At 67.3% G+C, this 57,671-nt stretch carries 51 protein-coding genes and 3 pseudogenes (2 of these 54 only partly in view); 30 read left to right on the top strand and 24 right to left on the bottom strand.

What is annotated here, in order from left to right:
• On the bottom strand, positions 1-488 hold the 5' portion of the coding sequence (mftR, locus tag ABIB25_RS05025; protein ID WP_354527317.1) for a mycofactocin system transcriptional regulator MftR. It extends 160 nt beyond the left edge of the window; only the first 488 of its 648 coding nucleotides appear in the window; its start codon is at positions 486-488; its stop codon lies beyond the left edge, outside the window.
• Positions 489-738: 250 nt separating this feature from the next.
• On the opposite strand from mftR, the gene mftA reads away from it, so the two are divergent.
• The 4 genes from mftA to mftD all read left to right on the top strand — a co-directional run bounded on the left by mftA (position 739) and on the right by mftD (position 3,701).
• Positions 739-891, top strand: coding sequence for a mycofactocin precursor MftA (gene mftA, locus ABIB25_RS05020; RefSeq protein WP_354527316.1), 153 nt, complete (start codon positions 739-741; stop codon positions 889-891).
• A gap of 16 nt (positions 892-907) precedes the next feature.
• Positions 908-1,213, top strand: coding sequence for a mycofactocin biosynthesis chaperone MftB (gene mftB / locus ABIB25_RS05015; protein WP_354527315.1), 306 nt, complete (start codon positions 908-910; stop codon positions 1,211-1,213).
• Complete coding sequence (gene mftC / locus ABIB25_RS05010; protein WP_354527314.1) at positions 1,210-2,430, top strand: mycofactocin radical SAM maturase; 1,221 nt, start codon at positions 1,210-1,212, stop codon at positions 2,428-2,430. The genes mftB and mftC overlap by 4 nt, the downstream gene beginning before the upstream one ends.
• A gap of 86 nt (positions 2,431-2,516) precedes the next feature.
• Positions 2,517-3,701: a pre-mycofactocin synthase MftD gene (gene mftD / locus ABIB25_RS05005; protein ID WP_354527313.1), complete on the top strand. Its 1,185-nt coding sequence runs from the start codon at positions 2,517-2,519 to the stop codon at positions 3,699-3,701.
• A gap of 2 nt (positions 3,702-3,703) precedes the next feature.
• On the opposite strand, the gene ABIB25_RS05000 is transcribed toward mftD, so the two are convergent.
• From ABIB25_RS05000 to ABIB25_RS04985, 4 genes and pseudogenes are all read right to left on the bottom strand, one after another.
• Positions 3,704-4,528 carry a VWA domain-containing protein gene (locus tag ABIB25_RS05000; RefSeq protein ID WP_354527312.1) on the bottom strand — a complete coding sequence of 275 codons (825 nt, stop codon included), beginning with the start codon at positions 4,526-4,528 and terminating at the stop codon, positions 3,704-3,706.
• A gap of 71 nt (positions 4,529-4,599) precedes the next feature.
• Positions 4,600-4,938 carry a MoxR family ATPase gene (locus tag ABIB25_RS04995; RefSeq protein WP_354527567.1) on the bottom strand — a complete coding sequence of 113 codons (339 nt, stop codon included), beginning with the start codon at positions 4,936-4,938 and terminating at the stop codon, positions 4,600-4,602.
• Positions 4,939-5,090: 152 nt separating this feature from the next.
• Positions 5,091-5,522 (bottom strand): annotated as a pseudogene (locus ABIB25_RS04990) (AAA family ATPase); the annotation flags it as partial.
• A complete protein-coding gene (locus ABIB25_RS04985; RefSeq protein WP_354527311.1) occupies positions 5,519-6,634 on the bottom strand; it encodes an NDMA-dependent alcohol dehydrogenase in 1,116 nt (371 codons plus the stop codon). The pseudogene ABIB25_RS04990 and the gene ABIB25_RS04985, both read right to left, overlap by 4 nt.
• A gap of 202 nt (positions 6,635-6,836) precedes the next feature.
• Here ABIB25_RS04985 and ABIB25_RS04980 point away from each other — a divergent pair, with 202 nt between their 5' ends.
• The 4 genes from ABIB25_RS04980 to ABIB25_RS04965 all read left to right on the top strand — a co-directional run bounded on the left by ABIB25_RS04980 (position 6,837) and on the right by ABIB25_RS04965 (position 11,169).
• Positions 6,837-8,519: a sigma-54-dependent Fis family transcriptional regulator gene (locus tag ABIB25_RS04980; protein ID WP_354527310.1), complete on the top strand. Its 1,683-nt coding sequence runs from the start codon at positions 6,837-6,839 to the stop codon at positions 8,517-8,519.
• Positions 8,520-8,689: 170 nt separating this feature from the next.
• The gene (locus tag ABIB25_RS04975) at positions 8,690-8,851 is read left to right on the top strand and encodes a hypothetical protein (protein ID WP_354527309.1); all 162 of its coding nucleotides are present in this window, start codon (positions 8,690-8,692) and stop codon (positions 8,849-8,851) included.
• Between the two features lie 192 nt (positions 8,852-9,043).
• Positions 9,044-9,745 carry a phosphatase PAP2 family protein gene (locus ABIB25_RS04970; RefSeq protein WP_354527308.1) on the top strand — a complete coding sequence of 234 codons (702 nt, stop codon included), beginning with the start codon at positions 9,044-9,046 and terminating at the stop codon, positions 9,743-9,745.
• Positions 9,746-9,759: 14 nt separating this feature from the next.
• On the top strand, positions 9,760-11,169 hold the full coding sequence (locus tag ABIB25_RS04965; RefSeq protein ID WP_354527307.1) for a bifunctional phosphatase PAP2/diacylglycerol kinase family protein: 1,410 nt from the start codon (positions 9,760-9,762) through the stop codon (positions 11,167-11,169).
• A 63-nt stretch (positions 11,170-11,232) separates the two neighbouring features.
• Here the strand turns inward: ABIB25_RS04965 and ABIB25_RS04960 are convergent, their stop codons facing one another.
• Positions 11,233-12,750, bottom strand: a complete 1,518-nt coding sequence (locus ABIB25_RS04960) for a serine/threonine-protein kinase (protein WP_354527306.1) — start codon at positions 12,748-12,750, stop codon at positions 11,233-11,235.
• Between the two features lie 166 nt (positions 12,751-12,916).
• Between ABIB25_RS04960 and ABIB25_RS04955 the strand changes: the two genes are divergently transcribed.
• The 4 genes from ABIB25_RS04955 to ABIB25_RS04940 all read left to right on the top strand — a co-directional run bounded on the left by ABIB25_RS04955 (position 12,917) and on the right by ABIB25_RS04940 (position 15,384).
• Positions 12,917-13,168 (top strand): DUF6458 family protein, encoded by a 252-nt coding sequence (locus tag ABIB25_RS04955; RefSeq protein ID WP_354527305.1) that lies wholly within the window; start codon positions 12,917-12,919, stop codon positions 13,166-13,168.
• A 22-nt stretch (positions 13,169-13,190) separates the two neighbouring features.
• A complete protein-coding gene (locus ABIB25_RS04950; RefSeq protein WP_354527304.1) occupies positions 13,191-13,988 on the top strand; it encodes an SDR family NAD(P)-dependent oxidoreductase in 798 nt (265 codons plus the stop codon).
• A 92-nt stretch (positions 13,989-14,080) separates the two neighbouring features.
• Positions 14,081-14,458: a DUF3253 domain-containing protein gene (locus tag ABIB25_RS04945; protein ID WP_354527303.1), complete on the top strand. Its 378-nt coding sequence runs from the start codon at positions 14,081-14,083 to the stop codon at positions 14,456-14,458.
• Positions 14,459-14,532: 74 nt separating this feature from the next.
• On the top strand, positions 14,533-15,384 hold the full coding sequence (locus ABIB25_RS04940) for a DNA-3-methyladenine glycosylase family protein (RefSeq protein WP_354527302.1): 852 nt from the start codon (positions 14,533-14,535) through the stop codon (positions 15,382-15,384).
• A 423-nt stretch (positions 15,385-15,807) separates the two neighbouring features.
• Here ABIB25_RS04940 and ABIB25_RS04935 read toward each other — a convergent pair whose 3' ends face one another.
• Positions 15,808-16,887, bottom strand: coding sequence for a zinc-dependent alcohol dehydrogenase family protein (locus ABIB25_RS04935; RefSeq protein ID WP_354527301.1), 1,080 nt, complete (start codon positions 16,885-16,887; stop codon positions 15,808-15,810).
• A 118-nt stretch (positions 16,888-17,005) separates the two neighbouring features.
• Here ABIB25_RS04935 and ABIB25_RS04930 point away from each other — a divergent pair, with 118 nt between their 5' ends.
• The gene (locus ABIB25_RS04930; protein WP_354527300.1) at positions 17,006-17,497 is read left to right on the top strand and encodes a sugar-binding domain-containing protein; all 492 of its coding nucleotides are present in this window, start codon (positions 17,006-17,008) and stop codon (positions 17,495-17,497) included.
• Between the two features lie 95 nt (positions 17,498-17,592).
• Positions 17,593-18,417 carry a formate/nitrite transporter family protein gene (locus tag ABIB25_RS04925; RefSeq protein ID WP_354527299.1) on the top strand — a complete coding sequence of 275 codons (825 nt, stop codon included), beginning with the start codon at positions 17,593-17,595 and terminating at the stop codon, positions 18,415-18,417.
• 68 nt (positions 18,418-18,485) lie between these two features.
• On the opposite strand, the pseudogene ABIB25_RS04920 reads toward ABIB25_RS04925, so the two are convergent.
• A pseudogene (locus ABIB25_RS04920) lies at positions 18,486-19,497 on the bottom strand (sugar phosphate isomerase/epimerase family protein).
• A gap of 251 nt (positions 19,498-19,748) precedes the next feature.
• Here ABIB25_RS04920 and ABIB25_RS04915 point away from each other — a divergent pair.
• A pseudogene (locus ABIB25_RS04915) lies at positions 19,749-20,481 on the top strand (ThuA domain-containing protein).
• A gap of 11 nt (positions 20,482-20,492) precedes the next feature.
• On the opposite strand, the gene ABIB25_RS04910 reads toward ABIB25_RS04915, so the two are convergent.
• A complete protein-coding gene (locus tag ABIB25_RS04910; protein ID WP_354527298.1) occupies positions 20,493-21,716 on the bottom strand; it encodes an MFS transporter in 1,224 nt (407 codons plus the stop codon).
• A 69-nt stretch (positions 21,717-21,785) separates the two neighbouring features.
• Between ABIB25_RS04910 and ABIB25_RS04905 the strand changes: the two genes are divergently transcribed.
• A complete protein-coding gene (locus ABIB25_RS04905) occupies positions 21,786-22,940 on the top strand; it encodes an ROK family protein (protein WP_354527297.1) in 1,155 nt (384 codons plus the stop codon).
• Positions 22,941-23,014: 74 nt separating this feature from the next.
• Here the strand turns inward: ABIB25_RS04905 and ABIB25_RS04900 are convergent, their stop codons facing one another.
• The 3 genes from ABIB25_RS04900 to ABIB25_RS04890 all read right to left on the bottom strand — a co-directional run bounded on the left by ABIB25_RS04900 (position 23,015) and on the right by ABIB25_RS04890 (position 24,288).
• Positions 23,015-23,530, bottom strand: coding sequence for a putative immunity protein (locus tag ABIB25_RS04900; protein ID WP_354527296.1), 516 nt, complete (start codon positions 23,528-23,530; stop codon positions 23,015-23,017).
• A 40-nt stretch (positions 23,531-23,570) separates the two neighbouring features.
• On the bottom strand, positions 23,571-24,065 hold the full coding sequence (locus ABIB25_RS04895) for a hypothetical protein (RefSeq protein ID WP_354527295.1): 495 nt from the start codon (positions 24,063-24,065) through the stop codon (positions 23,571-23,573).
• A gap of 85 nt (positions 24,066-24,150) precedes the next feature.
• Positions 24,151-24,288, bottom strand: coding sequence for a hypothetical protein (locus ABIB25_RS04890; RefSeq protein WP_354527294.1), 138 nt, complete (start codon positions 24,286-24,288; stop codon positions 24,151-24,153).
• Between the two features lie 444 nt (positions 24,289-24,732).
• Here ABIB25_RS04890 and ABIB25_RS04885 point away from each other — a divergent pair, with 444 nt between their 5' ends.
• Positions 24,733-25,419 carry a tyrosine-type recombinase/integrase gene (locus ABIB25_RS04885; protein WP_354527293.1) on the top strand — a complete coding sequence of 229 codons (687 nt, stop codon included), beginning with the start codon at positions 24,733-24,735 and terminating at the stop codon, positions 25,417-25,419.
• A gap of 972 nt (positions 25,420-26,391) precedes the next feature.
• Here the strand turns inward: ABIB25_RS04885 and ABIB25_RS04880 are convergent.
• From ABIB25_RS04880 to ABIB25_RS04860, 5 genes are all read right to left on the bottom strand, one after another.
• Entirely contained in the window at positions 26,392-28,833 is a 2,442-nt protein-coding gene (locus ABIB25_RS04880) for an HAD-IC family P-type ATPase (RefSeq protein ID WP_354527292.1), read from the bottom strand.
• Entirely contained in the window at positions 28,830-29,546 is a 717-nt protein-coding gene (locus ABIB25_RS04875) for a phosphatase PAP2 family protein (protein WP_354527291.1), read from the bottom strand. The genes ABIB25_RS04880 and ABIB25_RS04875 overlap by 4 nt, the downstream gene beginning before the upstream one ends.
• Before the next feature lie 38 nt (positions 29,547-29,584).
• Positions 29,585-30,565, bottom strand: coding sequence for an undecaprenyl-diphosphate phosphatase (locus ABIB25_RS04870; RefSeq protein ID WP_354527290.1), 981 nt, complete (start codon positions 30,563-30,565; stop codon positions 29,585-29,587).
• An 81-nt stretch (positions 30,566-30,646) separates the two neighbouring features.
• Complete coding sequence (locus ABIB25_RS04865; protein ID WP_354527289.1) at positions 30,647-31,264, bottom strand: DedA family protein; 618 nt, start codon at positions 31,262-31,264, stop codon at positions 30,647-30,649.
• A complete protein-coding gene (locus ABIB25_RS04860; RefSeq protein ID WP_354527288.1) occupies positions 31,261-31,899 on the bottom strand; it encodes a DedA family protein in 639 nt (212 codons plus the stop codon). Before ABIB25_RS04860 ends, ABIB25_RS04865 begins: the two co-directional genes overlap by 4 nt.
• 191 nt (positions 31,900-32,090) lie before the next feature.
• Between ABIB25_RS04860 and ABIB25_RS04855 the strand changes: the two genes are divergently transcribed.
• From ABIB25_RS04855 to ABIB25_RS04845, 3 genes are all read left to right on the top strand, one after another.
• Complete coding sequence (locus ABIB25_RS04855) at positions 32,091-32,456, top strand: BlaI/MecI/CopY family transcriptional regulator (RefSeq protein ID WP_354527287.1); 366 nt, start codon at positions 32,091-32,093, stop codon at positions 32,454-32,456.
• Between the two features lie 5 nt (positions 32,457-32,461).
• Positions 32,462-33,391 carry a M56 family metallopeptidase gene (locus ABIB25_RS04850; RefSeq protein ID WP_354527286.1) on the top strand — a complete coding sequence of 310 codons (930 nt, stop codon included), beginning with the start codon at positions 32,462-32,464 and terminating at the stop codon, positions 33,389-33,391.
• A gap of 104 nt (positions 33,392-33,495) precedes the next feature.
• Entirely contained in the window at positions 33,496-34,758 is a 1,263-nt protein-coding gene (locus ABIB25_RS04845; protein ID WP_354527285.1) for an MFS transporter, read from the top strand.
• A gap of 203 nt (positions 34,759-34,961) precedes the next feature.
• Here the strand turns inward: ABIB25_RS04845 and ABIB25_RS04840 are convergent, their stop codons facing one another.
• Entirely contained in the window at positions 34,962-35,981 is a 1,020-nt protein-coding gene (locus ABIB25_RS04840; RefSeq protein ID WP_354527552.1) for a DUF2637 domain-containing protein, read from the bottom strand.
• A gap of 279 nt (positions 35,982-36,260) precedes the next feature.
• On the bottom strand, positions 36,261-36,542 hold the full coding sequence (locus ABIB25_RS04835) for a hypothetical protein (RefSeq protein WP_354527284.1): 282 nt from the start codon (positions 36,540-36,542) through the stop codon (positions 36,261-36,263).
• A 1,050-nt stretch (positions 36,543-37,592) separates the two neighbouring features.
• On the opposite strand from ABIB25_RS04835, the gene tcmP reads away from it, so the two are divergent.
• Positions 37,593-38,771 carry a three-Cys-motif partner protein TcmP gene (tcmP, locus tag ABIB25_RS04830; RefSeq protein WP_354527283.1) on the top strand — a complete coding sequence of 393 codons (1,179 nt, stop codon included), beginning with the start codon at positions 37,593-37,595 and terminating at the stop codon, positions 38,769-38,771.
• Here the strand turns inward: tcmP and ABIB25_RS04825 are convergent.
• Together ABIB25_RS04825 and ABIB25_RS04820 are read right to left on the bottom strand one after the other, a co-directional pair.
• Positions 38,735-39,514: a DUF5131 family protein gene (locus ABIB25_RS04825; RefSeq protein ID WP_354527282.1), complete on the bottom strand. Its 780-nt coding sequence runs from the start codon at positions 39,512-39,514 to the stop codon at positions 38,735-38,737. The two genes, tcmP and ABIB25_RS04825, sit on opposite strands and share 37 nt — an antisense overlap.
• Complete coding sequence (locus ABIB25_RS04820) at positions 39,507-39,734, bottom strand: AbrB/MazE/SpoVT family DNA-binding domain-containing protein (RefSeq protein ID WP_354527281.1); 228 nt, start codon at positions 39,732-39,734, stop codon at positions 39,507-39,509. The genes ABIB25_RS04825 and ABIB25_RS04820 overlap by 8 nt, the downstream gene beginning before the upstream one ends.
• A 245-nt stretch (positions 39,735-39,979) precedes the next feature.
• On the opposite strand from ABIB25_RS04820, the gene ABIB25_RS04815 reads away from it, so the two are divergent.
• Together ABIB25_RS04815 and ABIB25_RS04810 are read left to right on the top strand one after the other, a co-directional pair.
• On the top strand, positions 39,980-40,306 hold the full coding sequence (locus tag ABIB25_RS04815) for a hypothetical protein (protein ID WP_354527280.1): 327 nt from the start codon (positions 39,980-39,982) through the stop codon (positions 40,304-40,306).
• A 3-nt stretch (positions 40,307-40,309) separates the two neighbouring features.
• Complete coding sequence (locus tag ABIB25_RS04810) at positions 40,310-41,074, top strand: nucleotidyl transferase AbiEii/AbiGii toxin family protein (RefSeq protein WP_354527279.1); 765 nt, start codon at positions 40,310-40,312, stop codon at positions 41,072-41,074.
• A gap of 16 nt (positions 41,075-41,090) precedes the next feature.
• On the opposite strand, the gene ABIB25_RS04805 is transcribed toward ABIB25_RS04810, so the two are convergent.
• Together ABIB25_RS04805 and ABIB25_RS04800 are read right to left on the bottom strand one after the other, a co-directional pair.
• Entirely contained in the window at positions 41,091-42,008 is a 918-nt protein-coding gene (locus ABIB25_RS04805) for a zeta toxin family protein (protein WP_354527278.1), read from the bottom strand.
• Positions 42,001-42,273: a hypothetical protein gene (locus ABIB25_RS04800; RefSeq protein WP_354527277.1), complete on the bottom strand. Its 273-nt coding sequence runs from the start codon at positions 42,271-42,273 to the stop codon at positions 42,001-42,003. The genes ABIB25_RS04805 and ABIB25_RS04800 overlap by 8 nt, the downstream gene beginning before the upstream one ends.
• A gap of 177 nt (positions 42,274-42,450) precedes the next feature.
• Here ABIB25_RS04800 and mobF point away from each other — a divergent pair, with 177 nt between their 5' ends.
• Both mobF and ABIB25_RS04790 read left to right on the top strand, forming a co-directional pair.
• Complete coding sequence (mobF, locus tag ABIB25_RS04795) at positions 42,451-46,209, top strand: MobF family relaxase (RefSeq protein WP_354527276.1); 3,759 nt, start codon at positions 42,451-42,453, stop codon at positions 46,207-46,209.
• Positions 46,210-46,312: 103 nt separating this feature from the next.
• Positions 46,313-47,458 carry a hypothetical protein gene (locus tag ABIB25_RS04790; protein ID WP_354527275.1) on the top strand — a complete coding sequence of 382 codons (1,146 nt, stop codon included), beginning with the start codon at positions 46,313-46,315 and terminating at the stop codon, positions 47,456-47,458.
• Positions 47,459-47,481: 23 nt separating this feature from the next.
• On the opposite strand, the gene ABIB25_RS04785 is transcribed toward ABIB25_RS04790, so the two are convergent.
• On the bottom strand, positions 47,482-47,751 hold the full coding sequence (locus ABIB25_RS04785; protein WP_354527274.1) for a hypothetical protein: 270 nt from the start codon (positions 47,749-47,751) through the stop codon (positions 47,482-47,484).
• Positions 47,752-48,246: 495 nt separating this feature from the next.
• Between ABIB25_RS04785 and ABIB25_RS04780 the strand changes: the two genes are divergently transcribed.
• The 5 genes from ABIB25_RS04780 to ABIB25_RS04760 all read left to right on the top strand — a co-directional run.
• Positions 48,247-48,672 carry a transposase gene (locus ABIB25_RS04780; RefSeq protein ID WP_354527273.1) on the top strand — a complete coding sequence of 142 codons (426 nt, stop codon included), beginning with the start codon at positions 48,247-48,249 and terminating at the stop codon, positions 48,670-48,672.
• Positions 48,669-49,670 carry a DDE-type integrase/transposase/recombinase gene (locus ABIB25_RS04775; RefSeq protein WP_354527272.1) on the top strand — a complete coding sequence of 334 codons (1,002 nt, stop codon included), beginning with the start codon at positions 48,669-48,671 and terminating at the stop codon, positions 49,668-49,670. The genes ABIB25_RS04780 and ABIB25_RS04775 overlap by 4 nt, the downstream gene beginning before the upstream one ends.
• A gap of 25 nt (positions 49,671-49,695) precedes the next feature.
• Positions 49,696-56,688, top strand: coding sequence for a helicase-like domain-containing protein (locus ABIB25_RS04770; RefSeq protein WP_354527271.1), 6,993 nt, complete (start codon positions 49,696-49,698; stop codon positions 56,686-56,688).
• Positions 56,689-56,773: 85 nt separating this feature from the next.
• Entirely contained in the window at positions 56,774-57,094 is a 321-nt protein-coding gene (locus ABIB25_RS04765; protein WP_354527270.1) for a hypothetical protein, read from the top strand.
• A gap of 32 nt (positions 57,095-57,126) precedes the next feature.
• Positions 57,127-57,671, top strand: the beginning of a protein-coding gene (locus ABIB25_RS04760; RefSeq protein ID WP_354527269.1) for a hypothetical protein. The gene runs 892 nt beyond the window's last position; 545 of the gene's 1,437 nt are visible here — the first part of the coding sequence; its start codon is at positions 57,127-57,129; its stop codon lies beyond the right edge, outside the window.

The following is a 57,671-nucleotide window of genomic DNA, read 5'->3' as shown; positions in this document are numbered from 1 at the left end:
GGCACGCCGAGCCGGGCAGCGGCAAAGGCGACGATGACGGCCCGCCACGCGCCGTACCGCAGTGTCGAGTACGCCTGCAGCGCCGGGGAGGACAGGATGATACGCATCCGGTCCTTCAGCAGCCTCGTCGCCGACGCGTCGAAGGAATTGAATTCAACGACGCCTGCCTGGATCGCCGCCAGGATCGGCATCTCCGGTGGACACTGGTCGAACCATTGTGTGAATCGATCGAGTTGGGTGTCGAAATCGCCCCAGATGGCGTCGTTCTTGGACTTGAAATAGCGGAAGAAGGTCCGCCGCCCTATGCCCGCCGCAGCCGCGATCTCTTCGACGGACGTCACCTCGAAACCTTGTGCCGAGAACATCGTCAGCGAGATCTGTTCGAGCTCGGCCCTGCTGGTGACCGGCGGCCTCCCGATGCCGGTCGGCCCCAGACCTGCCGGCCCCAGAGCTGTCGACTCGGAGTCGGTCGCGATCGCTCGGTTCACCCGCCGTCCTCCCTCTCACCCCGCCATCGTGACCTGTGTTGGCCATCGGGACCTGTCTTGACCGGTGACCCTACCGGCACCACCCGGACCCAAGGTAGACCGTTGCACAGCAGACGATCTCAGGGATCAGGAATTCGTCAGCCCGAATTCCTTGACAAACGGCACTGAGTGTCAATATCGTCCGAAGTGACCCAGCGCACAGTCCCGGATGTGACCGGATCACCGTGCTCAACCGATGAAGGGGAACCCCATGTCCGACACTGTTGTTCTGGACGCCGTTGCCGCCGAAGAGATCGCAACGGAGCAGGCCTCCGTGGAAACCCCGACCGCGACCGCCCCGACGAAGCTGTCCGACCTCCTCGTCGAGGATGTCTCCATCGACGGCATGTGCGGCGTCTACTAAACCCGGGCGACCGGCCATGAGCGACGCGCAGTTGACGGACCTGCCGGCGACATTCGACCCGGCCCTCCCGTACGAATTGCATCCCCAGGTGGAGATCCGCCCAGAACCTTTCGGCGCGCTCCTCTATTCATTCAAGACGAGACGGCTGTCCTTTCTCAAGGATCCCGTTCTCGTCACTGTCGTGCGGGGCCTCGCCGACCACGCGTCTGCCAGCGCCGCATGTCGCGCGGCCGATATCGAAGAGCCGGCCCGGCTGGAGCAGTTCCAGCGGGCACTGGCCACCCTTGCCTCCACCGAGACCATCCGGGAGCGCTCCACATGACCGCTGCGATCAAACCCCCTGCGGTGCTGCCATTGGTGGAGCACTTCGCATTGGGGCTGGACGCCCCGATCTGCCTGACGTGGGAGCTCACGTACGCGTGCAACCTCGCGTGCGCGCACTGCCTGTCGAGCTCCGGGCGGCGCGATCCCCGGGAGCTGTCGACCGCCGAGGCCAAGGCCGTGATCGATGAACTCGAACGGATGCAGGTCTTCTACGTCAACATCGGTGGTGGCGAACCCACTGTGCGGTCGGACTTCTGGGAGCTCGTCGACTACGCGACAGCCCACAAGGTCGGGGTGAAGTTCTCCACCAACGGTGTCAAGATCTCGTCCGCCGTCGCAGAGCGGCTGGCCGGCAGCGACTACGTCGACGTGCAGATCTCATTGGACGGGGCGACCGCGGAGGTCAACGACTACGTCCGTGGAGTCGGCTCGTACGACACGGCCATCAGAGCGATGGAGAACCTGGCTGCGGCCGGATTCGCCGGTTTCAAGATCTCCGTCGTCTGCACCCGCCAGAACATCGGACAGCTCGACGAGTTCAAGGCCATCGCCGACAAGTACAGGGCGCAGCTCAGGCTGACCAGGCTCCGGCCGTCCGGTCGTGGCGCCGACGTCTGGGACGAGCTGCACCTGCTGCCCGGTCAACAGCGCGAGCTGTACGACTGGTTGGTGCTGAACGGGGAGAACGTCCTCACCGGCGATTCGTTCTTCCACCTCGCTGCGTTCGGTGACTCACTGCCGGGCCTGAACCTCTGCGGCGCAGGGCGAGTCGTCTGCCTGATTGATCCGGTCGGCGACGTCTACGCCTGCCCGTTCGCGATCCACGAATCGTTCCTGGCCGGAAACGTCCGCTCCCCCGGTGGCTTCCAGACGGTCTGGCGGGATTCAAAATTGTTCGCCGAGTTGCGCAAGCCGCAGAGTGGCGGGGCATGCTCGTCCTGCTCGGCCTACGACTCGTGCCGCGGCGGGTGCATGGCTGCGAAGTTCTTCACCGGGCTGCCGCTGGACGGCCCGGACCCGGAGTGCGTCAAGGGTTACGGCGAGATCGCGCTCTCGAAGGTAACCCCGGGTCTATCCCCGAAACCATCACTCGACCACTCCCACAAGGCCACCCTGGCCAACGCGCCGGTGATGCTGACGCTCGACCGCAAGCCACCGAGCCGTGACTGCAACGAGGACCCGGTCGCGGGACTGCGGGTCGAAGCGCTCGCCTGAGGGCTGCAGTACTCGTCAAATCGAACCGGACGGGCCTAGATCCCCTGCGCCAGAGAACCAGTCAACGAAGACGAAAGGTATGACCGATGGGCAATGCGTGGTTCGAGACTGTCGCAGAGGCACAGCGTCGCGCGAAGAAGAGGCTGCCCAAGTCCGTCTACGGGGCCCTGGTGGCGGGATCCGAACGTGGCCTGACGATCCAGGACAACCAGGCCGCCTTCGGCGAACTCGGCTTCGCACCCCATGTCGCGGGCATGTCGGCCAAGCGGAATCTGGCGACCACCGTGATGGGGCAGGAAATCTCGCTCCCGGTCATCATCTCGCCGACCGGCGTGCAGGCCGTCCATCCCGACGGTGAGGTGGCCGTCGCGCGGGCAGCCGCCGCGCGCGGCACCGTGATGGGCCTGAGTTCCTTCGCCAGCAAGAGCGTCGAGGACGTGGTGGCCGCCAACCCGCAGACCTTCTTCCAGCTGTACTGGTCGGGGTCGCTGGACCAGATCAAGCAGCGGATGGACCGGGCCAAGGCGGCCGGCGCCGTGGGCCTGATCGTGACCCTGGACTGGTCGTTCTCGCAGGGACGTGACTGGGGCAGCCCGAGCATCCCCGAGAAGGTCGACCTGAAAGCGATGTGGCAGTACGCACCCGAAGCGATCACGCACCCGAAGTGGCTGTTGGCGTTCGCGCGCACCGGCAAGATCCCAGACCTCACCGTGCCCAACATGGCCTCCCCCGGGACCTCCGCCCCGACCTTCTTCGGGGTGTATGGCGAATGGATGCAGACCCCTCCGCCCACCTGGGAGGACGTTGCCTGGTTGGTGAAGGTGTGGGGCGGACCCCTGATGCTGAAGGGGGTTTCGCGCGTCGACGACGCCCGCAAGGCTGTTGACGCTGGTGTCACCGCGATCTCGGTGTCCAACCATGGCGGCAACAACCTCGACAGCACTCCGGCGACGATCCGCGCATTGCCGGCCGTGGCGGAAGCCGTCGGGGACAAGATCGAGATCGTGCTCGACGGCGGGATCCGGCGCGGCAGTGACGTCGTCAAAGCCGTCGCCCTCGGTGCCCGCGCGGTGATGATCGGCCGCGCCTACCTCTGGGGCCTGGCCGCCAACGGCCAGGCCGGGGTCGAGAACGTTCTCGACATCCTGCGCGGGGGCATCGATTCCGCTCTGCTGGGCCTGGGGCACTCCGACATCGCAGACCTCCGGCCCGGCGACATCGTCATGCCCGCCGACTTCCGCCGTGATCTCGGAGTTCCTGCAGACTCCTGAGCTCACCGATCCAAGGCCGCCGCAAGTGCCGCGGGGGCATCTGCCGCGCTGCGCAGTCGACCGATCTTGGCGTCGACCGCAGCCGCGAGAGCCGTTGCCTCCTCGCAGTCCTCGGCCGGGGCCAGGACGATCAACTCCTGTTGCGCCCGCGCGGCGGGTACCGGATCCTCCTCGTCGGTGGCGCGGCAGTCGCTCAGCAGAATGGTGATGCGTCGGGCGGCGCGGGCCGAGGCCAGCTGCTCCGCCGCCGCGCGCAGTGCAGCCGCGACCGCGGTGACGCCGTGACCGCGCAGCTCCAGCAGCCCGGTCACGGTCTCGACCGGAGCGCTGGTCGCGGTGATCGCCCGGTGGACGCGGACACGTCGGTCGAAACTCAGCACCGCGAACTCACCGGGGGCCCGCCAGGCGCAGGCCGCCGCGGTGAGCGCGGCCGCGGCCAACCGGTCCCCGCTCATCGACCCGGAAGCGTCGACGAGCAGGCAGAGCGCGACGTCCGGTCGGCGCCAATCGCGCGAGAAAAGCTCGTCCAGGTGCGGCACCCGCCCGCCGGCCCGCGCGGAAGCGATCGCGTCCATCGACAGATCGACGTCGAGGTCGCCGCCGCGGTCAGCCGGGACCGGTTGCAGCCGCACACTTCCGGATCTCGGGGCGACGCCCGTGCGGGCCAGGTCGAGCATGATCCGGCCCGCCAGCTTCCGGGCCTGCTCCCGCAGCGACTCGTCGGTCGCCGTCGTGAGGTCGGCCAACATGTGCAACGCCTTGGCCGAATCACCCCGCAGGGCCTCCTCCAACGCCGCCTCGTCGATCTCTCCGAGCTCCGGCGACACGGCGTCGAACTGCTCGTGCCGACGGGAGAGATCGGTGCGGGAGATCGTCCTGGCCCCACGCTGGGGACGATTTACCGCTGAGCTGCCCGCTCCTGGTGGCGGGCCACCGCTTCCCCCGGCGCATCACCGTCCGGCGAGGACTTCTCGTCGTCGGCGGGTTCGGTGTCGAAGACATCCTCGTAGAGCTGGCGCACGATGGTCTCCGGCGTCCGACCGGCCGACTCGGCCAACCTGATCCGACCGGACAGCGAGACGAAAGCCGCGTCGAGGCCGAGCTTCCAGTCGTCGACCGGCACCGCCCGTGCGACCGCCAGCGAGGTGGCGACCCGGACCAGGTCGATCGCCCCCCGTACGGAGGAGCCGACCCGGATGTCCGGGTGAGCACGGGTCCGGCGGACCAGTTCGACCACTTTCGCCCGCCATTGATCGGGGACGACCGGCGCCCGCGCTGGATGTCACTCTCGTCCTGCGCCGGCTGATAGCCCATCGCAATCCGGCAGGTCCGGTCGTAGACGGCAGCCGAGATGCGAGCGGTGCCAACGGCGTCGAACGGGTTCATCGCTGCGACGAGCCGAAAACCCGTTGCGGCATCGATCCTCCCGAGACGGGGGACGTGCAGTTCGGCCTCCGACATCACCGTGATGAGGACGTTGAGCGTCTCTTCCGGCACCCGGTTCAGTTCCTCCACATAGAGCAGACCGCCGTCGCGCAGAGCGGCGACGAGCGGCCCGTCGACGAAGATCTCCTCCACGTAGCCGTCGGACAACACCCGCGCGGGGTCGAAGTGCCCCACCAATCGCGCGGGTGTCAGTTCGGCGTTGCCCTCCACGAAATGGAACGGCACGTCACGACTTCTGGCCACGGTGCGGAGCAGCGTGCTCTTGCCGGTGCCGGGCGGCCCCTCCAGGACGACATGCGCGCCACCGTCAAGTGCGGCGAGCAGTAGTTCGACCTCTCGGGACCGCCCGATGGTGCCTTCGGCAACTCGACTCACGAATGCTCGTGGATGACGACGCCACGGACGTTCTTACCGGCCAGCAGATCGTCATAACCCTCGTTGACCTGCTCGAGGGTGTAGGTGCGGGTGATGATCTCGTCCAGCTTGAGGTCACCGCTCTGGTAGAGGCCGAGGATCTTGGGGATGTCGGTGGTCGGGTTGCAATCGCCGAACAGGCTGCCCTTGATGCTCTTGCGGTAGAGAGTGAGCACGGCCCCGGAGAGATGGATGGACTGCTCCTCGAACTTGTTCAGACCGGTGACGACGACGGTGCCACCCTTGCCGATGGCATCGAAACCGCTGCTGACGACCTCCTCCGTCATCAGGCCGACGGTGAGGATGGCCGAGTCGGCGCCACGCCCCCGTGTCATGTCGGTGATCGCCGCCTGCGCCTCGGCGGCCGTCGCGAACGCGTGCGTCGCCCCGAGCTCCATGGCCTTCTCGCGCTTGTTCTCCAGCGGGTCGATGGCGATGACATTCTTGGCGCCGGCGTACCGCGCGCCCTGCACCGCGTTGATCCCGATACCACCGACGCCGTAGACCGCGACGGTGTCGCCGGCCCGCACGTTGGCGGTGTTCACGGCCGCGCCCCATCCGGTGGGGACTCCGCAGCCGACCAGGACGGCCTTGTCGAGTGGCAGGTCGTCGTCCACCTTCACGGCCGAGTTCTGGTGGATGACGCCCCACTGGCTGAAGGTGCCGAGCATGCACATCGCGCCGTACTGGCCGCGCGGTCCGGTGATCGGGAAGCGGTCACCCGGCAGGTAACCCTCCAGGATGGTGGCGCCCATGTCGCAGATCGACTGGCGTCCGGTGGCGCAGTAGTGGCAGACGCCGCAGTTCGGGATGAACGAACAGACGACGTGGTCTCCGGGCTTCACGCGGGTGACGCCGGGGCCGACCTCTTCGATGATCCCGGCGCCCTCGTGGCCGAGCACCATCGGGAGTCGTGCGGGGAGATCGCCGTGAGCGATGTGGATGTCGGAGTGGCAGAGGCCCGCGTGGGTGTAGCGGATCAGTACCTCACCTTCACGCGGTCCATCGAGATCCAGTTCCTCGATCTCGATGCGCTTGCCTGGCTCGACGACGACAGCGGCCTTGGTCTTCATCTGCACAACTCCTTTGGTGTGGGTGACGAGCGTTACACTCGCAGAAGGCGCCGGTGGTCACTGTTCAACTATTGGACAGTTCGACGGGCGCACCGCTGGAGCGCACGACCTGATCGACGTTGCGGTCACTCTTGTTCTGCAGTTTCTGCTGTCACCAGACGGATTTCCGTGACCTGCATCGGCGCAGGAAGGCGAAGCAAGCTTGAGGAATTGGCAACTGGAATCCGCGGCTCCCGGGCAACGGCCGGAGATTGCGCTGTCCTGGGCGCGTTCCCGCGAGGTCGGACTCCGGCACGAGGGGACGATGGCCAATCTGCGCACCGCCGAATTCGATCCGGACAGCCGGCTGATGACAGCGTCCGGTCCGGTGCTGGAGAGCCTGCAGGCGCAACTGGCCGATTCGGGGCACAGCATGTTGCTGGCCGACCGCGAGTGTCGTGTGGTGCACCGCTGGTGCGACGACAGCCGCGCGGAAGGCACCTTCGACGCACTCGGCGTCGGCCCGGGTGCGGCCTGCCTGGAATCCGTCGTGGGGACCAACGGCCTCGGCACTGCGCTCGAGTTGCGACGCGGAGTCGCGATCAACGGAGCCGAGCACTACGCCGACGACCTCAAATCCTTCAGCTGCTATGGCCGGCCGATCCACCATCCGCTCACCCACCGCGTCGAGGGTGTCCTGAACTTCACCTCGATCGGGCCGGCGGTCAATCCCCTCCTGGCCGCGCTCGTCTCGCACTCGGTCGATCACATCGAGCAGCGCCTGCTGGACAAGGCGCGCACCTCCGAGCGCCGGTTGTTCGCGGCCTTCCAGACGATGACGGCCCACCGGCGGCACCCGATCGTCGCCCTGGGCGACAATGTCGTGCTGTCCAACCGGGCCGCGTTGGACCTGCTCAATCCGGCGGACTTCGCGATGCTGCGGGCGCTCGTGGGGAATGGCGACAGTGGCTCTGCCTTCTCCACCGACTTCCCGCTGCAGAACGGACGCCGGGCGACGGTGCTGGCCCGCGGCGTCGAAGGCTCGGCCGGTGGATCCATCTTCGAGATCACGCCGTCCGGCGACGATGCGCTGGAGGACAGTGGTCGTGAGGTGGCCCGCGACGTCGGCCGCGACCACGCCCGCACGCGCCTGCCGATCCTCATTTCCGGCGAGGCCGGTACCGGGCGGTCGACGGCCGCGCGCGCCGCGATCCAGCGGCATCCCGTCGCGGTGCTCGAGCCGGGACTCGCCGCCCTCGAAGGCGAATCGACCTGGGCGCAGCGTTTCGCGGACGCAATGAGCAACCGTGCCGGCACCGTGGTCGTCGAGGGCATCGACCTGCTGCCCGACCGGCTGGTGCACCTGATCATCTCGCTGGCGAAGAAGCAGCTCCGCTCGGACCTCATCGTGACGTCTGGGCCGATCGACTCGCTGACCGGGCTGGCGCATACCTTGGCCAGCATGTGCGTCCGGTCGGTCGACCTGCCGTCGCTGTCTCACCGTGCGCAGGGCCTGGGCGAACTGGCCGCGCGGATGCTGGGCGAGGTGAGCGGTGGCGCACCACTGCGGCTGACCCCGAGCGCGATCGATGCGCTCACCGCGCAGGAATGGCGGGGAAATTTTCACGAGCTACGGGCCGTCATGACACATGTCGCCTCCCGGCGGAGCGTCGGCGACGTCACGGTCGCCGATCTCCCGCCGGTGTACCGATCCCCCGGTTCAGGCAAGAATCTCGGGGGACGCGAACGGGCGGAGCGGGACGCGATCCTGGCCGCGCTGGCCGATCACGCCGGCAACAAGCTGCGCGCTGCGCAGGCCCTCGGCATCAGCCGCGGCACGCTCTACAACCGCATGCGTGGCCTGCGAATCAGCAACCCGGCCTCCGGGGCTGCTACTCAGGCGTGATGGCCCGGTCACCCGGTCGCTGTGAACCATGAAGATTTGCGAATGGTTGGACATTTCTCCGTATTTCGGCACCTGCTTCGTCCACGGTTCTTCCATGTTGCCCACGTCACGCTGGCCGGCCGACACCTCCAACCCGCTGATCGAGGCGACCGTCGGAGATGTGCCGCGCAGTGCCGCCGATTCCGTCCCCGACCGGTTTGCGCTGGTCGACGCCGTCGCCCGATCCAGATTCCCGGCGCTCGTGGACCTTTCGCGAGTTGCTGTTCGAGGCCGAGCAAGCCGCCCGGGCCGTGCTGAGCCGCTTCTCGACGGGCGAGCGGATTGCCATCTGAGCAGCTCGGGACTGCCGGCGACCCGGCACCCGAAGCACTGCCCGCCCCGCAGATCGATCGCCTCGTCTCGAACTGACGCCGTCAGGTCAGTACTACGGGTCACGTAGTATTCAAGAAGGGGCGGGAAGAGGCGTCCATTTCGATCTGCGACAGGTTCTCCAGCCCGTCGATGAGGCGAACCGGTGGGAGACAGTGCAGAAGAGCGAACAACAGGCAGCCCCCCGGATCCGCGTATGCCGGTTCTGGGCCGCCGCCACCTGGTTGGTCATCGTGCTGGCGGTCTCGATCTCGGAGGCCCTGTCCGCGGTCCGTTCGGGCCGGTCGATCCTCGGCGCGGACCCGGCGGTGCTCCACTTCATGGTCGGCCACCGCACCGACACGCTGACGGTGCTGGCGAAAGTCGCGTCGACGGTGGCCAGTCCGGTGGGCCTCGTCATCACCCTGCTCCTCGTCCTGGTCCTCCATGTGCGGCGCACCAGGAAGTTCGACCAGGTGATCGTCGCCCTGGTGGTGTTGATCGGCGTGAACCTGATCAACACCGTGATCAAGATGTGGGTTGCACGCCCGCGGCCGGATCTCGCCGACCGGGTACCCGGCGTCAGCGCCCAGGGGTTGTCGTTTCCCTCGGGGCACACCATCCAGTCCGCGGCGATCTACGGGGTGATCGCGGTGGTGCTCTGGCGCACCTTCCGACAGATCAGGCCGTGGGTCGCCGGCCTGGTGGCTGCTCTGCTGACCATCGTCGTCGGGCTCTCGCGACTCTATCTCGGAGTGCACTGGTTCACCGACGTGCTCGCCGGCTGGATCTTCGGCGCGAGCTGGCTCGCCCTGGTGCTGGCCGCCGAGTCGATGGTCCGGCAGCGCCGGAGCAACCGGGCCGGCCCGTCGGGTTGACTAGATTGGGTCAGATGAGACCGACCGATCATGCCCCTGACCCTTCGATCACGCCGGCCCCACTCCCGCTCCCCCTTCCGATGGACATCGCACTGCGTCGTCTGACCGTCTCGGCAAACCACGGCGTGCTGTGGTTCGGCATCGGTGCCGTCGGCGTCCTGGCCGGTGGCCGCTACCGCCGGGCCGCCCTCCGCGGCGTCACCTCGCTGGCGATGGCCAGCTTCGTCTCCAACAGCGTGGTCAAACCGCTGGTGGGTCGCCGTAGGCCGGATGCGCAGCGCACCTCGATCGCCCGGCGGGTCGGCAAGGTCCCGTGGACGTCCTCGTTCCCGTCGGGACATTCGGCGTCGGCCGCTGCGTTCGCCACCGGTGCCGCACTGGAGTTCCCTACGGCCGGCCTGATTCTCGGGCCGCTGGCCGGTGCCGTCGCCTACTCGCGCGTGCACGTCGGCGTGCACTACCGCTCGGACGCCCTGGTCGGGATGGCCATCGGCGCAGCCATGGCCATCGTCGGCCGCCGGCTGTGGCCGGTCCGGCCGTACAGCGCGGCGGCAATGGCGCCGGGATCGGCGCCGGCGCTTCCCGGGGGCCGCGGAATGAGCATCGTCATCAATGCCGCAGCCGGTACTGCGGACGGCACCCGGGAGGCGCTCTCGGAACTCCTTCCTGGGGCCGAGTTCGTCGAGTGGGACCCGACGACGGAGGAGTTGTCGGACGTGGTGCCGAAGGACGTCTTGGCGATCGGGGTCGCCGGCGGTGACGGCACTGTGGCGTCGGTCGCCGGTCTGGCGGAGGAACTCGGTCTGCCGCTGGCGGTGTTCCCCCGCGGCACCCTCAACCATTTCGCGGTGGCCCTCGCCTTGGAGGGCGACGCCGATACCGTGAGCGCCATCGAGTCGGGCACGTCCGGCCAGGTCGACCTCGCCACCATCAACGGCACACCGTTCCTGAACACGGCCAGCATCGGCGGGTATCCGGAGCTGGTGCGGCGGCGCGATCGACTGTCGCACCGCATGGGCAAGTGGCCGGCGGCGGCCTACGCGCTCTATCGGACTTTGCGGCACCATTCGCCGATGGATCTGGAGATCGACGGCAAACGGATGCCGATCTGGGTGGTCTTCGTCGGGAACGGACCGTACCGTCCGCGCGGACTCGCCCCGGCCTGGCGGGACGACCTGCACACCGGTCTGCTCGACGTGCAATACCTCCGGGCCGATGTACCCCTGGCCCGGACCAAGGCCATCCTGTTCTCCTTCCTGGGATTGGTGGAGCGCAGCAAAGTGTTCGGCAGCCTGGAAGTGCCGGACGTGACGATCGCCTCGCACGACGGACCCCTGCCGGCCGCCCACGACGGTGAGATCACCGACCCCGTCGAGACGATCGAACTCGCGATCTCGAACCGGCTGACCGTCTACCACGGATAGGTCGCGCCGCAGGGTCGCGGTGCGGGCGAGGGTCAGGTCGCGTCGGTTCACGACGGGCCGGGGTCACTTCTTCGGCTTCTTCCCGCCATTTCCGTTGCCGTTCCTCTTTCCATTGCCGTTTCCGTTCCCGTTCCCGGGCTGCGCCGGCGCGGAGAAGGCGGTCGGCGTCGTGGCGGTCGGCGTCGGTACGACCGGTGGGGATGTCACCGGACTGGTGGCCGGTGGGGTTCTGCCGGGAGGGACCGGCGCAAGGACCACGCGAGTGGTGACCACGACGGCCGAGCCGCTCCGCGATGTCGTCGGTGCGGGGCGGGCGGATCCGGCGACGACCGGCGGTGCAGCACGGGACGTATCCGCAAGCTGGGTCCGCGGAGCGGACGACGGCTGAGTCCGCGGAGCGGACGTCTGCACCGGGTGGATGGTGGAGACGCCCACCGGTACCGACGTGCTGGACGGCCCGTCTGCATCCGGCCGCGCCAGGAGAAATGCCGTACCGAGGATGGCGACCAGCAGGACGCCGGCCCCGGACAGCATCACCCTCCGGTAGCGACGCGGCGCGCCCCGCTGTCGTTGGTCCGCGACCCAGACGAATTGTCCCAGCGGGGCGGATCCCCTTGTCGTGTCCGCTGCCGATCCAGGCGACGCCGTTGTCGCTGCTGGCGCAGGTATCGGCGAAGAATTGAGCGCCCCGAGCCCTTTTGCAACATCGGCAGCGGTGGGACGAGTCGCTGGATCCCGTCGGGTCATTGCCGTCAGCAGCATCGGCCAGGGCTCGGGCAACGACGCGGGCACCGCCGGGTCACGGAGCAATCGGGCCACCGCGGCCGGCACCGCATCGCCGGGAAACTCCCGCCGCCCCGTCAGACACTCCAGGAGCACCAGCCCGAGGGCATAGATGTCGCCCGGTGCCCCGACCTCCTCCGCACTCGCCTGCTCGGGGCTGAAGTAGGCTGCGGTGCCCATCACGTCGGCACCGGTGGTGAGCCTGCTGTCCGCATCCAGCACTCGGGCGAGACCGAAGTCCCCCAACTTGATCTCGCCATTGTCCGCCAGCAAAATGTTGGCCGGCTTGACATCCCGGTGCACCAGATTTTTCGAGTGCACCAATTGCAGGACGGACGCCAGGGTGGCTCCGAGACCGGCCGCTTCACCCGCCGACAGCGGGCCGGCCATCAGCCGTTCCGCGAGGGTGTCACCGACCACCAACTCCATGACGAGGTACGTGCTGCCGGACGCGGTGTGCCCGGCCCGATCTGGACCGCTGACCGACCCATCCGCGACGCGCGCGTCATGCACCGCGATCAGATTGGGATGATTCAGCCCCGCCAGCACATGCATCTCGTTGCGTTGCCGGACCACGTTGTTGAGATCGTTCGCCGGTGAATTGAAAATCTTGATCGCCACACTCCGGCGAAGGACGAGATCATCAGCCCGATAGACCTGCGCCGTGCCACCCCGGCCGAGAAGTTCCTCCAGCCGATACCGTCCATCCAGGACGGCGCCGGCCGACACGACCAGCGAAACCGGTACGACATCCGACGGTCCGGAGTAGGCCTTGGTCGGATCTGCTTCAGAACTCACCAGTGGAGAGTAATCGCTGATCGGTAGGCTCTGCCCGTCATCGACTTTCACTCGAACGTGTTTTGCGTAGAATGTGTCGCCTCCCCCACATTCGGGAACAGCACACCTCTGCCAGGTCGATGAGGACTATTCCAGCGTCGATCACCACTATTCCAGGAGAGTGCACATGGGTATCGGACTCGGAGTTTTCCTCATCATCGCGGGCGCGGTGCTGGCCTTCGGCGTCAAGGCCAACCTCAACGACTTCGACCTGACCACCATCGGTTACATCCTGATGGGCGGAGGCGTCCTCGTCATCCTGCTCTCGCTGATCGTGTTCATGCCCAGAACCCGCCGCTCGCGCAGCACGGCGATCACCACCGATGCCTACGGCCGTCAGGGCGTGGTGGAACGGGACGACCGCATCACCGGCCTCTGACCAGCACGGCCGGCCCCGAGCGATGAACCCCTTTGATCTGACCGGACGGGTCGCCCTGGTGACCGGCGCCGGTAGCCCGACCGGAATCGGCTTTGCCACCGCCCGACTGCTCGGCAGCATGGGCGCCCGGGTCGTGGTCGCCGGAACGACCGACCGGATCCGGGATCGGGCCACCGCACTGCGTGGTTCCTCGATCGACGCCATCCACGTGCAGGGTGATCTCTCCCTACCGGCTGATGCCCGGCGTATCGCCCTCGCCGGTGCCGAGCATTGGGGCCGGCTGGACATCGTGGTGAACAACGCCGGGATGGTCTCCGAGGCATCTCCGGACTTCGAGTCCGGCTCGATCATCGACATGTCGCTGGACACGTGGCATGCGTCGCTCCGACGGAATCTGGACACTGCCTTCCTCGTGTCCGGTTTCGCTGCACCACTACTGGCGGCTCAGGGATGGGGCCGGATCGTCATGGTGTCGAGCACGACCGGTCCGGTCATGGCGATGACGGGCGATGTCGGGTACGCGGCAGCCAAGGCCGGCCTGATCGGCCTCGTTCGGGCAGCGGCTCTCGATCTGGCGGGAAAGGGGACAACGGTCAATGCGGTGGCGCCGGGATGGATCGGCACCGGCTCGCAGACGGATGACGAGAGGCTGCAGGGACTGGCGACACCACTAGCACGCAGCGGGACGGCCGACGAGGTGGCGTCGGCCATTGCCTGGCTTTGCACGCCCGGGGCCTCGTACGTCACCGGCCAGTGCTTGATCGTCGACGGTGGTAATTCCATCGCCGAGCAACGTGCCGCGTCGACCGTTTGGGCCTGAGAGGGACGGGCATCATCGAGGGGTGCGACGTCCCTCCGGTGGGACTTGTGCCGTGGGCGATTCGAGACGCAGCTGGAGAGGTGGGCACGACGATGGGCACAGCTCCACCCGAGAGCAAACCTTGCCTCGCCTGCGGTCGCACCATCACCTGGCGGAAGAAGTGGGCGCGCGATTGGGACCAGGTGCGTTACTGCTCGGACGCGTGCCGACGTCGCAAGGTGACAGCGGTGGACCTCCGACTGGAGGAGGCGATCCGGGCGAAGCTGCTGCAGCGGTCGGCGGCTTCGACGATCTGTCCGAGCGAGGTCGCCAAGGACCTCGGCGGCGACGACTGGCGCGACCTGATGGAGCCCGCGCGAGCGGCAGCCCGTCGGCTGGTGGCCGCCGGTGAGGTCGAAATTACCCAGGGCGGAAGCGTTGTCGACCCGAGCACCGCCAAGGGTCCGATCCGGATCAGGCGTGCCCGCTGACACGTCGAATGCCGGCCGAGCGCTCCTCGCTGATTCGGACCGATCCCCCGCGGTCCGAGAACGCCGCCATCGCAATGGATCTTGAATTGAGCCCGCCCTACGAGGTGGGCCCGGCGATGGCCATCCTGGCGTCCTGCGCGGTGCCGGGCGTGGAGATTACCGATCCGGTCGCGGCTACTCATACCCGACTGTTGACGGTGCCTGGATCTGCACCCGTCGAAGTGACGGTGCGGCTCAGTGATGACCATGTCTCGGTGCTGCACCGGGCCGTCGATGCAGATCTCGGATCGGCCATCCTGTCGAAGGTTCGCCACTGGCTGGATCTCGACGTCGACCCGATGGCGGTAAAAGCCGCTCTCGGCGATGACCCGGTGATCGGCGGGCTTGTCTCGGCCCGGCCCGGACTACGGGTGATCAGATATCCGGACGGATTCGAGGCAGCGGTGATGACCGTTCTGGGACAGCAGGTCTCGGTCGCGGCGGCACGTACATTCGGCGGGCGGACGGTGGTTGCCTACGGAACGGACGTGCCGGGATCGGACCTGCGGGCATTTCCCACGCCGGTGTCGCTTGCCGCTGCGACGCCAGTCGAACTGCAGTCCGCGATCGGCATCACCCACGCCAGAGCACGCACCGTGCATGCCCTGGCCACCGCCTGCCGTGACCACCTGACGATCGATCCAGCCGCCGACCGCCTCCCCCTGCTGCGAGAATTGCTGGCGCTGCCGGGTATCGGCCCCTGGACCACCGAGTATCTGGCCGTGCGTGCGCTCGGGGACCGTAACGCGTTCCCGGCCGGCGATCTCGTGCTGCAGCGCGCTCTGGGGGTCAGGACGGCCGCACAGGCCCGGGCTACGGCGATCGACTGGACCCCCTACCGCGCCTACGCCTTGTTCCACCTCTGGTCCGCTGTCCTCGGCATCTGACCACCAGCCCCCGGCCCCTCCCTGACCCCGCCCGGCCCCCGGCCCCTCCCTGACCCCGCCCGGCCCCCGGCCCCCGGCCCCTCCCTGACCCCGCCCGGCCCCCGGCCCCTCCCCCCGGCGCATACAGGACTGCCCGGCGCTTACAGAATCACCCACTTTTGCCCTTGGACACCAATTTCCGGCCATTCCGTATGCGCACCGGAATCACCGGATTCAGCTAGGCACCCTGCGCATATCAAACTGCCCGAATTGTCGCTCAGACGGCCATTTTTGGGCAGATCTATATGCACCCGGCAGTTCTGTATGCGCGGCAGATGGGCCGACCCATACGCCGCAGGGCGAACCGGGCGACGACCATGGCTCCGGTCCCAACGGCACCACCGGTGAGGATGGCTGACGTCCCCGCCCGCCTTGAGGATGTGCTCACGGAACGATCACTACCTTGTGAGCGGTCTCGTCGGACGCAACGGCCGCGAGCGCCTCGCCGTACTGCGCGAGCGGGAAACGATGGGTGATGATGCCCTCGGTACCGACCCGCCCGGAGCGGAGGGCGGAGATGGCCGCGCCGAACGACGTCATCTCCGCGAAGGATCCCTTGATGACGATCTCCCGACGGAAGACGTCGAACGGCGAGAACGACATCCGGTCGGCCTCCTTGGTCACTCCGTAGATGAGGACGGTACCGCCGTTGCGGGTCAGCGGCACGCAGATGTCACCGACCGCCGTGGATCCGGTCGCCTCGATGACCGCGTCGTATCCGTCGCCGGTCGGCGAGGCCGCAAGCAGGGAAGCAACGATCGACTCGTTGTTCTCGGGCGAGATGCGCTCCACCCTGACGGTCTGATCGACCCCGAGACCGGCTGCCGTATCGAGCTTGTACTGCGTCGGCGCAGCGACAGTCACTTGCGAAGCGCCGCCGCTGGCCAGCATCTGGGCCAGCAGCAGTCCGGTCGGGCCGGCGCCGAACACCAGCGCGCTGCTCCCGGGACGCAACCCGATCGTCTCCAGACCGTGCATGGCGCACGAGGCAGGCTCGGCGAACACCGCGACATCCGGCGCCAGACCCTCGACCGAGAAGACAAGATCCTCTGCGACCACTGCGTATTCGGCGAAGAATCCAGGAATGTTGGTGCCGAAGCCCTGCGCGCTGCTGCAGAGGATCGTCCGGCCCCCACGGCAGTAGTCACAACGCCCGCAGGCGACGTTCGGATTCACGGTGACCTGCTCACCGAGGCTGAACCGGTCGACGCCGGCGCCGAGGCTCTCGATCACCCCCACCACCTCGTGACCCGGGATCAGCGGGAACTTCGCCTGGAACTCCCCCTCGTGCAGGTGGAGGTCCGTTCCGCAGACACCGACCTGCCCGACCTTGATCCGTACCTGGCCGGGACCGGCCTCCGGGGTGGGAATTTCACGCACCGCGAAGTTCCGGGCGGACTCGTAGACGACGGCCTTCATGACGGGCAGCGCTCCAGCGGTGTGTACGACGGGGTCAGCGTGCATTGACTCATATTGCTCATCTGAGCGCCATCCTCTCAGATGGCTCACCCGAGTCCGATCGCCGAACGCCGAACGCCTGGGCGTCTCCCGGTTCAAAGTCGTTAGACTTCTCGCCGACGCCGTGCAGGACAGCGTGATCACGTTCGCGCTGCACGCGCCCTCGGATGTGGACGTCGAGCGTTCGACCAGCATCTCCGAGCGGTACGGGATCCGCCAGGCCATCGTCATCAGGCTGCCGGATGGCCCCGAGGAATTCCGGCGCCGGCAACTCGGACAGGCGGGTGCCGCCATCCTCGGTGACATCGTCGAGGACGGAGATGTTCTCGGCGTCTCGTGGGGGCGGACGATGCATACGCTGGTGCACGGGCTCGCGCGGCTTGCACCGAGCACCATCGTGCAGATCGTCGGGAATAAGCCGACCTCCGATCTGGCGATCAACTCGCTGGATCTCCTTCGCACCCTGGCCGGTCGGTCGGGCGGCGACCTCTACGCACTGCAGGTACCGATGGTGCTCGACGGCCGCAGACCGCCGGGCGGCTCCGCCGGGACCCGCACGTGGCGAGAACGCTCGACATGTACCGAGCTACCGGGTGCATCGACCGTTCACGTTTGAAACCGTCCCTGCCGGGCCATTGAAGATTTCGCACGCTAAGGACCCGCGCGACAGGCTTCCGCCGGGTCCACCACCGGCACTCTGGAGGACGGGCCATGTCGTACAACACTCCCGCGCAGACCGCGGAGGCCGCCGTCGCGGCCGGGACGTCCAAAGCTGGGCTCGCCCTCGGGAAAGCGCTGGTCGGTGGTTTCCTGGCCGGTGCCTACATCGCTTTCGGCGGTCTCCTCGCGGTCATCGTCTCGGCCGGCCTCAAGGCCGACCAATGGGGCGGCATCATCACGCTGATCACCGGGCTGGCGTTCAGCCTCGGCCTGATCCTGGTGATCGTCGGCGGCGCGGAGTTGCTGACCGGCAACATGGCGCTGATTCCGATTGCCGTCATGGCCAGGAAGGTCAGCATCGGCCGGATGCTGCTGAACTGGCTGTGGGTGACCATCGGCAACTTCGCCGGCTCCCTCTTCGTCGCCTACGTGTTCGCCGACAAGACCGGTGTGCTGGCCAAGATCGGGTCGACGACCGCCACCGAGGGCTATGCGCGTCTCGGAGCCCTCGCGATGGGAAAAGCCGTCGGTGAAACGCATCTCGAGCAGTTCCTCCGGGCCGTGGGTTGCAACTGGCTCGTCTGCCTCGCCGTGTGGATTGCTCTGGCCTCGACCGATGTGGCAGGGAAGATCCTTGCCATCGTCTTCCCGATCACCGCTTTCGTCGCGCTCGGTTTCGATCACGTCGTCGCGAACATGTTCTTCCTGCCCGCTGCCATGTTCCTGCACACCGGTGGGGTCACCTTCGTCAACATGATGGAGAACCTGGGGCTCGCCTTCCTCGGGAACGCAGTCGGCGCAGGGATCTTCGTCGCCGGAGCCTACTGGTACCTCTACGTCAAACCGTCATCTGCGAAACCGACCGAGCGGGATTGAATCATTCACAGCACCTGGCGGGGTGGCTCCGCCGGCAGCTGGCTCCACCAATCTGCCACTGCAACAGGTCAGGCTCGGGATTGGGCCGAGAATGCACTGTCCAACGAACTGCTGAGTGGATCGAAGGCCAGTCGGCGAACGAATTCCAACGCCTCCGGTCCGCCGACGAGACGGTCCGTGCCGGCATCCTCCCACTCGATCGAGATGGCCCCGTACATCCGATAGCTGTTGAGCATCCGGAAGCATGCCTCCCAGGGAACGTCACCATGGCCGGTGGACACGAAGTCCCAGCCGCGTCGAGGATCGGCCCAGGCCAGGTGGGAGCCCAGCCGCCGTTGTGGCCATTGCCGACCTGACGTTTCGCGTCCTTGCAATCGACGTGGTAGATCCGGTCCTTGAAGTCCCACAGAAATCCGACCGGATCAAGATCCTGCCAGATAAAAAATGACTGGGGTCCCAATTCAATCTGAAGGCCTCACGATGTCCGATCGCGTCCATCGCCGCGACGGTCGTCCAGTAGTCGTAGGCGATCTCACTCGGGTGGACCTCGTGGGCGAACCGAACGCCGACCTCGTCGAAGACGTCGAGAATGGGATTCCAGCGATCGGCGAAGTCCTGGTACCCGGCGTCGATCAGGCTCTGCGAGACGGGCGGAAACATTGCCACGTATTTCCAGATGGACGATCCGGTGAAACCCACCACGGTGTCGACGCCGAGTCCGGCGGCGGCGCGGGCGGTCAGCTTCATCTCGTGCGCGGCCCGTTGCCGGACGCCTTTGGCGTCGCCGTCACCCCAGACCTGTGGCAGCAGGATCGCCTGATGCCGCGAGTCGATCGGGTCGTCGCACACTTCCTGACTTTTGAGGTGGTTCGAGATGGCGTGGACAGCCAGTCCGTAGCGGTCCAGGATCTCCCGGCGGCCCTAGAGGTAGCCCGGGTCCTCTGCCCGCCAGACGTCGAGATGATCTCCCCAGCAGGCGATCTCCAGACCCTCGTAGCCTCATCCGGACGCCAACTCGGCGACCTTTTCAAACGGTAGGTCGGCCCACTGGCCGGTGAACAAGGCGATCGGTCGTGCCATGGTCGAGCCGACGACCAACCCGGACGAGGCCGGCACGAAGATCGTGATCACCTTGTACGAAACGACTTTCGTCGAGGCCGGCAGCACGTAGGTGGCAGTGCCCTTGGAGGCGGTCACCGTGACCACCTTCTTGCCGTTCATCCGGAACTGCGCGGTTCCCACGCAACTGCTTGGTGTTGGCGACACTGCGGCGGTGGACGTGAGCGACTTCCCAACCTTCTGGCTCGCCGGGGCTGGCCCTGACGGCCGTCGTGGAGGCCGACTTGACGACAGTGACCTTGACGGCCTGGGAGGTTGCCCCGGGGGTGCTCGTCGTGTCGGTGGGCAGGAACACGGCGGTGAGGTTGTGCCTGGAGATCTATGCAGACGCAGAGCTGATCTCCGGTCTCGATCTCATCGTCCAGTGCTGGACCTTGGACGAGATCGACCGGCCATCGCTCACCGGACTGATCCGCGCCGTTTCGGCGGGCACCGCATTCGCCGGCTGGCACGGCGGCATCGCCGATTCGTTCCGCAATTCGACCCACTACCTCCAGATGGTGGGCGGCCAGTTCGTCGCGCATGGACCACAAGGTGGTAATCATGCAGCCGGATCATCCGATTGTGCAGGGGATCTCGACCAATTCGCTGAACTCTGAGCAGTACTGGGTGTTGACCGACGACTACAACGACGTGCTGGCCACCACCACCCTGGCCGTCGGCGAGAACCCCCGCTGGCGCCGACCGGTCACGTGCCCCGCGATCTGGACCAGACAGTGGGGTGGGGGCAGGGTGTTCGTGAGCACCATCGGCCACCACGAACCGGATTTCGACATCCCCGAGGTCCGCGCCGTCGTCGAGAGAGGAATGGTGTGGGCCAGCCGCTGGGGGTCGGCCCTGCCGAACAAATCCCGATCGACATCGGGAGTTCTTGGACGAGGCCGGAAGCTGTTGCGCTGCAGGAAGCAGGAAACCCGCTCAGACGGACGTCTGCCACGATGCTGATCGCACCGGGGTCACGCCCGCACGACGGCGGGCCCGGAACCAAACGGGAACACCCGCCGCGCACTCAAGGTGATGATCACCGCTGCGAGGGCAAGCCCGGCCCCGAGCGCCGGGAGGTGGTGCAGCCCACCGGCGACGACGATCCGCTCGCCAACAAGGGCGCCTCCGCCGATGCCGATCTGGAAGGCCACGACGTACACGGCCGATGCAGCGTCCTGTGCGTCCGGAGCGACCCGCAGCACGGCCGACTGCAGCGGGACCGGCACCGCCGTGAACGCCGCGCCCCAGGCCAGTACGGCCAGGATCGTCAGCAGTTGCCCGTGCCCGACTGCCAGTGCCAGGAGCGCCGCGGCGACGATGGCGACGCAGATCGCCAAGGTCGGACCCGGTCGGCGGTCGACGAACCGTCCGGCGATCACCGTCCCCAGCAGGCCGGCCCCGCCGTAGCCGAGGAGCAGAGCGCTGAGAGAAAAACCCTGCAGACCGGCGGAATCTCGGACCAAGGGCGCGATGTAGGTGTAGGCAGCGAACTGCCCGATGACGAGCACCGTGGTGATGGCGGCGATCGCTGTGATCTGCCTCGACCGGATGATCGCCAGAGCAGCCTTGATGCGCACCATCGGACCGTTGGCGCGATCCCCGGCGGTGATCGCCGGCAGGCCGGGCAACACCACCATCAGGGCGAGTGCACTCAAGGCGCCCGCCACTGCGAGTGCGAGGAAGGCGACGCGCCACCCGGCCCACTGCCCGAGGGCGGTCCCGAGCGGAACACCGAGGACCAATGCGAGGGAGTTGCCCAGGAAGACCAGCGAGGTGGCACGGCCGGCCTGTCCCGGTGGCGCAAGGCGAGCTGCGACCGGAGCGATGGCCGACCAGAACACGCCATGTGCCAAGGCGCAGAACAGCCGGCTGACGGTCAGGATCTGGAAAGTCGGAGCCAGACCGGCGGCCAGCTGTGAGACCGCGAAAACAGCCACCAGTACGGCCATCAGCCGGCGGCGTGGGATTCGCATCGTCAGCGCGGTGAGCGGAATCGTGGTGATCGCCGCCAGCGCCGCATAGGTCGTCAGGAGCAGGCCGACCTGCGCCTCGCTGACCGAAAGGCCCTGGGAGATCTGCGGCAGCAGCCCGACCGGCAGCGTCTCCGCCGTCACATAGACGAACGCGGACACCGCGAGCACAGCGAGGGCGCGTCGGTGGGTCCCGCCACGGGTGGCGTCGACGGGAGCTGTCATGGGTGATAATAAACTCTGTCCAGGAGTAAATAGCAAATCCGTTGCAGACCAGGTATCGAGGTGACGAGCGTGCGCGATTCGAGCACCCGCGCGATCGGGCTGCTGCGGTTGGTTCACGATCGACCTGGCATCACCCGGGCGGACGCAGCCCGGTCGTTGGCGGTGGGAACCGGCGCCGCCGCCGAGCTGGTCGCCGGCCTCGTCTCCCGGCAGCTGCTGTCCGAACAGGCGGCTCCGCCCAGCGGTGGCCGTGGCCGCCCCACCACCCTGCTCGGGCCCCACCCCGGGGGGCCCTTGGTCGTCGCCGTCTCCATCACCTACGCCGACTGGCGGATCCGCGCGATCGAGATCGGCGGCCGCACCGTCGATGTCGTCGAGGGCTTCCACGCTGGGCAGCGGGCGGACGAGGCCATGGACGAGTTGAGTCGTGCGACCGATCGGCTTCGCCGGCGCCTCGGTTCCCGCGTCCGGGGTCTCGGCGTCTCCGCACCCGGCATCGTCCGCGACGGCCGACTCATCGACGCCACCACCCTGGGTTGGCGGGACGTCGATCTCACCGGCCTCGCCCGGCGCGAAGAGGTCTTCGTCGCCGGGAACGACGCCACGCTCGCCGCCTCTGCGGAGTCCAGCCGGGGTAACGCCGCCGGATCAGTGGTGGCACTTCATCTGCGCGTGGACGCCGGTCTCGGCGGCGGCGTCGTCGATGGCGGGTTCGTCTCCAGGGGTGCGACCGGCGTGGCCGGCGAGTTCGGCCACATGCCGTTCGGTGATCCCGAGGTGCGTTGTCCCTGCGGGTCTTTCGGCTGCTGGGGCAACTCCGTCGACGGACTTGCGCTGGCCCGGTTGCTCCACATGTCCGAGCCGGCCGACCCGGTGTCGTTCTTCCACCACGTGGTCGGGCGCGCGAGGGCCGGCGACATCAGGGCAGGCGAGGCGGTCGGCACCGTTTCGGGATTGCTCGGCCGCGGAATCGCTGGTCTGGTCAACGGTCTCGACCCCGACGTGATCACCGTCGGTGGGCTGGGCACGCTGATGCTCGACGTGGCCGGTGACCGGCTCGAACAAGGCTACCGGGCTGGCCTCATGACGTTCCGCCGGTCGACGGCACCGCCGATCCTCCCCAGTGCACTGGGCGAGGACGGACCTCTGATCGGCGCTGCCGAGGAGACCTGGGCCGGGCTCTGGGGACCGCTGGTCGCTTCACCGCATGCGTTTCGTACCTGAGTACAGGTACGAATCGCATTCGGTGTTGGGTACGTAGGCGACGGTGAACCAATGACGGCAGGACATCCGACCGGTCAGCAGTCGAACACCGACCAGCAGATCCCGTTACGCGATCGCTGATCCTCCAGGACGAGTTCGCGAATGGCGTCCGGTAGTCGGTCGCGCTGCCAGCGGCACTCGAGCCGGCCGGCAGGCTCGGCGCCACCGACACCGGCCGCGGCACGAACCGCCTTGATCGCGTAGGCCGCCGCCCCGAGATCGTGTTCGGCGACGTGCGCGACCACTGCCGCTTGGCCGGCGGCGAACGCGGCGTGGCGGGCGGATCCGGTCAACACCCTGGTCGCGGCCATGGCATGGCCACCCGCGGAGCGGGACCCGGTCATCCCGATCTCGTCGCGGGCCCAGGCACGGATCTGCTCGATTGCGTTGCGGGGCCTGGGGTCCGACGGCACCACCGACTCGAAGAGCGGCAGCACGTGCTCGGCGCATGCAGCCGCCCACAGAGCCAGGAGCCGATGATCGGAGTCCGTGAGAGTTCCTCCGCGGCGGATGGTGATGAAGCGCGGGTCGCGCTCCTTCGGCAGTATCACGGTCGCCCCACCCCCGAGTGCGTCCGTCGAATCCGACCGCTCACCACGGCATCGGGCCGAGGGCGCCCTGCACCTCGCGGACGAACGACGAGGGCACCTCCAGCATCGGGAAGTGTCCGCCCCGCTCGGCCACGTGCCAGTAGGCCAGCCGATGAAATCGCTTCTCCACCCAACCGCGGGGGAACTTCTCGATGTCGGCGGGGAAGATCGTCACTCCCGTCGGGACCATGACCGGCGAGTCGTTCTCCGGCGGGAAGTTCTCCCAGTAGAACCGCGCCGAAGAGGCGCCGGTGGCACTGAGCCAGTAGAGGGTCACGGTGTCCAGGATCCGATCCCGGCTGCCGGCGTCCTCCACGAATCCGTTGTGATCGGTCCAGCTGTGGAACTTGTCCAGGATCCAGGTCAGCTGAGCAACTGGTGAGTCGACCAGCGCGTACCCGATCGTCTGCGGCTTGGTCGACTGCTGCAGTGAATAGCCCCCGGGTGTCGAAGACGAAGAACGCCTGGGCGAGCTGCGGGAATTCGGCTGCGACATCGCCCAGGGCTACCACATCAGCCGGCCCCTGCCGGCTCCGGAGCTACACCGCTGGCTCCTCCCCCGGAACAACACTCGGACATCCTCAGCGGCTGCTGACCCGACGAGGAGCGCCGACACCGGTGGAGACGAACATCTCGGTGTTCGGCACGTCGCCGGGTAGCGGCGTCACCCCGGTCCGGTCAACACGCAATCCGTCGAGCAACAACACCTCGTCCAGCACTATTCGTAGGTCTTCCGGCCAGGAATAGCAAAAGGGCCCCCGATCAGATTTCTCTGATCGGGGGCCCTACCGACTGCGGTGGTAGCGGGGACAGGATTCGAACCTGTGACCTCTGGGTTATTAGCTTGGCCGCGTTCGGGGGGTACGGTGCTGCCGTTCCGGCGGCGCAGGTACGACCATACGCCATCTGATGTAACGATTCACTCACTTGGCGTAGCCACCGGAGGGTAGGCGGGTCTCTCCTACGTGAACAAGAACAATCGTCAGCTCTGGACCCTCGCGATCAGCGACTGGTCCAACTGGCTGACCGCCGCAGGGCACCCGCCCACGACCATCCGAACCCGCACCTGCCACATAGGCCGAGTCGCCCACGGAATGGCACCGATACCGCTTGACCAAGTCACTCTCAACGACCTGGTCAGCTGGCTCGGAAGCCAACGCTGGATGCCCGCCACCCGCAGGTCCTACCGATCAAGCATCGCCAAATTCTTCCGCTGGACGTTCCAAGCAGGCATCACCCCGACCAATCCGTCCCTCGGCCTTCCCAACGTCCCCCAGCCCCACCCGAACCCACACCCGGTCCCCGACAACGCCTACGAGATCGCCCTCACCGGAGCAGACACCCGGATGCGTCTGATCCTCCGCCTTGCCGCTGAGGCCGGGCTCCGATGCGGCGAAGTCGCCGTGGTCCACACCAACGATCTCGTGCCCGATCTGTCGGACTGGTCCCTCATCGTTCACGGGAAAGGTTCCAAAGACAGGACCGTGCCTCTCACCCCGGGATTGGCCGTCCAGATCCGCAAGGCACCCCCAGGCTGGCTGTTCCCCGGAGCCGACAACGGTCACCTTTCGGCCCGCTGGATCGGCAAACTCGTCGCCGCCCGCCTGCCCGGCGTCTGGACGATGCACTCCCTACGTCACCGGTTCGCCACCCGCACCTACGCCATTGACCGGGACCTTCTCACCGTTCAAGACCTCCTCGGCCACGCCAGCCCGGTCACCACTCGCGCCTACGTCAAGATCCCCAGCACCGCCGCCCGCCGCCTGGTCACCATGGCCGACGAAACCCAACTGATCCCAATCAGCCGGCCACGTCCCGACCACGCGCTGTCCACCCTGCCTGACTTCTGATTCCCCCGCATCACCGCCTCGCGCATGATCGATGCACCGAGACCATGTGCGCGCTATCGTGTGTCGAGCGCCACCGAACTCGGTTGGACCCCCCGCCAATCTGACGTAGGTGCGCTTTAGTCGTGGCCGGCCGCATCCGCTGCCCCCGGGCAGATCGGCCGGCCACGCGCCAATCTCCGGCCGGCTGTCTTTCGACACGACCACTGAGTCCGCTCTTCGCCCTCGGCGCTCCTGGCGGGCGGTCTGCACACCCGGCGGGACAACCACCAACAGGAACCAGCACGACAGCCGTACCAGCACCCAGACCGGCAGCGCACTGACATTCGGCAGACATGAGAATTTCGGCACAAGCCCCTGCAACACTTCGGTGCTCGGCGGCGGTGCACTGCAGTCGGGTGTGCCCCGCCAGCACAGGTAGACACCAGTCACCACCAGTGGCGGGCCGGCCGCCGCGAACTCCCACACCGCCATCCGCGGCCGGCCGAAGCTTCCCGATCGTATTCCCGGACTCACCTTTACGTGTTGACCGTCGCTTCTATAGCCGATGAAATGGTCATTTTTTGCCGATGATCGGACGAGCCCGGTCGGCACGATGAAGGAGAAAGGTCGGGCAGGTGCGCGTTGCGATAGACCAACTCCGACGGTGAACGACCGGGTGCAACCCTGGTGGGCGATTGCCACGGCTGAAGTGACTAGGACGTCCGTAACCGTCCGATGGGCCGGCCCGGAAGCCGACGGGTGCCGCGACTACTACAGTCTTGCCAACCCAGCCCCCGGCGGGACCATCGGTCTCGGACGGGGCCGCAGGTAGACGATTGGGTACGGTCAGTTCGAAGCGGTGCGGCCGCTTTCCAATGCCTGAGCGGCTGTAGCCGGTGTGTGGGCTGATCTGCTGCAGCTGTCGATCACAATTCGCGTCGGAGTCTGGCTTACCCGCCGTCTGTTGTGGAGCCTGCTGGCGCGCGTGCTTGCTCATCGAGTGGTGTTTCGTCGGTGCGGGGTGATTCGGTAGAGCACTTCCACAGCCGCGGCACCGGCGACGCCGATGATGAGCGATTCCATGAACAGACCCAGCGGCAGGTTGAAGTTGAAGAACCGGGCCGCGGACGGCACCAGGAAGGACAGTGCCCCGATGGCAACCATCGATCCGATGACGGCGGCTTTCCACGGGCGTAGTGGCCGAGCCAGCACCACCAGGATCCAGAAGAACGTGGTCAACAATGCCACCGTCGCGCCGGTGCCGGGCTGCCAGCAGGCGACATCGACGGGTGCAGGTGTTTGGCCGCTGATGGAACACCGCACACTGCCGGACATGCCGTACCGGTCGCGCGCCCACAGATAGGCTCCGATCACCACGATTCCGGCGATGCTGCCGGCTGGCAACGCGAACCGCAGTACCCGTTTCAAGAAGCCCGGTAGGTAGCGGCTGGTGTTCGGTCCGAGGGCAAGGAAGAACGCCGGTATGCCGATTGTCAACGCGGACACCAACGTCAATTGACGCGGCAGGAACGGGAACGGTAACGCGAAGCCTGCCGCGGTGAGAATGGCGAAGAAGCTCATCATGTTCTTGGCTAGGAAAAGGTTGGCGACCCGCTCGACGTTGCCGATGACCCGCCGACCCTGCGCCAGGACGGCGGGCAGGTGGGAGAAACTGCCGTCCAATAGCACCAATTGGGCGACGGCTTTGGTGGCCTGCGCGCCGTTGCCCATGGCGATGCCGATGTCGGCGTCCTTCAACGCCAAGACGTCGTTGACCCCGTCTCCGGTCATCGCCACCACGTGGCCGTTGCGTTGCAGAGCCTGCACCAATGCTCGTTTTTGTTCGGGGGACACCCGGCCGAACACGGTAGTGCGGGTGGCCACCTCACGAAGGTCCTCGGGGTCGGATCCGAGGGTGCGGGCATCAACGACGGCGGCAGCGTCGAACCGCAACCCCACCCGCCGGGCGATGGCCGCCACCGTGGTGGGGTTGTCCCCGGAAATGATCTTGATTGCCACCCCCTGGGAGCTGAAGTACTTCAATGTATCCGCCGCATCGGGGCGGACCTGTTCGGAAAGGACGATCAGCGCCGCCGGTACCATCTGCTCCGGCAACTGCTCACCGATCAAGCTGCGGTCGGTGCTGGAAAGCAGCAGCACACGCTGGCCGGTGGCAGCCAGCGCCGCCACCTGCTCCCGGATCAGATCGCCTTCACGCAGCAGGATCTCGGGTGCACCCAGAACCCAGGTGCCCCGCCCGGCGAAGGTCGCCGCGCTGTACTTCCGCGCGGAGTTGAACGCTATGCCGTGTTCGCGGGACCAGCCGGTCGGGGCGGGGTTCGCCTCGGCGACCGCTTTGAGGGTGCCGTTGGCGTTGGGGTCATCGGCTAACGCACCCAATACTGCCCGCAGCAAATCTTGCGCTTGTTGGCCAGGTGGGGTCAGCGGCAGAAGTTCCTGGAACTCGATGTCGCCGACGGTGAGGGTGCCGGTCTTGTCCAAACAGACCACGTCGACCCTGGCCAGGCCTTCCACTGCGGGAAGTTCCTGCACGAGTACCTGTTGGCGGGTCAGCTGGACCGCGGCCAACAAGAACGCCACTGAGGTCAGCAGCACCAAACCTTCCGGGACCAGCCCCACCAGGCCGCCGGTGGAGCGGATCACCACTTCCCGCCATCCCTGGCCGCCCAAGACGCGGTACTGCGACCAGATCTGCAGCGGCAACGCGAGGACGATGACCCAGGTGATGTAGGTGAGGAGCTTGTTGACCGATTCCTGTATCTCCGATCGGGTCTTGGTGAACTTGCGGGCCTGCGCGGAGATCTTGTTCGCATAGGAATCGGCACCGACGGCCTCTGCGGTGAATCGTCCGATACCCGCGACGACGGTGGTCCCGGACTTTACGTCCGCTCCGGCGGCTTTGAATGTTGAATCTGACTCGCCGGTCAGGTTCGACTCGTTGATCTCCAGCCCAGCGGCCGAGTGCAGATGGCCGTCGGCGGGTACCTGATCGCCGCTGCGCAGTTCCACCAAGTCACCCAGCACCACCCCGGCGGTGGATATCTGGACCAGTACACCGTCGCGTACCACCCGGGTGGTGGGCGCGTTGAGCAGCGCCAGTCGGTCGAGTTTGCGTTTGGCCAGAGTTTCCTGGGTGATGCCGATTCCGGAGTTGACGACCAGCACCACCCCGAACAGTCCGTCGGCGAAGGAACCGGTCACCATCACCAATACGAACAGTGCCCCCAGGATCGCGTTGAACCGGGTGAGCAAGTTCGCTTGGATGATCTGCCACGTCGACCGGGACGAGGCCCGCTCGACAGAGTTGACCTGTCCGGCGGCGATTCGTTCGGCGACCTGCGTTCCGGTCAGTCCGGTACCGCCGGATGCGGGATCACCGGGTGCGCCGGCCTCTACCGGAGGGGAAACACTCACCGCAGTGCGGTCGGTGGGGTCGGCGCGGCGGGGTGGCTGGCCGGCGACCGGTGGAACACCCCGGCCAGGATCAGCAGCAGCGCGGTTCCGATCAGCCAGCTACCCAGGACATCGCTGGGGTAGTGCACCCCCAGCAGGAGCCGGCTGAACCCAACGGCCGTACATAGCAGCACGGCGGCGGCGATGAGCAGCGCGCGCCGCCAACCGGACAGGTGTGGCAGCAGCAGGATCAGCAGCACCCCGGCGGCGACGAACGATGTCAACGCGTGGCCGCTGGGGAAGGACGCGCTGTCGGCATGCTCTACAGGGACGGCGACGACGGGTCGGCCGCGGTTGACCAGCAACTTGAAGATACCGCTCAGGGCCGCGGCCCCGCCGATCGCCACGGCCACCAGTACCGCCGCGGCCCGCCGGTGGCGTATCCACAGCAACACGACGGCAAGGACCGCGGCGATGCGCAGCACGGTGGGTCCGCCGATGATGCTGACAATCTTCCAGAACTGGACCTGTCCTGCATGGTTTTCGGCGTACCGGTTCAAAGACTGGACGGCGTTCAGATCAATTGTGTGTAGCGGCGTCCAACCGGTGCTGATCAGCACGATCAGTACTGCCAGCGGAACCACGGCGACCAACGCACCGGCGGCGATCAGGGTGGTCCGCAGCCCGAATAGGTGTTTCGGCTGGTGCAGCGTCGGTTCGGGTTGATGCTCCATGCGTACTCCCGCGGTGTGGTTCTTCCCGGTTCAGGTGGTCAGGCGAATCGGATGATGCAGATGATCCCGGCGACCAGGCTGTAGATCGCAAACGGCATCAGGGTGCGGGTTTCGAAGTAGCGGGTCAGGAATTTGATGGAGATGTAGGACGCCAGTCCGGCCAGAACAGCGCCGAGTAGGACTTGTCCGCCGATGCCCGCGCCGGCTGGTCCGGCCAGGCCGGGCAGCTTGAGCAAACCGGCGGCCAGGATGATCGGGGTGGCCAGCAGAAAGGAGAATCGGGCGGCGTCGCGGTGCGACAGACCGCGGGCCAGGCCACCGACCATGGTGATCCCGGACCGGCTGATGCCGGCCAGCAACGCGAAGGTCTGGAAGAACCCGATCACCCCGGCTTCGCGGTAGCTCAACGTCGCGAGTCGGCGAGCGGGTCGAAGAACTTGATCGGCTGCGGGTTCGGCGGCGGTGTGCCGGCCGGCGGCGGCCGGTTCCAGGTGGTCACCGACCGGAACGGCGGGGATTTCGGTGTCGTCGGTGGGTGCGTTGCGGCGCAGTCGTTCGCCGGCGAGCAGGATCAGCCCGTTGATGGTGAGGAAGATCGCGGCGGCCAGTGGCTTGGCGAACAGGGTGCGGAAGGAGTGTTCCAGTAGCAGGCCGGTGATGCCGACCGGGATGGTGGCGATGATCAGCAGCCACGCGAGGCGTTCGTCTGGGTCGGTGACCACCAGGCGGCGGGCCCGGATGCTGGGTTTGATGGTGCGCAGCAGCCCGGAGATGATCCGGATCCAGTCCTTGCGGAAGAAGATCAGCAACGCGACGGCGGTGGCGACGTGCAGGGCGACGATGAAGGCCAGGTAGGGGCTGGTTTCGCTGGTGGATGTGGAGGACTCGGTGACCAGGTGTTCCCAGCTGCCGCCGATGAACGCGGGGACCAGCACCGAATGTCCGAGGCTGGACACCGGGAACAGTTCGCTGACTCCTTGCAGAAGTCCGATCACGGCGGCCTGCAGGTAGGTAAGCATGCTGACTCTTTCTCTTCGAATAGAGGACAAAATGGGGCGTGGCCGGGTCGACGAATCTTCCGTCGCAGCCCGGGATTTCGGTCAAGTGTCGCGTTCGCGGCGGCGGTGCCGGATGACCAGGAACAGGGCGACCAGGACGACGACGGCCAGGATGATCAGGCTGACGTTGCCGGCGATTTTCTCGATTCTTTGGTAACTGGCACCGGCCGCATATCCGAGCAGGGTGAAACCGAGCGCCCAGACCACGCCGCCGGCGGCGTTGAATGCCAGGAACCTGCGGTAGGGCATCCGGGCGGTGCCGGCCAATCCGGGCATCACCGCCCGCAAGAACGCGGTGAACCGGGCCAGGAACACCGCCCGGCCGCCGTTGTCCCGCAACGCTTGCTGTCCTTTTTCCAGACCTTGTTGGTGTTTGGCGAACAGTCGGGTCTTGAGCAGCCGGGTGCCGAAATGCCGACCGACTTCGTAGCCGACGCTGTCACCGCCGATCGCGGCCACCACGGCCACCGAGGCGATCAGCGGAAGGGACACCTGATGCTGAAAAGCCAGCACCCCGCCCAACAGCACCGCGGTTTCCCCGGGCAGCACAAAACCGACCAGTAACGCTGCCTCGGCGAACGCCAACCCGCCGACCAGCAGGTAGGCCTCCAAGCCGTGCAGTTTGAGGATGTGATCCAGAATCGAACTAAGGAAACTCACACCGATCTCCTTCCCCTGCGGATCCGGAGCACCTGCACCGCGAGCGGGATCAGCGACACCACCACGATCAGGGCGATGATCGGCAGTAGATAGCGGTCGACGTTGCGGATATGTGAACCCAACCAATAACCAGCCAGCACCACCCCGACCGACCACAGCAGACCCCCGAGGATCTGCCACAGCGTGAACACCCGCGCCGGCACGTGCAGCACCCCGGCCAGCGGATTGAGCACGGTGCGGACCACCGGGACGAACCGGGCCAGCACGATCGCCCGGCGGTAGCCGTAGCGGGCCAGGTAGATTTCGGCCCGGTCCCGGCCCTGCCGTAGCCGGCTTCTGTTGGACTTGTCGAATAGTGCCGGGCCGACCCGCCGGCCGATCAGGTACCCGACCTGCGCACCCAGGCACCCGCCGAGGGCCGCCGCGATCAGTACCCACCCCAGCGGTAGGTGCAACGAGGAGCCGGCGGCGGCCGAAAGCACCCCGGCGGTGAACAGCAACGAGTCGCCCGGGAGGAAGAACCCGATCAGCAGACCGGTCTCGGCGAACAGCACCACCCCGACCCCGACGGGTCCGAACGCGGACAGCAGCGAATGCGGGTCCAATACAGTGACCACCGCCCACCCGGCGCTCATCGAGGGACCTTCGAGCTCATCACGGGCGTTGCCGTGACCATCGGCTCGTCAGTGGAGCAGTGCGGGCGCGGTTTGCCGGTCAAGCCATGTCTCCGTCCGTCTGCTGCTCCTACGCAATTGTAGGACTGTTCCTCCTACGGTACCGTAGGCGCATCAGCGATGAGACATCCAGATATCGGAGACGTGATGTGGTGAGCAAGGGTCGCGCCGCGGGCAGTTTGGAATCGGAGGTGTTGGCCACTTTGTGGGCGGCCGAGCGCCCGTTGACCGCCGGGGATGTGGCGGTGGCATTGGGTAGTGACCTGGCGTACAACACAGTGCAGACCATCCTGGTCAGGTTGCACGGCAAGGGTGCAGTGCATCGGGAACTCGCCGGGCGGGCCCACACCTACACCCCGGTCCTGGACGATGCCGGGTTGGCTGCCCAACGGATGCGCGCCATGCTCGACCGCGGCGGAGACCACGCCGCGGTCCTCACCCACTTCCTGGGCAGCCTCACCCCGGAAGACGAGTCCGTCCTGGTTGATCTGCTGCGTCGACCCCACCGGAAGACCTGAGACAGATGGGTGTCTGGGTCTTTCTGCCGCTGCTGTGCGCCGGACTCTTCGCCGTCAGTGCCCCGGCGTTGAGCCGCCAACTCCCCCCGGCGGCTGCGACGTGGCTGCTGAGCATCGGCAGCCTGCTCGCCGCCGTCGGGTCCACCGTCTCTCTCACCGTGGTTGGGTTCATCTTCGTGGCCCAGAACCGCCAACTTGCCCAGAGCGGACACTGGTCAGGACAGACCCTGCGCCACGGCGGCACCATCTGGACCCCGGTCGCCGTCCTCGCGGTGGTGGCGGTGATCGCCCTCGCGGCCCGCACTGCGTTGGCGGGATGGCGGCGGGTGGCGGCACTGCGGCAGGCCTACCAGCTGGCGGCGGCCCTGCCCGCCTCCGGCGGGGAACTCGTCGTCTTGGACCTCCCCGACCGGCAGGCGCTGGCAGTACCGGGGCGGCCCGGGCGGATCGTGGTGTCCGCCGGCCTGCTCCGGGCGCTGGATGCCGGTCAGCGCCGCGCGATGCTGGCTCATGAGCGCTCCCATCTGAGGCACCGCCATCACCTGCACCAAAGCATCACCGGCATCGCGGCCGCCGCGAACCCGCTGCTGCACCACCTTCCCGCCGCCGTCGGCCTGGCCTGCGAACGGTGGGCCGACGAGGACGCCGCCCAGACCTGTCGACGCGACACCGTCGCCGACGCGCTCACCAGGGCAGCAGCTGGCCAGAACCGCAGCAGCTTCCTTGCCGGCGGAACGGTTCTGGCGGCCGCCGATACCGAGGTGGCCGCCAGAATCGGTGCGCTACGGCGACCGTCGCCGCCCGTATCGCGTTGGCACCTGGCGGTCCTGTTCAGCCTGCTGGCCGCCACCGCGCTGGCCACCTTCGCCGCCGCACACGACACCGAACATCTCTTCGAACTCGCCCAATCCGCCTACCTGCACGGATACCACTAACAGCCGGGTCATGCAGGTCCGGGTGAGAATTACGTCGGGGAGCGCAACGCCCGGCGGCGGGAACCAAGCCAGCCTTACTCCCCAGAAATAGGAGTACCGGCACCATGACAGCACCGGTCAACCCTGGCGTGGCCGGGGGGCCGCGGATGCGGCCATGGCATTTCATCGTGTCCTTCGGGCTGGTCAGCTTGTTCGCGGACATGGTGTATGAGGGTGCGCGGAGCATCATTGGGCCTTATCTGGCGACCCTGGGCGCATCGGCGGTGATCGTCGGTGTGGCCGCCGGAGCCGGAGAGTTCATCGGCTACGGCCTGCGGGTGGTCTCCGGTTACCTGGTGACCCGGACCCGCCACTACTGGGCCTGGACGATCACCGGGTATGCCCTGACCGTGATCAGCGTGCCGCTGATCGGCCTCACCCACCTGCTGGGGCCGGCGCTGCTGCTGTACGGCACCGAGCGCCTGGGTAAAGCGGTCCGCTCCCCGGCCAAGGACACTCTGCTGTCTCACGCCTCCACCCTGACTGGCCGGGGAACAGCGTTCGGCGTCCATCAGGCGATGGACCAGTTCGGCGCGATGCTCGGACCGCTGCTGCTGGCCGCCGTGCTGGCCTGGCACACCGGTGACTACCGCCTCGCTTTCGGAGTCCTGATCGTCCCCGGCGTCATCGTCATGGTTTTGCTGTGGTGGCTACGCCGAAGGGTTCCTGACCCCGCCGCCTACGAAACCCCAGGATCGGACCTCACGCCGAACCAACCCGATACAGCACCCTCACCCGATTTCCCGAGTGAGCCGACCCACCACCAGAGCCGCCGCAGACCGTCATTGCCGCCGCTGTTGTGGCAGTACGTCGCCGCTGTCGCCGTGCTGTCCTGCGGCATCTCTTCCTTTCCGCTGCTCGCTTTTCACGCCCAGACCCAGGGGCTGCTCACCGAATCCCAGATCCCGGTGCTGTTCGCCCTGGCCATGCTCGTCGACGGACTCAGCGGCCTGGTGATGGGCCGCGTCTACGACCGACACGGCCCGAAAGTGCTGCTCCTCGTACCGATCGCAGCGGCGGCCGCCGCCGTAGCATTCACCCACCACGCTCTGCTGATCTGGATCGGAGTGGCGATCTGGGGCATCGTCAACGGCATCCTGGACTCCACCATCAAAGCCGTCGTCACCCAACTCGTCCCCTCCGACGCGCGCGCTGCGGCCTTCGGCTGGCTCGCCCTCGTCCGTGGCCTCGGACTACTCGTCGCCGGCACCATCCTGGGCGTGGCCTACGACCGCAGCCTCACCCTCGCCATCGAGGTGATCATCGCCGCCAACCTGCTCGCACTGGTCGCACTATGGTCGGTGCTGCGCCGCGTCGAACAACCCTAAGCCCCAGGTATGTCCTGGCTGATCGCGATGAGCTTCGGCCGCTCGAGGCAGGCCACCGCGCGAAAACCTGGCTCCTGGCCGCCGATACCGTCAGCCTGCAGATCGGCAAGTCGGCGTCGTCGGCAGGAAAAGTGGCGATTTCGTCGTCATGCACCGTGACCGTCAACACCTTTACGTCGTCATCTATGACCCGCAGTCTTTTACTAGTTGGCGCGGTTGAGCGTTTGATCGGCTGCCGCGTCTCGGGCGGCGTAGCCGGCCAAGTCTGTGTGCTCGTTCAACACCTTCTTCAGACGGCGTTGACCGGTGGACTCCGAGACGCCCAGCCACCCGGCCACCGACCGGCCCGTCACGGGCACACCTGCTCTGTATGCCTTTCTCACTTGACTGGCCAGCTCTTCCGGTTTGATCGGCCCGACGATCACCGTTGGCGGTGGGTGTGCGCCCGCGGACCTGACGGGCTCGGCCGGCGGCTTAGTAGGTGCGCCGGCTGGTGTTGGGTCCGCTGCGGTCGCGACCTGCACTTGCCGTTCGATCGCCGAGATCCACTGCTCACCGGGCGGCCCATCCGGGACGACCGGCGGCTCCGCCCCTCGGGCCGCCACGAATTTGGGCGATGTCACCGCCCAGGCGTCGGTGCGGTTCGGTTCCCTCGCATCTGGACTCGTGCGTTCAGATGGTTGCTCGGCGGCCAGCGGGACGGCGTCGAGCTCTTGGTCCCTATCGACGGCATCGGCGAGCGCCGTCGACCCAACCGCCACGGTGACCGGCGCGTCGAGCCTGGCGGCCGGCTCCCCGGGCTCCTCGTCTCCGACTAACACCAAGGAGCCGATGGCCGTAAACGCAGCGGCGGCGGTACGGCGTTGTTCGCGGAGAAGCCCTTCGACGGCGACCAGCAAGACGACCGGCGGCACAGCCGCCACGACCCTGCCAAGCAGGGTGCCGTGTGCCGCATGGGCGACGTTAACGACGACGGAAAGGGCGAGCAGCCCCGTCATCACCGCCGTTTCCGTGGCGGCGCCCAGCCCTTCACCGGACCTCACCCACGCCAACGCCGCTGAGGTGAGCACGCCCGCTTCAACGACGAGCGGCACGATCCAGCCCCATCCGGCGCTCACCGCCCCGGACGTTTCGGCGACCTGCGAGGTCGCGCGGAAGGACAGCGCCGCTGCGCCGCCGGCGACGACCGCCGCTGACGCACGTGCGGCACGCGATGCCCACACCGCGGAACCGGCGGTCACTGCGTATCACCGCCGGTGATCACATTCGGCCTGTACTCCAGCATGCCGATCCAGGCCACGCGGTCGCGGCAAAGCCACTGAACCTCGTCGTTGTCACGGACACCGTCGGGCCCGACGTGGCCACCGCATTTGCGACACGACGCCGTGAGCCGTTCCACTTCGATCCGCGCGCCGTCGGTGCACCACCACTGTCCCGGCCACACTTCCTGCCCATCCGGCCCGACCGGTTCGTCGCAGTGCAGACAGATGGACCTGTGCTGGTCAGTCATCGCCCTTCGCCTCCGACAAAGCGGTCCGCAAGGTGTGGGGGGTGATGCCCAGCGCGCGGCGGGTGTCGCTTCGGGTGCCGATTAAGTTCCGGGCGTTGGCGATCGCCTGGTAATACGTCAGGCGCACCCTGAGGACCGCGGCGGCAGCGTCGGCTGTGGTGGTGGCGACCGCAGCTGCAGCGGCGACGACGGCTTCCACTGCCGCATGGATCGCCTGCTGGCGGTGGTGCATTTCAGCGAGCCATTCGCTCGGTGTGTCTGGCCCGGCGCTCATCCGCATCGGCCCTCCCTTCCGCTGGGCGCACTGTGCACCCACTGCCGGGCGTTGGCCCCTCCCGTTCGTGAGCTATCGATGCGCCCGATTGTTGGTGAGGTGAGGTGTCTCGGTTGGGGTCTGGCATAGCCACCTTGGGAAGGTGATGGATTGGTGCAGTGCCTGTCAGCGGCCGATGACCCGGGCACCGTCTTCGCCGGTCACCGCGTGACCGACGCGCCGACCCCACGCCGTTCCAACGAGACTCGGTCCCCCTTGACCGCTCACCCGGTCACTGACCGCTCATGCCCGACGCCTGTCGACCGCGGACCGGTCAACCTTGTTGCTCACCGGTCAGCCGTTGCACGGTCATCAACTGGGCTGTGGCCCGTCAGCTCGGCAGTGACCGGTCACCGGACGAAGTCTGACCGTTCATCGGTCACGTCACAGTCATCACCGTCAACAGTGACCGCCACCCGTTGGTTGCTCGGCCATGACCCTGGCAGTCAAGTGACCGCCCATGGGCGTTGACGATGATCAGCCTTCCGTCAATGGGCTCTCGTCGTTCCTTCGCTTCCCGGGGTGGCGCAACGGTTCCCGGGTGGTCCCGGTCCCCCTGGTTGCCCTCCTGCCATCGGGTGTGCCGGTTCATGCTGCGGCCGCCGGTTTGACCCCGACTCGGGACGGTCGCTGCCGTGGCCCGGGGTCGCGCCCGCCCGTGGGAGCTGTGTGCGGCTCGCCCGCGTGAGGTTCCGCAGCCCCCTGCACTCGCAATCCCTCCCGTTTCACTCCGTTCCCGACCCGCCCACTCTTTTCACGCGCACTCAACGCTCCTGCAGCTCTCACCGCTCTTTCCCCGCTTCGCTCCCCACCCGTAACCCTCAACCACCCAACCGCTTCTCCCCGCTTCGCTCCCCGCCCGTAACCCAACCGCTTTTCCCCGCTTCGCTCCCCGCCCGTAACCCTTTTAGACCACACACCTCTGGCATTACCTCCTTCGCGGAGCGAAGGAACGGCCTGCGGCAGCGTGTCGGGCAGAGCCGTCACGCGCAAGTGAGTGATGATCCGGCCATGGCGAAGGGCACGTCAGCTGGTCTGACGGACACCGAACAGATGCATTCGGCGTTCAAACACGCGGTGCTGTGGAACTACGTGCACGTCTGGATGCGGATGATTCCGAAGACCACCAGGACCGCTCAGGCGATCGTGGTCGACGGCTACGCCGGGCCGGGCCGACACCTTCTCGACAATTCACCGGCGTCCGGCGCAATGCTGATGTTGGCCGCTATCAACGCAGCCGATCCGATCCACTGCTTCCTGATTGAGAAAGATCCGAAGACCTTCCGATCGCTGGCGGCGGTGGTGGATGAGTTCAACCGCCGACGTCAGGTTGGGACGGCGTTGTGCGGAACGTTTGACGATCACCGAGCGCAAGTGCTGGCCGCGGCGGACAAGATTCCGCTGCTTCTGTTCCTCGATCCGTGCGGAGTGCTGACTCCGTTCAGGTCCCTCGTCAACCTGCTGACGGTTGACCGGCCTCGGTCACCGCGACCGGTCACCGAGTTGCTGGCCAATTTTTCCGCTGACGCCACCCGTCGCATCGGCGGTGCCTGGATGAAGGGTGACCGGTCATCTGGTGCCTTGCTTGATGACCTGTTCGGCGGTGACTGGTGGCGCGATGTCGCTGACCGGTCAGTGGAGGAAGACGGCGGTCAATGGGCGCTTGCGGGTGACCGGATCGCTCGCGGGTACGCGCAGCGACTCGGGCAGGCGACCGGGATGCAGTCGATTGTCATCCCGGTCAAGCGTCGAGCCAGTCATCGGCAACCGGTCTATCACTTGATCTTCCTGACCCGCGGCGGACACGGACTTTGGGTGTTCGCCGACGCCGCAGCGCGGGCCCGACGGCCGTGGTTGCTCGCTCATGGCGGCGGCGACGCCGAGCCGGACGGGCTGTTCCCCCACGCCGATCCAGTGGAGATGATCCTGGCCGGCGATGACACCGCTGCCCAACCGATCCTTGCCAGCAACATCGTTCGGCTCGGTCAGAGCAGCGGAGCGTTCATCCCCGTCGAGCACACGGCGGCGATCCTCGGAGACCAGGTAGGCATCGCGCGGGAGACGATCGTGAACCGCGCCCTCAAGTCACTCCTGGCCGCCGGCACACTCACCGTCGATCCGCACCCACCGTCGAAGAAACCGCGGGACCGGACCTACCGAGCCGCGGCGACCACTACATCGGCGCGGTAGCCCAGCGGTCGGGACGGCATCTCATCCCAGCGCCGGCCGTCTAGTTCACGGCCGTTCGCCTTCGGTGTCGATCCGCCCCATTGTTTGAAGAAGAACGGCACCGCCGCAACGTTGCACTGGTCCCGGATGTCCCGCACCCACGCCGGGTCGATCGGACGGTGCCGCGGACCGGATTCACCACCCACGATGACCCAGCCCACTCCCTCAAGATTCATCGCCCCGACCGGGGCGATCAACGGTTCCACCGACAGAAACCGCACCGCCGCCGGCACCGCCCGGAGGTGGTCCACTCTGGTCAGCGCATCGGCGTTCTCCACCGAAACGCCGGCCCACAGATTCGGCGGCCAATCGAGCTGATCCGCCAGACGCCGCATCCGCAAGCTCCGCTTCGTCAGCAACTGGTAGGTGTGGCGCGGTGTGTCGGCCATGACTGCGAAAACGTCCCGGATGAACGAGACCGGAACCTTCGCGTGGAATAGGTCGGACATCGAGTTGACGAACACAACCCTTGATTGACGCCATCGGTAGGGCTGTTCAAGCGCAGCCGGGTGCGTTCGGACCGCGAAGCCTGGCCCGGAAGTGCGCGGGTCACCGTCCTGGGAGTACCGCTCCGCACCCATGGCCTTCAACCGCTTGGCCAACGTCATCGCGTAGCAGTTGTCGCAGCCGGCCGAGACCTTGTCGCACCCGGTGACCGGGTTCCACGTCGTCTCCGTCCACTCAATCAGCGATCGGTCACGCATTTCCGTCTCCCTCGTTTTCGGTGCTCGGTGCAGTGATCGATCGCCCGCGCGCAATCCACTCGGACACGGTTCGTGTGTTGACCACTCGAACGGTGCCGTCGTCGTCCAGCATCAAGTGCACGTGATCGCCCGTGTGCATCTCTGCCTGCTCAAGCAGCGCCTTCGGCAGTGAAATCTGCCGGTTCCCAGTGATTCTCACGGGTCCATGCACGACGGCCATCAGTGCGGTCCAACGCGTATTCTCACATTAGTATTTGTACTTCTAATGCCTGAGAAGCGGAACCATGTCGGCGGCGACCTGCCCATGGATGACCACCGATCGAGACCGACCCGCCCCGCAGCGCTGTGACCCGGTAGCGGAGCGCACGTATCCGTGTTCGTCCCACCGCGCCGCAAGTGCGCAACAATGAACCAGAAGATCCACATCGAGTCACGACCAATTCCGACCAGATAGGAGCCGCGGCCATGACCACAGCAACGCCAGGCTTCTACGCAGCGCACCGCCCGTACGTGGTCCCGGAGGACCTCGCCAGCCTCCACGGCCCCACTACCGGCGTCGTCCACCTTCCGATCCATCTGGACTGGGGACCGACCCGCGACTACGACTTGAGCGACCCGGCTCGAATACGACGGCTCTACATCACGGTCATCATGGAGGCGTCCAGCGTCGGCGATCTCCAACGGCATCTCGACGGCCCTACCCTGCGTCGATTGTGGCCCCAGCTTCGTCTACCGGAGCGATGCCGAGCGCAGTGGGAGTCACACTTCCCACTCCTTCGGACCAAGCACTAGCTGATGGATGACCTGCAAAGGACGATCGCCACCATCGGGCTACAGGCCGCGGAATCGTTCGGCTTCGTCCTCGCCGGCGGATACGCCATCCGGCAGTATGGGATCGGCTCCCGCGCCTCCGACGACGTCGACATCTTCACCAATCTGACCGACCCTGACCGGTTCGCCGAGGCAGTGGCCAAGGTCTGCAGGGCCTACGTCGACGCCGGACTCACCGCGGTGGTGACCCGCCAGGCACCCACGTTCGCCCGCATCGCCGTAAGCGATTCCGGAGGCGCAACGTCGGAAATCGACCTCGGCGTCGACTACCGCGCTCAAGCGCCGGCCGCAATGGACATCGGGCCGGTGCTGTCGCTGGCCGATGCCGCCGGGTCAAAAATCGCCGCACTCTACGGCCGCTTCCTCCCCCGCGACTATCTCGACGCCTACGCACTGCTCCAAAGCGGCAAGTTCAGCCGGGACAGCCTCCTGTCCCTGGCAGACGCGCGCGAAGCCACACCGTTGGATCGGACCATGCTCGCCGACTGTCTCCACGGAGTGGAGGACATCGACGACCGAGATTTCTCCGCGTACGGAACCCCCGAGGAGGACATCGCCGCGATGCGCGTGGCCTTCCACGAGTGGGCCGATGACCTCTCAGCGGTCTCGCCGACCAGGCGGACCCAGGCGCATCGCGCGCCCACCACCCAGGTCCCTCCAATGTCAACCTCGCCGCAGCCGCCGCCCGCATCAGGACCCACGGAGCGGTATTCCGGCCCGAGTCGTTGACCCTGTCCTGACTGCGCTACTGGCTAGGTTCGAACCGTGGGTTCATCGGTAGCACTGGCGGTACACCGCGGTCGGGATTGGACATCGACTCGAACGTCCACGTCGCCTCGGTCCCGAGCCGGGTGAACGTCTCTCGAGTGGCCCGATTGTGGCCGGCGGTGTTCGCGATCGCCAGGACCTGCCGGTGTGAGGTCAACCAAGCATTCGCAGCTTCCGGGGTGGGCCGCTGCCACCGAAGTTCCACCATCGCTTTCGCCGCGGTCGGCGGCGACTTCCACGGACCGGCAGCGCCGTCCCGCTCGTTGTCGGCGACGACCTCGCCGACCTGGTTCAAGACCGTGATGCGCTGCACCTGCGCGGTCACCTGCGCCGCGGCGACAGCCATCGGTGTCTGCGGATAGGCGATGTCGTGCTCGCCGGTACTGACCCACCGGCCCGGGCCGCCCAGCGCACGTTCGACGTAGAACCGGCCGGCCTCTCGTAGCCGTGACACCGGCGACGGGACTGCCATGGCCACCAGGTGCACCAAGTAGCCCGACGCGGCGCATCGTTGCGCGTAACCGACCAAGGTGGCGGGGTCCTGTCCCCCGCCGTCGACCATCATCGCCACGCGCCGTTCCCGTCCGTGCTCGACCGCCTGGTCGATCCACTCCCGCACTCCGGCCGAGACCGTGGCTCGCGCGGTGAACGGGTCAGTCTGTGCAGTTGCCCATTCCGGGCGTAGCGCTGCGAGCTCGTTGCCGTTGATGGTGACGAACTGCTGCTGCGGCCACATCAGTTCGGCGGAGCGGGCCGCCGCCGCTGTGCCGGCTCCTGGTTGGCCGGTGATCATCACCAGCACCGGCTCGGCCGCTGGTGCCGCGCTGTCGAACAGCAACGGCAGCACCAGATCTTGGAAGTCGGCCGCGGCCCGGCTCGTGGGCGGTTCAGTCATCGTTGTCGGCCAACTCCGCAGCCTGGGCGCTCCAATGCAGCAGGTGCTTACGCAACGTGACCCGATCGGCCGGGTCCAGCGCGGCAGTTGCCGTCCGAAGCTGCCGGATCGTGCTCATCCACGGCTCCCGTTCACGGTCACTGTCCGCCGCTCGCCACTGCTCGGCGCAACCTGCCAATAGGGCGTGCGCAGCGTCCAGGGTCGCGTCGAACAAAGCGATGTCATCGAGGATTTCCGGTGTGGGTGTGGTGGCCTTGCTGGCCATCGAATGTGGACCTTCCTGACGCAACCCGCGCCGATACCCGTACCCGCAATAGTCCCCCGTCCGCGTGAGCTATTCGCACACGCAGGTCCCTTTCCACCCGTCCGCCACCGACGGTGAACACCGATAGCTCAGGCGGGCTTCGCTCACCCATGGCATGTGACCGCAAGCATGTCCCGGATGGCCAGCGTCGAGTACCTGCTCCGCCACATCTCCAGCGCCGACGGAGTCCCGATCGATCCGTCGCAACGCGGTTCGGCGTTGACCCGGTACTACGCCGCCGACGGTTACCCGCCGGGCCGGTGGACCGGCACCGGACTGGCGGGAATCAACAAAGGCGCAGGGATCGACGTCGACCAGCCGATCACCGAAGAGCAGATGCGGCGACTGTTCGAACGCGGCGAAGACCCCGTCACCGGGCAGCAGCTGGCCCGCAAAGCGCCGGCCAAGTACGCGACCCGGCAGGAACGGATCGACCGTCGCATCAGCAAACTCCCCGCCACGATGCCCGCCGCCACCCGCACCGCCCACATCGCCCGAATCAAGGACGAGGAACGCAAGAAGCCGACCCGCAACCCCGTGGCCGGATTCGACATCACCTTCTCGGTCCCCAAGTCGGTGTCCGTCCTGTGGGCACTGGGTGACCACGGCGTGCAGGTGCAGCTATATGAAGCGCACCAGGAAGCCATCCAAGAAGTGCTGCACATGATCGAAGACGAAACCCTGCGCACCCGGACCGGCACCAACGGCGTGCAACAGGTCCGCACCAACGGGATGCTCGGCGCAATCTGGGACCACTGGGACTCCCGCGCCGGCGACCCGCAACTTCATTCCCACGTCACCATCCCCAACCGGGTACAAAGCGCCATCGACGGGAAATGGCGCACTTTGGACTCCCGTGCCCTCTACCGGTCCACCGTGGCAATGTCCGAGCGGTACAACCTGCTGCTGGCCGACGCAGTCTCCCGCCGCCTCGGCTTGACCTGGCAGCTCGCCGAACGGGGACCCAACCGACGGCCCTCACGGGAACTTGCCGTCGTACCGCGCCAGCTATCCGAGCATTTCTCGCAACGATCCGCCGCGATCGAACCGGCCGTCGATCAAGCCATCGCCGACTGGACCGAAAAGCACGGCCGCCGCCCGTCGCAGGCGATCATCAACAAGCTCAGGCAGACCGTCACCCTGGACACCCGTACCGCCAAGCACCACCACACCCTGCAGACAATGACCGCGCGGTGGCAGCAACAGTCATCGGCCCTCCTGGGCCTCGACAGCAACGCTTGGGCAGCGCACGCGGCCACCGCCGACCCCGAGCACCGGCCGGTGTTCCTCACCGCCGGCGACATCGATCCTGACTGGCTCCGGCAGGCGGGAGCGCAAGTACTGCACCAGACCTCGGCTACCCGTTCGTCGTGGACGTACTGGAACCTGGATTCTCAGACCGGGAAACTACTGGCCGGGCAGAACCTGCATTTCGCCACCTCCGCCGACCTGGCCGCCGTGCAATCCGCGATCACCGCCACCGCTCAGGCACTGTCCATCGACTTGTCCGCACCGGTCCTGGCCCACACCCCCGACAAGTTCATCGACGCCAAATCCGGCCGCAGCCAATTCCTCGGAGCGGCCGTCTTCACCTCCCGCGCGATCATCGACGCCGAAGCACGTCTGCTGGCCGGCACCGCCGATACCTCGGCCCCGGCCGTCGACATCGAGATCGCCACCGCCGTCGCCTCCAGTCCGCTTCCGGACGGGCGGCAGCTCTATGACGAGGACCAGGCACCCGCCGCGATCGCCATCACTACGTCCGGCCGGCGCATCGACTTGCTGCTGGGACCGGCCGGCACCGGAAAGACCACCTCCATGGCCGGTGTCTGCGCGATCTGGCAAGCCGAGCACGGACCAGGATCCGTCGTCGGACTGGCAACGTCCACCAAAGCAGCGACTGTGCTGGGTGACGAGCTGGGTATCGGAACCGAGAACACCGCGAAGTGGCTCGCCGAATCAGCGTTGCATCAGGACCGCACCGATCGCCTCAACCGGCTCACCGCCGCCCGCACCAACCGAATCGGTCAACACAGCGACCCGGCCCGGATCGCCCGCCTAGACGCAGCGATCAGCCGCGCCCAGGCCGACATCGACCGGTGGAGCCTGCATCCTGGGCAGCTGCTGATCGTCGACGAAGCCGGAATGGCCGGCACGTTGGCCCTGGACCGGCTCGCCACGCAAGCCGCAGACGCCGGCGCGAAACTCCTGCTGGTCGGCGACCCGCACCAACTCGCCGCCGTCGAAACCGGCGGAGTGCTCGGGCTGCTCGCCGCCGCCCGCGCCGACACCCCGACCCTCACTCAGATCCGCCGGTTCCGGGATCCGGACGGCACCCGCCGCACCTGGGAGGAGGAAGCCTCCGCCGACATGCGGCTGGGCCTCCATCACTGCCTGGACAGCTACGAGGAACACGACCGGTTCACCGACGGACCCGCCTCCGACATGCTCGCCGCCGCCTACGAAGCGTGGCGCTTTGATACCGCCAGAGGGAACGTGTCCCTGCTGATCGCCGCCGACAACGCCACCGTCAGCGCCCTCAACCAGCAGGCCCGCGCCGAACTCGTCGCCCTGGGCCACGTCGAGGCCGCCGGGGTCGCCCTCGCCGACGGTCTCACCGCCGGACGCGGCGACCGCATCGTCACCCGCGAAATCGACCGTGTCCTCACCGACGGCTCCGGGCACGGCCGCATCATCTCGGCCCGCACTGGCAAACGGGACGCCGGATTCGTCCAGAACGGCCAGCAATGGCAGGTCCAGCAATCGATGCCCGACGGGTCCTTGACCGTCCGACTACTCAACTCCGCCGGCAAACCCACCGGCCGACCGGTGACCTTGCCCGCCGGGTACGTCGCCGAACACGTCCAACTGTCCTATGCCACCACCGCGCACCGCAGCCAGGGACTGACCGTGGACACCGCCCACGTCATCGCACCGCCCACGATCTCCCGAGAGGCGTTCTACGTCGCGATGACCCGCGGCCGGCTCGCCAACCACGGCTACGTACCCACCGACACCCCACCGGCCGGGGCCGACCCACTCAGCGACCACAACCACGGCTCGGCCGACGCTGCGACGGCACGCACAGTGCTGCAATCAATCCTGGACAACAGCAGCGCCGACATCTCCGCCCACCAAACGATGACCGAGCAGCTCGAACAAGCCGAAAGCATCCGACAGCTCGCCGCCGAATACGAGACCATCGCCGCCGACGCCCACCAAGGCACCACCGAAGACACCCTCTACGAAGTGTCCGTCCACACCGACATCGACACCGAAGCCGTCCTGGACGACCCCGCCGCCGACGACCTGCACCGCGCCGTCCGCGCCGCCCGCCGAAACGGCCTACCCGTGGACCAAGCCCTAGCCAGCATCGTCGCCGGCCTCCCAGAAACCGGACGAACCGCCACCGGCATCGCCGAGGCCACCCGCGCCTGGACCATCGCCGTCGCCGCCGGCCGCACGGTGCCCCCGAAACAGTGGATCGCAGGGCTCATCCCCACCGCCGATCAAGGACTAACCGACCCGGCAACAATTCTCGCCCTCACCGAACGGGCCCAACTGATCGAAGCCCGCGCCGACGCCGTGCTGCACCGCGCCGAACAACACCACGCCGCGTGGCTGCGCCCACTACTGCAGCACCGACCCACCGAAACCCAAGGTGCCGCCCAATGGCGACAGGCGGCCCGAATCATCGCGGCGTATCGGGACCGATGGAGCCTGACCGACGACGAACACACCGCCACCCTTGGACCCATGCCCCCGCCAGGTGAAGCGTGGGCACAGGTCGCCGACCGGCGGCACGCCGAACATGCCGCCGCAGCAATCACCAGCAGCATCGGCACCGCCCCCGGACAGCCGGCCGTCGAGGTCACCGCAACCCGCGCGCGCAGTTAGCTCACCGGTGAGCGGACGCACCGCACACTGACCCAGTCCCTGTCGGTACCGCCATCTACCGTCCCGACCAACACGACACAGAACGTCGCCCCAGGAGAGCCCCATGACGATCCTGCACTACCTACCGGCAACAGGCCCCGAACGCGACACCTACCTGCGCACCAGCGAGCACCAGATCACCGCATGGCTCACCGAGCCTTTCCTGGCTGGCCAGTCGCAACAACACGACCGCACCCCCGCACAGGTCGCAGACACGATCCTGACCCACGTCTTCCGCCTGGTCCCGCACTGCGGCTGGGACGAACTGCCGGAATACCTGAACACCGACGGCACCAACGTCCCCGGCAACAGTGCCTGGGACGCCTGGAACCCCAGCGACTACCCGTTCCCCTACGACGGGCCGCCCATCCGAATCGGCCACACCTGGACCGGCGAAGTGCACCACACCGACGTCAGCGGTCTGCTCGACCTCGACGCCGCCGATCCGCGACTGCTCGACGCAGCGCCGCCCACCGAGACGGCATCGCAACTCATCATCGACAACGAGAACATCACCGACGCGTGGGCCGTGTCCGCCGCCACCGGATCCTCCGCGCAGTCCATCGAGTTCCGGGTCCGCGCCCCCACCCCGGCCGACGCGGTCATCGCCGTGCGCCGCATCATGGCCATGGCCATCACCGCCGCCGGGCAGCGGTACCGCCCACTCGACGCGCCGCTAGTCCCGTCAACACCCGCGGTGGACACATCGGACCAGCGGTTTGATCGCACGATCGACATCACTCGCTCCTGGGAGAGCGTCCGCGCCTGCAACGACAGCGAAACCGACACCCTCGACTGGATCGCCGAGTTCTACCGGCAGTTCGACCGGCTCATCGAATCCCGCCTCACCCAAGACGAGGAAAACGCCCGACGCTACGTCCTCCCCGCCACCACTTCTCACCCGGACCAGGCGCGCCCCGCCGCACCGTGGCCGAACGACGAAGACGCCGACCCCGACTTCTCCTTCTCAGCCGACCCGACCTGGCCCACCGCGTTCGACGACACACCGATCGAAGAGGTCCCCCCACTCACCTCCACTCAAGGACTGGCCGGGCTGGTCCGCGGCGGGCAAGCCCTGCACGTCCGAGCGACCTACGTGACCCCGACAATCCCCAAGGCATGCGCCAACCTGCTCCTGCTGGTGGGGGACGCCGTCGACGCCGCCGACCGCGCCAGCGCCCACATCGCCGGTGAACGCCCCAACATCTGACCGGCTCGACCCGGCAGGTTGAATCACTCCCCTGCCGGATGTCCGCCGGCCGGGCCGGAGATCCGCACCGACCGGCGGACATCGGCCGATCGGAGCCACGCGTACGTAGGGTCGTCGAGCTCGGGTTCCTGGAGCCGGACCATCACGTGGGTGCGGGTCCACCGCACAGCCCGCGCCGGCATCCACACTTCATCCCCGGTCATGGCCACCAACCGGGCGAGCACCGCGTAACTCGGACCGGGCTTTTTCACCGGTATGTCCCGCGGGGTCTCTTCGTTCGCATACGGAGCCATTCACCGAGCCTATCGAACATCTGTTCGCCTTCAAGCCTCAGACGTACCCGGACGGGGTTGCTCATCCGGTTGCGCGCCACAGGTCGCCTGTAGCGGCCCACCTTCCCACCCCACCTACTGGACGGGCCGCGGGAAAGGTCTGAACGCACCCATGGCCAGGAGACAACCGCGCGACGCGGCCCAGTTCGACATGTTCGACACCGCAGGTGAGGTCAGCGACCATCTGCTCGAAGCGGCCCCAGCCCGCTCCGTCACCGCAGCTCCAATCCTTGTCGGAGATCCGGTCGAACCGGCCCCGCCAGCCGCACCCGACGTTGATTCCGTCGAATCAACACCCACCTCCGATTCCGTGGAATCACCCCTACCCGTTGATTCCACGGAATCACGGCCGGCCACCCGCGAAGACGCCCGCGCCCAAGCCCTACCTGCCAGGCTTGAGTGAGACATCCGCAAGGCCCGGGTGCAACGCTGTAGGGCGTGACAGGAGACAAGCCAGTGACCACTAGCATCCAGGAGCAGACCGACACGCCCAGCGGCGCGGAGGCGACGAATCCGGCACCGAATCCGGTGCGGCGGACGTTCACCGCCGAGTACCGAGCGCGGGTGGTCGCCGAGTACGAAGCGGCCCCGCACGGTGAGAAAGCCGGCGTCCTGCGGCGGGAAGGTCTCTACCAATCGCAGGTCCGCGACTGGAAGGCCGAACGGGACGCGCGGGCGGCGGGACTGATCGGGACACGCACTTCACATCGGACACCGAAAACATCGGCGTCGGAGATCGATCAGCTCAGAGTTGAGAATGCGCGGTTGGCGAAAGAATTGGCGAAGTCGCAGGCGGTGGTGGAGATCATGGGAAAACTGCAAGGGCTCTTGGAAACCATCTCCGAGAGCACGGACACGCCGCCGCCACCGACGACGCGTTGACCGCAGCGTTCGCCGAGCTCCGCGCCGCGCAGGTCACCACGAAGGCGGCGTGCGCGTTGATCGGCCGCCCGCGGGCCACCCACTACCGCCGGCACCTGGCTGGGCCGCTGCACGGCCCGCGAGAGGCCCGCCGGGTCCCGAACAACGGGCAGGCCTTGACCGCGGCGGAGCAGGCGGCGGTGCTGGAGCTGATCAACACCGAGCCGTACGCAGATCTGGCGATCGGGCAGATCTGGACCCGTGAGCTGGACGAAGGGCGGTACCTGTGCTCGATGTCCAGCATGTACCGGATCGCCCGGGCCGCCGGGCAGACCCGCGAAAGACGAAGACAGGCAACCCATCCAGCGAAGGTCAAGCCGGAGTTGATGGCCGACGCACCGTCCCAGATCTGGTCGTGGGACATCACCAAACTTCGCGGACCGAGCAAAGGAATCTTCTACCACCTGTACGTGCTGATCGACATCTTCTCCCGCTACAACCCCGGCTGGCTGGTCTCCACCTGCGAAGAATCCAACCTGGCCGCCGACTTCATCACCGGGGCGATCGGCCGCAACGGCACCGCCCCGCACAGCGTCCACGCCGACCGCGGCACCTCCATGACCTCCAAACCGGTGTCGATGCTGCTGACCGACCTTGGTGTCACCCGGTCCCATTCCCGGCCGCACGTGTCCAATGACAACCCCTTTTCGGAGGCGCAGTACCGGACCCTCAAATACCTACCCGATTTCCCCGACCACTTCACCTCGTTGGAGCACGCCAAACAATTCTGCACAGAATTCTTCTACCAGTACAACTACATTCATCGGCACTCGGGCATCGGCTGGCACACGCCGGCCTCCGTCCACTTCGGCACCGCCGATGCCATCGACGACGCCCGCCGAACAACCCTCACCGCGGCGTTCCACGCCAACCCGGCGCGGTTCGGCCGGCGACCCCACCCACCCGCCCGACCCGACAAAGCCTGGATCAACCAACCCCAACCAGCCCTACCCGAATAAACTCAACACCCGTGTCTCACTTGACTTGACAGATAGCGAAGTGCCGGCGTTCCAGGACCGGGTGGCCGCCCTGCGTCCATTCACCGTCCCCGGACTCGACTTCATCCGCCAGGTCGCCTCCGAGCTAGCCGTGGCGCACAACCAGTGGGAGCCGGAGTTCATCGGTGCCCGGTTGGTCACCGCTGAGATCGCCGCCGGGTTCCGCCCCGAAACTGACTTCCCCCGCCGGTTCGACCGGGAGGTATGGGGCCACGCTCCCACCCCGCCCGAGGCACCCGATCCCGATCTTCCCGAGTCTGCCCGCGACGGGTCCTTGTTCCCGGTGGCACCGTCCGTCGTCCCCGCGACCGTGTCCGTGGGCGTGGTCGACCACCAATCCGCCGCCGAGGCCGTCGACAGCCCTGGTGACCTGGACGTTCCGCCGCCGGTAGCGGTGCCGATCGGACCGCGGACCGGTGAGCCGATCGACTACCGCCACACCGGCGTCCAGGTTCCGTCGGCCGGCAAGCCCGCGCGGGCCGCCGCGAACCTCGCCGCGCTCCGGACCTTGCGCCAGCTCACCGACGACCACCGCTACGCCACCGCCGACGAGCAGCAGAGCCTCGCCGGGTGGACCGGTTGGGGTGCCCTCCCCGACGTCTTCGAACCGTCCTACGCGCAGGCGGCAACGCCGTGGTGGCACAACCGGCAGGAAACCCTCGAGCGGGCCGCCTACGAACGACTCCAGGCCGCCAGCCCCCGGTCCGCCGCCACCGTCCTGCGGCTGAAAACGGAAAACCCGGTCACACCAGGTGATCTGCCCGCAACCATCGCTGGCCTGCGGACGGTTCGCGCCTCGATCGCCGACTTGCACCGCGGCGGCACCAACTCCACCGCCCTGGCCTTGGACGAGCTGGGACACGCCTACGCCGAGATGATCCGCGCCGCCGAATGGGACGGGTTCCGCGCTGAGCTACGACCACTGCTCACCCAGGATCAGTGGAACGCCGCCGCCGCGTCAACCCTGAACGCCCACTACACCGAACCGTCCATCGCCCAAGCCATGTGGACCGCCCTGGAAGGACTCGGATTCACCGGCGGCCCCGTCCTGGAACCCGGCTGCGGCTCCGGCACCTTCATGGCCACCGCCCCCGCCACCGCCCAGCTCACCGGCGTGGAACTGGACCCGATCACCGCCGGCATCGCCGCCGCCCTGCACCCGAACGCGACTGTCCTCACCGAAGGGTTCGAATCGCCCGACTGGAACCCCGACACGTTCACCGCCGCGATCGGCAACGTCCCCTTCGGCGACTACCGCGTCTACGACGCCACCTACAACCCCGCCGGCCACTCGATCCACAACGCGTTCATCTCCAAAGCCGTTGCCCTCACCGCACTCGGCGGCATCGTCGCGGTTTTGACCTCCAGCTACACCCTGGACGCCGCGGGCACCCGAGCCCGCGACGAGATCCACACCAACGCCGACCTCGTCGGCGCCGTCCGCCTCCCCAGCGGAGCGTTCCGCGCCACCGCCGGCACCGACGTCGTGGTCGACCTGCTGATCCTGCGACGACGGGAAGCCGACCGTGCGCCAGCACCTCGCGATCAATGGCGCACCGCCGCTCCACTGACCACCGACACCGGCGAACTCGTCGTCAACCGGTACTTCCACCACCACCCCGATCATGTCCTGGGCACCCTCACCGCCGCATCCGGCAGGTACAGCAACGACGAAATGCGGGTCACCCCGAACACCGACACCACACTCACCGAGCAGCTCACCGCGGCGCTGACCGACATCACCGCCCGGGCCGTGCGCAACGGCCTCACCGTCACCGCACCCAGCAGCGGACTCGCCCCGGTGAAACTGCCCAACGCCGAAGTCCCGATCGCCGCCCGACCGGGCACCAGTATCGCCGCCGACGCCGGTTTGCGGCGGCTCAGCCCCGTCACCGGCCAATGGGAACCGATGACTTTCAGCCGGGTCGGGGATCAGACCGGAGCGCAGATCACCGCCGAGGCCCGAACTCTGCTGCGCCTGCGGGATCTGGCCGAACCGCTCATCGCCGCCCACGACCAGGCCGACAACATGCAGGCCGCCGGCGAACGCGCCGAACTGCGCGACCAGCTCGCCGCCGCCTACCATGCCTACACCGCCGCGCACGGACCCATCAACCGGACCGTCGAAAAGGGCACCACCCAATGGATTCTCGTCCGGAACCTCGATGAATCCGAGATCGACCCGGAGTGGCCGACCCGGCAGCGCCAGCTGGGCGGCCAACCCGAATTCACCGACGCCGGCGACCCAGTCATGCAGGTCCAGGTCCACCGCAACGTCCACATCCGCCCACCGGCGGTGGAACGCCTCCGCGTCGACCCCGGATTCGCGACCGTCCTCGCCCTGGAAGTGTTCGACGCCGACACCCAGACCGCCCGGCCCGCGCCGATCCTGCTCGGCGACGTCATCTCCGACCGCCACCAGACCCTCGTCACCGCTGACCCGGCCGAAGCCCTCCGGGTCGTCTCCGACAACTCCGGAACCGTCGACCTGGACGCCATCGCCGCCATCCTCACCGAACCCGACGGCTACTCCAGCATCACCCCCGACCGGGCCCGGGAACTACTGGGCACCCTGGTCTATGACAACCCGGGCGGCCTGACCCGCGACGTACCGGTGACCCTCACCCCCGACGCAGATGCCACCCGCCAATTCATCGCCGCCCACACAGCGCCGCCGGGCGGCATCGTCCCGGCCGCTCAATACCTGTCCGGCAACGTCCGCCTCAAACACGAGAACGCAGTGGCCGCGGCGCTCACCGATGACCGGTATCAGGTCAACGTCGCCGCCCTCGCCGCCGCTATCCCCGCCGATCTGACGCCGGCCGACATCGAAGCCCGACCCGGTGTCACCTGGATCGACCCTTCCGACTACGCCCGCTTCCTGCGCGAAGTGTTCGAAGCCGAAGACTCCACCATCACCTGGCTGGAAGCCGCCGGCTGTTTCGACCTCGACGTGTCGCCGAAGGACCGCGGCAAGACGGTGGTCGACCTGCGGTACGGCACCGACACCCACGACGGCTACGCCCTTTTCGAGTCGCTGCTGTTCAACACGCCCGTCCTGGTCACCAAAACTGTCCTGGACTACGACGGCAACCCGCGGGACGTACCCGACGAGGAAGGCACCGCCGCCGCCATCGCCAAGCGAGAGGCGATCGCCCACCGGTTCAGCACGTGGCTGTGGGAAGACCCCGACCGCGCCAATCGGCTCACCGCCGTCTACAACCGCCGGTTCAACACCCACGTCGCCCGCCGCTACGACGGCTCCGGACTGACGCTGCCCGGCCTGGGCACCCACTTCCGGCCCCGCGCCACCCAGGTCGACGCCGTCGCCCGGATCACCAGCGAACCCACCACGCTCCTGGACCACGTCGTCGGTGCCGGGAAAACCGGCACCATGGCCATGGGTGCCATGGAACTCCGCCGGCTCGGCCAAGCCCGCCAACCCTGGCTGGTCGTCCCCAACCACATCGTGGAGCAGGTCGTCCGCGAGGCGAAGCAGTGGTACCCGGCCGCGCAGATCCTCGCCGGACCGTCGGCGACCACCCCGGAATCCCGCCGGGAATTCGCCGCCCTGTCCGCCACCGGCGACTACGACCTCGTCGTCTGCCCCGAATCCCTGTTCATCGGCATCCCCGTCTCCGCCGCCGCGCAGACCAGCTACATCGACGACCGCCTCGACCAGCTCCGCACCGCGCTGCTGGCCCGCAAAGACGCCGACGCCCGCAGCAAATCCTCAGCCACCAAAGCGATCCAGGCCGCCGTGAAGCGCCTGGAACGGAACCTCAGCAAGGTCGTCAGAACTGCCGACAACCCCGCCGTCCGCAAAGACATCGGCCTGACCTTCGAGGCCACCGGCTGCGACTACCTGTTCGTCGACGAATTCCACCACTACAAGAACCGCCAGGTCATCTCCGGTGAACGAGACCTGGCCCGACCCGAGGAAGCCCAACGGGCCACCGACATGGCCATGAAACTGCAACTCCTACGGGAACGCGCCGCGGCCGCCGCCCGCACCGACCCGGACCGGCCGCTGCGGGTCGCGACCATGGCCACCGGAACTCCGCTGCCCAACTCGCCCCGCGAGATGTGGGTCCAGCTCAGCTACGTCGCCCCGGAACTGCTGGAGGAAGCCGGACTGGCGGTCTTCGACTCCTGGGCCAAACAGCACCTGCGCGCCGTCACCCGCCTGGAGATGAAACCGACCGGCGCCGGATTCCAGTCCAAGACCCGCGTCAACCGGTTCGTCAACGTCCCCGACATGACCCGCATGTGGCAACAGATGGCCGACGTCGTCACCCGCGACCAACTCGACGTCGCCCTCCCCGAGCTGGACGCAGGAACCCGCACCCAGCACGTCCTGCCCCGATCGGAAGAACAGGCGCTGTACTCCCGCGAGCTGGAGGCCCGCTCCGCCGCCCTCAAGATGGGCGGCATCGACCCGACGATCGACAACATGCTCAAGGTGTCCGGCGACGGCCGCAAAGCCGCCCTGGACCCTCGCCTGGCCGATCTGGACCCAGACCCGGCCGGCGGCCGCCTCGGCTCCCTCGCCGACACCATCGCCACCACCTGGCAGGACACGAAGGACCGGATCTACCTCGACCCGAACGGCGACCCATCACCCCGACCGGGGTCCCTGCAGATCGTCTTCTGCGACCAGTCCACGCCCAGCAACACCTGGAACGTCTACCGGGAACTCAAATCGCTGCTCATCGACGCCGGCATGGACCCCACCACCATCCGGTTCATCCACGAAGCCGGAAACTCCGACACCGCCCGCGCCGACCTGTTCGCCAGCTGCCGCGACGGCCGAACCCTCGTCCTCATCGGCTCCACCCACAAAATGGGCACCGGCGCGAACATCCAAGACCGCGCCGTCGCCTTGCACCACGTCGACCCGCCCTGGCGGCCGGCCGACATCGAACAACGCGAAGGCCGAATCATCCGCCAAGGCAACCAGAACGTGAACTTCGGACCAGTCCGTGTCCACACCTACATCACCGAACAAACCTTCGACGCGTTCTCCTGGCAAGTCGTCACCCACAAAGCCCGCACCATCGCCCAAGTCCGCGCCGGCGGCACCGCCCGCCACATCGACGTCGACGACTCCGACACCGTCTCCTTCGAACAACAAGCCATCGCCGCGTCCGGCGACCCCCGCATCCAGCAGCGCTACCAAGCCCAGCAAGACCTCCAGCAACTGGAAATGCTCGAGCGGGCGCACCACTCCGAGCAACGCCACCTCACCTTCACCGTCCACCAAATCCGCAACAAACACGCCGACCTCGAACGGGAACTCCCGAACCGGCAACGCATCGCGCAGCGCACCAGCAGGCAACTCGACGGCGACTTCGCCGCCGAGCTCGACGGTGCCCGCTACACCAGCCGCAGCGATGCCGGCCGCGCCCTGTTCCACCTCGCCGGGCCGTACAACCCCCACACCGGGCGGGTCCTGGCCGTCAACCGACAGATCGGCACCTGGGCCGGCCTCGCACTGTGGATGACCGCGGTCCCCGGCACCGACCAGAAGATCAGGTTCCACTTCCCCGAACTCGCCAACGAAATCAGCGGCGGCCCGTCCCCCACCGCCGCCTACGCCGACCTCAAAGACATGGCCTCCCCCACCACCCCCGGACTCGGACTGGTCATCCGCATCCAGAACCACCTCGCCAAACTCGACAGCGTCGTCGCCAACCTGCACACCGAATTCCTAGGCACCGCCGGACGCATCGCCGACACCGAAGCCCTGACCCAACCGGACTTCCCCGACGCCGTCCGGATCACCGACCTCCGCCGGCTCATCCGGACCCTGGACGCCGAGATCGCCGCCGACCAAGCCGAAACCGAGACACCCCAAGGACAACCGCTCCGCCCCCCGAACTGGCTGACCCACCTACCGCCCGCCGCCGCCGAGACATTCACCCACAGCTCCCGCCTGCACAAACTGTTCCCCGACGGCATGACCACCATCAACGAGATCCGACCCGGCGACATTCTTCCCGCCGAACGGGCCGGCGACGCCCCACGAAGAGTCATCGCCGCTCGCGGGTGGAGCACCCGCACCCTCACGGTCGCCAACCTCGCCACCGGCGTCACCACCGAACTCACCAAACGCCCCACCACCAAGACCGGAATCCTCGGTCGCCCCACCGACAGCCTCACCGCCCGCGAACTGCTGATCCTCAACGTCGGCAACGGTTCCCGGCTCCTGCCGATCACCGAACTGACTACCGGTCAACACGTCACCATCACCGCGCTGCCGCTGGGCGGCGGCCCCGAGCAGGTCTACACCGGAACCGTCACCGACCCAGGAGACCCCCACCGAGAAGCCCGGAACATCATCACCCTCACCGTCGCCAACGGTTCCCGGCAGATCCGGCAGCAACCCGACACGGTGCTGGTCGTCCACCCCAGCACAGTGCCACCCCCACCGCCGGCACCACCGGCGGCCGAGCCGCGCCGGCACCTACGTGCCGTGCCGAATCCTGATTCCACGGAATCAGCGGCGCAACCCGAACCATCGCCGATCACCGCCGCAGCTGCTCACCCCAACCAGCTCAGTGCGGCACTGCTGCACGAATCGGATCAGCTCGTTGTTGACCGGGATCTCCCGTCCACACTCCCGCAATCCCCCGGGCCGACGAACCCTGGTACGCCAACATGCGACGGTATGCGGATTGAGCACGGACCGGCCGGGACCCAGGTCGTCGGCACCAGGCGCGACGACACTGAGCTTCGAGGTCTACTCAAAGAGGGCAACTGGAAATGGTCGCCGCGCCGGACCAGCTGGGTGCAGACCAGCAACACCGGACTCGAACGGCGCACCCACCGCGTCCACCAGCTCATCGCTGCCCTTCAACAGATGGGACGGGCCATAGCCGTCCACGCCCACCCCGACGACCCCGCACCGGGCAATACCCAGCCGGTAGGCCCCGCACACGACAACCCGCAACCGCTCCGTCCCGGACCGCTGCGATAGCTCAACCACCGATGCCCCACCAGCAGGCATGCCAAGGTCCTCCGACGCGCCGCCGCCCGCACCTGAGCTGGGCGGGGACGCCGGCATGACTTCGACGCCGCAACCGGCCGCCGTGATCGAACACGGGCCTGTCGGCACTCGCGTCCACGGCGTCGACCCTGCGAACGCTGAACTGCGGACTGCGCTGACCCAGCTCGGCTTCAAAGCGGCCAAGACCTACTACTACCTGCCCGCCGACACCGGACACGCCCGCCGCACCCACCGGGTTCACGAGCTCCGCAGCTTCGGAGCCAATAACGCCCAACATTTCCTGCTCCGCCCCTACCCCGGACCCGGGGGGCCGCAAGCACTCTCACCTGCAACCCCAACAATGCCGAGCCTGAACCGCGACGTCGGACGCCGCTAAACCCATACCAAACGGAATAGGAGCCCCTCAAGATGACCGCGCCCCAAAGCATCTGGATCTCGGTCCCACACCCAGACGACCCCGCGGGGCCTCCCATCTACGAAGGGCCAGCCGAAGACGCCTACCGCTCACTGGTCCCAGGCATCTATCAGGCCGACCCAGGCGAGGACTCCCCAGAGCCCATATCCGTGCTGGTCGAGCAGAACTCCTCCCACATCCAGGAAACCACCGGACGCGGCGACCGGGAGTATGTCGCCGGGGTCTTCTGGGGCCAGTTCACCCCCCACCTCACGGCCGCCGGCTACCCACCGGAGGTGGTGAACGCGGTGATCGGCGACCACGTCGAACGGTCCTCCACCGAGCAGCTCCGCTCCGATTGCGACCGCGGCCAACACGACAACCGCCTCGCGCTGAACATGCTGCTGCTGGCCGAACTCGGCACCGCCGCCGTCGCGATGCTCGGCCGAGAACCGCAACCAGGCACCAACATCGCCTGGAACCGAGAAGGATTCCAATACGCCTACGGCGATCACGCCGACTCTATGATCGCCGAGCTGACCAACCGCATCTCGGTCGC

It is taken from the genome of Nakamurella sp. UYEF19 (assembly GCF_040546275.1).
GTDB lineage: Bacteria > Actinomycetota > Actinomycetes > Mycobacteriales > Nakamurellaceae > Nakamurella.
This window is presented reverse-complemented; position numbering and strand designations above follow the sequence as displayed.

What these genes read in the sequence shown, in the direction of transcription:
- ABIB25_RS04790 (WP_354527275.1), top strand. Translation starts at nt 46,313, where the DNA reads ATGACGATCCTGCACTACCTACCGGCAACAGGCCCCGAACGCGACACC.
- ABIB25_RS04810 (WP_354527279.1), top strand. Translation starts at nt 40,310, where the DNA reads ATGGATGACCTGCAAAGGACGATCGCCACCATCGGGCTACAGGCCGCG.
- mftA (WP_354527316.1), top strand. Translation starts at nt 739, where the DNA reads ATGTCCGACACTGTTGTTCTGGACGCCGTTGCCGCCGAAGAGATCGCA.
- ABIB25_RS04945 (WP_354527303.1), top strand. Translation starts at nt 14,081, where the DNA reads ATGGGCACAGCTCCACCCGAGAGCAAACCTTGCCTCGCCTGCGGTCGC.
- ABIB25_RS04870 (WP_354527290.1), bottom strand. Translation starts at nt 30,565, where the DNA reads ATGCTTACCTACCTGCAGGCCGCCGTGATCGGACTTCTGCAAGGAGTC.
- ABIB25_RS04815 (WP_354527280.1), top strand. Translation starts at nt 39,980, where the DNA reads ATGACCACAGCAACGCCAGGCTTCTACGCAGCGCACCGCCCGTACGTG.
- ABIB25_RS04820 (WP_354527281.1), bottom strand. Translation starts at nt 39,734, where the DNA reads ATGGCCGTCGTGCATGGACCCGTGAGAATCACTGGGAACCGGCAGATT.
- ABIB25_RS04965 (WP_354527307.1), top strand. Translation starts at nt 9,760, where the DNA reads ATGAGACCGACCGATCATGCCCCTGACCCTTCGATCACGCCGGCCCCA.
- ABIB25_RS04850 (WP_354527286.1), top strand. Translation starts at nt 32,462, where the DNA reads ATGGGTGTCTGGGTCTTTCTGCCGCTGCTGTGCGCCGGACTCTTCGCC.
- ABIB25_RS04955 (WP_354527305.1), top strand. Translation starts at nt 12,917, where the DNA reads ATGGGTATCGGACTCGGAGTTTTCCTCATCATCGCGGGCGCGGTGCTG.
- ABIB25_RS04985 (WP_354527311.1), bottom strand. Translation starts at nt 6,634, where the DNA reads ATGAAGACCAAGGCCGCTGTCGTCGTCGAGCCAGGCAAGCGCATCGAG.
- tcmP (WP_354527283.1), top strand. Translation starts at nt 37,593, where the DNA reads ATGGCGAAGGGCACGTCAGCTGGTCTGACGGACACCGAACAGATGCAT.
- ABIB25_RS04805 (WP_354527278.1), bottom strand. Translation starts at nt 42,008, where the DNA reads ATGACTGAACCGCCCACGAGCCGGGCCGCGGCCGACTTCCAAGATCTG.
- ABIB25_RS04910 (WP_354527298.1), bottom strand. Translation starts at nt 21,716, where the DNA reads ATGACAGCTCCCGTCGACGCCACCCGTGGCGGGACCCACCGACGCGCC.
- ABIB25_RS04940 (WP_354527302.1), top strand. Translation starts at nt 14,533, where the DNA reads ATGGATCTTGAATTGAGCCCGCCCTACGAGGTGGGCCCGGCGATGGCC.
- ABIB25_RS04875 (WP_354527291.1), bottom strand. Translation starts at nt 29,546, where the DNA reads ATGGAGCATCAACCCGAACCGACGCTGCACCAGCCGAAACACCTATTC.
- ABIB25_RS04845 (WP_354527285.1), top strand. Translation starts at nt 33,496, where the DNA reads ATGACAGCACCGGTCAACCCTGGCGTGGCCGGGGGGCCGCGGATGCGG.
- mftB (WP_354527315.1), top strand. Translation starts at nt 908, where the DNA reads ATGAGCGACGCGCAGTTGACGGACCTGCCGGCGACATTCGACCCGGCC.
- ABIB25_RS04835 (WP_354527284.1), bottom strand. Translation starts at nt 36,542, where the DNA reads ATGAGCGCCGGGCCAGACACACCGAGCGAATGGCTCGCTGAAATGCAC.
- ABIB25_RS04925 (WP_354527299.1), top strand. Translation starts at nt 17,593, where the DNA reads ATGTCGTACAACACTCCCGCGCAGACCGCGGAGGCCGCCGTCGCGGCC.
- ABIB25_RS04765 (WP_354527270.1), top strand. Translation starts at nt 56,774, where the DNA reads ATGACTTCGACGCCGCAACCGGCCGCCGTGATCGAACACGGGCCTGTC.
- mobF (WP_354527276.1), top strand. Translation starts at nt 42,451, where the DNA reads ATGGCCAGCGTCGAGTACCTGCTCCGCCACATCTCCAGCGCCGACGGA.
- ABIB25_RS04885 (WP_354527293.1), top strand. Translation starts at nt 24,733, where the DNA reads ATGCCCGCCACCCGCAGGTCCTACCGATCAAGCATCGCCAAATTCTTC.
- mftD (WP_354527313.1), top strand. Translation starts at nt 2,517, where the DNA reads ATGGGCAATGCGTGGTTCGAGACTGTCGCAGAGGCACAGCGTCGCGCG.
- ABIB25_RS04895 (WP_354527295.1), bottom strand. Translation starts at nt 24,065, where the DNA reads ATGTCGCAGCCGAATTCCCGCAGCTCGCCCAGGCGTTCTTCGTCTTCG.
- mftC (WP_354527314.1), top strand. Translation starts at nt 1,210, where the DNA reads ATGACCGCTGCGATCAAACCCCCTGCGGTGCTGCCATTGGTGGAGCAC.
- ABIB25_RS04935 (WP_354527301.1), bottom strand. Translation starts at nt 16,887, where the DNA reads ATGCACGCTGACCCCGTCGTACACACCGCTGGAGCGCTGCCCGTCATG.
- ABIB25_RS04800 (WP_354527277.1), bottom strand. Translation starts at nt 42,273, where the DNA reads ATGGCCAGCAAGGCCACCACACCCACACCGGAAATCCTCGATGACATC.
- ABIB25_RS04860 (WP_354527288.1), bottom strand. Translation starts at nt 31,899, where the DNA reads ATGAGCGCCGGGTGGGCGGTGGTCACTGTATTGGACCCGCATTCGCTG.
- ABIB25_RS04950 (WP_354527304.1), top strand. Translation starts at nt 13,191, where the DNA reads ATGAACCCCTTTGATCTGACCGGACGGGTCGCCCTGGTGACCGGCGCC.
- ABIB25_RS04825 (WP_354527282.1), bottom strand. Translation starts at nt 39,514, where the DNA reads ATGCGTGACCGATCGCTGATTGAGTGGACGGAGACGACGTGGAACCCG.
- ABIB25_RS04785 (WP_354527274.1), bottom strand. Translation starts at nt 47,751, where the DNA reads ATGGCTCCGTATGCGAACGAAGAGACCCCGCGGGACATACCGGTGAAA.